This is a genomic window from Clostridium sp. HBUAS56017 (genome assembly GCF_007115085.1).
Lineage (GTDB): Bacteria > Bacillota > Clostridia > Clostridiales > Clostridiaceae > Clostridium > Clostridium cibarium.
This window is the reverse complement of record NZ_SULK01000003.1, coordinates 174,217-231,887: the sequence shown is the minus strand read 5'-3', so window position 1 is coordinate 231,887 and position 57,671 is coordinate 174,217. Positions and strand designations below refer to the sequence as shown.

Below are 57,671 nucleotides of genomic sequence, written 5' to 3'. Positions count from 1 at the left end.
AACTGGTGGTGGATTTATAGAAAATGTACCTAGAATGTTTAATGGTAGAGAGTTAACTGCAGTTATAAATAAAGAAAGCTATCCATTACCATCAATATTTGAAAAGATGGTTGAGCTTGGAGTAGATAAAGATCATATGTACAATACCTTCAACATGGGGATTGGATTTGTACTTTGTGTCAATGAAAAGGATGTTGACCCTATAAAGAAAGTTCTACTTGAAATGGGGGAAAGAGCTTACGAAATAGGTTATGTAACATCTGGAGGTGAAGGTGTTTGTTTAAAATAGCAGTGCTAGTTTCCGGGGGAGGAACTGACCTTCAATCTATTATTGATGCAGTTGAAAATAAAGAGTTAGACTGTGAAATAAAAATGGTAATAAGCAGTAAAGAAGGGGCTTTTGCAATAGAGAGAGCTAAAAAACATGGTATAGAATATCATGTTGTAAGTAGAAAAGAATTTGGGGAACATCAATCAGATAAAATTTTAGAATTGACAGATGGAAAAGTAGACTTAATAGTACTTGCTGGATATTTATCTATTTTAAATGGGGAACTTTTAAATAAATTTAGCAATAAGATGATAAATATTCATCCATCTTTAATTCCTTCCTTTTGTGGCCCAGGTATGTATGGGCTAAAGGTACATGAAGCTGCAATTGAGAAAGGTGTTAAATATTCAGGGTGTACAGTGCATTTTGTAAATAATGAAGTAGACGGGGGAGCAATTATTTTACAAGAAGCAGTGCCAGTTTCTTTTGAAGATACGGCGGAAACTCTTCAAAAGAAAATATTAGAAAAAGAACATATATTATTACCTAAAGCAATTAAACTTATTTCAGAAAATAAAATTGAAATTATAAATAAAAAAGTGAAGATTGAAGAATAAAAGGAGGCCTTTATTTTGAAAAAAAGAGCTTTAATTAGTGTATTTGATAAAGAAGGAGTATTAGACTTTGCAAAATTTTTAGTATCACAAGATGTTGAAATAATATCAACAGGTGGTACATATAAGCATCTAAAGGAAAATGGAGTAGATGTAATAGAAGTTAATGAGGTTACAAATTTTCCGGAAATGCTAGATGGAAGAGTTAAGACTTTACATCCACTTGTACATGCTGGAATACTGGCTATAAGAGATAATAAAGAACATATGGATACTTTGAAATCAAGAGAAATACACACAATAGATTATGTTGTAGTTAACCTTTATCCATTTTTTGAAAAGGTAAAGGAAGATCTAAGCTTTCAAGAAAAGGTTGAATTTATTGATATTGGTGGTCCAACAATGCTTAGAGCAGCAGCTAAAAACTTTCAAGATGTAGTAGTTATATCAGACAAAAAGGATTATGCTGTTGTTATGGATGAAATGAAATCAGGAGAAGTTTCATTAAAGACTAAAAAGAGATTGGCAGGTAAGGTATTTAATCTTATGAGCGCATATGATGCTGCTATTTCTAATTTTATGTTAGAAGGAGAAGAAGAATATCCTGAATATCTTTCAGTTTCATTTAAGAAAAAGCAAGGTTTAAGATATGGTGAAAATTCTCATCAAAGTGCTGCTTTCTATCAGTCAACAACAGTAGAAGGAGCTATGAATAGCATAGATATATTAAATGGTAAAGAATTATCTTATAATAACTTTAAAGATATGGATATAGCATGGAAATGTGCAAATGAATTTGAAGAACCATCATGTTGTGCTTTAAAACATAACACTCCATGTGGTGTTGCTATTGGAGAAAATCCATATGAAGCTTATATGAAGGCTTATAAGGTTGATCCTACTTCAATATTTGGTGGAATAGTTGCCTTCAATAGAAAGGTTGATAAGAAAACTGCAGAAGAAATGGTTAAGATATTCTTGGAGGTAATTGCAGCTCCAGATTATGATGAAGATGCACTTGAAGTATTAAAAACTAAAAAGAATTTAAGAGTATTAAGAGTTAGTAAAACGCCCCAAGATGAAAAGTATATGGTAACTGTTGATGGAGGTATCTTAGTACAAGAAGAAGATAAAAAGCTTTTAGAGAAAATAGAAGTTGTGACTGAAAAGAAACCAACTGACGAAGAAATGAAGGATTTACTATTTGGAATGAAGGTTGTTAAATATGTTAAATCCAATGCAATTGTTGTTGCTAAAGACTCTGTAGCGCTTGGAATTGGCGGAGGTCAAGTTAATAGAATATGGCCAACAGAAGATGCTCTAAAAAGAGGGGTTGGAGCTACTATATTAGCCTCTGATGCATTTTTCCCATTTAGAGATGTAGTAGATCAAGCTGCTAAAGCTGGAATTAAGGCAATTATTCAGCCAGGTGGATCTATGAGAGATCAAGAGTCTATAGATGCTTGTAATGAACATGGTATAGCTATGGTATTTACTGGGCTTAGACACTTTAAACACTAAAAGTTTGGAGGATATTTTATGAAACTACTTTTAATTGGTTCTGGAGGAAGAGAACATGCAATAGCTTGGAAACTTTCAAAGAGCCCAAAGGTTGAGAAAATATATGTAGCCCCAGGTAATGGTGGAACTGCTGTAGAAAATAAATGTGAAAATATTAATATAACAGATTTTGATGAATTAGTTAAATTCGTTAAAGAAAATGATATTTACCTTACTGTAGTAGGTCCTGAAGATCCATTAACTAAGGGGATTACAGATAAATTTAAAGCTGAAAATCTTAGAATATTTGGACCTGATAAGGCTGGAGCTCAGCTTGAAGGAAGTAAAAGTTTTTCTAAGGAATTTATGAAAAAGTATGGAGTAAAAACTGCTGAATACGAAGTGTTCACAGAAGTAGAACCGGCTTTAGAATATATAGAAAATTGCACATATCCAGTAGTTATCAAGGCTGATGGACTAGCGGCAGGAAAAGGTGTTGCAATTTGTGAAACAAAAGAGGATGCTAAAGAAGCATTAAATTCTTATATGATAGATGATATATTTAAAGGTGCTGGACAAAAGGTTGTTATAGAAGAATTTTTATATGGAGTTGAAGCTTCAATTCTTTCTATTACAGATGGAAAGACAATAATACCATTTATATCAGCTAAGGACCATAAGCAAATTTTTGATGGTGGTAAGGGACCAAATACAGGTGGAATGGGAGTTTTAGCACCAAATCCATATGTAACCAATGAAGTTATGAAAGAATTTGAAGATAATATAATGGCTAAGACTCTAGAAGGAATTCAAGCTGAAAAGTTTGACTTTAAAGGAATTATATTCTTTGGACTTATGATTACGAATAAAGGAACATACTTACTTGAATATAATGTAAGAATGGGTGATCCTGAAACGCAATCAGTATTAAGTTTAATGGAAAGTGATTTGTTTGAAGTAATTGAAGCAGCAATGGATGAAAAATTAAGTGAAACTACTGTAAAGTGGAGAGATGAAGTTTGTATAAATGTTGTTCTTGCATCAAAAGGTTATCCAGGAAGCTTTGAAAAAGGTTATGAAATAACTATAGATCAAGGTGTTAAGGATAATGTATTTTTAGCAGGAGCTAAGCTAGAAGATGGAAAACTTAAAACTAATGGAGGAAGAGTTCTTTCTGTTGTTGGTTCAGGTAAAACATTAGAAGAAGCTAGGGAAGTTGCATATAGAAATGTTGAACTTGTAAATTTTAAAAATAGCTATTGCAGAAAAGATATTGGAATTTATCGTTAGTTTTACAATAGAACAATAGAATGCTATCTTTACCAACATTTAATTGGATTAATATTTCTAATGATGGTTAATATAATAGTGCCAAGCAAATTTAACATTTGCAAAGGCAAAATACTATATATTAAGGGAGGAAACTAAGATGGCATCAAATAATAGTGGAAGAAACAGAACTTTAGTACCAGAAGCAAAACAAGGATTAAACAGATTAAAAACTGAAGTTGCTTCAGAAGTAGGATTACAAGACTACGAAAACATTGACAAAGGAAACCTTTCTTCAAGACAAAACGGTAGTGTAGGTGGAGAAATGGTAAAAAGAATGGTAGAAAGTTATGAAAGAGGTCTATAAATAATATAGGCATCAAAAATGTAGTAAGCCATTTTTAAAATAGTGACATAATTCCTCTCTAATGAGAAAAGGCTAGTAGAGCATTTATAATAATTATTATATTTGTTCTACTAGTTTTTATATTTATATAATATTATAAATTAGAGGGCAATCTGTTAAACTTTGATAAGAAATCCAGCAGACTTATGAAAGTAGTATTATTAGGTTTCTCGTCTAAGTATATGAAATAAAACATTTGAATACTACTTTTGCTAACAATTTAATAGATTATAAATTTTGCTTGTGGTTAAGATATAACTGTAACCAAAATTTATATTTATTAAGGGAGGTAACAAAAATGGCATCAAATTATAGTGGAAGAAACAGAACTTTAGTACCAGAAGCAAAACAAGGGTTAAACAGATTAAAAACTGAAGTTGCTTCAGGAGTAGGATTACAAGACTATGAAAGCATTGACAAAGGAAACCTTTCTTCAAGACAAAATGGTAGTGTAGGCGGAGAAATGGTAAAAAGAATGGTAGAAAGTTATGAAAGAGGCCTACAATAACAAAGTTATTTAAAATTTTTTAAAACCGTCTAATATACATAAATTCTTTACTACATAGAAAAAGACTAGTAGAGCAAATACAACGTTCTACTAGTTTTTGTTATTTTACTTAGTTATCTTTTGTTAAATAATAGTTTGGTATAAAGCTCTCATCAGCAGTTTTCTTATCTAAATCTATATTGTCTATAAGTGGAGTAGAAGTAGTAAATTTATCTTTGCTATCTGTCCAATCTTTAAGTAATCCTCCTTTATGAAAAGTGGATTCAGCTCCACAAATTGAACAATATCTACTGTCTCCAGATAGCTCAATGTCACAATCAAGATTAGTACATTTATTTCTCAAGAAAGCACCACAAATTTGGCAGTAATCACCTTTTATATCAGTGTCCTCGTTATTACAAATAGGGCAAACGGAAGCTTTTCCTATATCATTTATGATAATCCTATCATATTTCATATTGTCCTCTCCTTAACTCCAATTAAATATATTTTACCTATTAATTATAGCTTATCAGACTCTTTACAAAAAGTATTTATTAATATTGAATATTGAGGAATTAAAATACACATTATATACATAAATGTATTAATTGTTTTAGGTAAAATATAAATAATAAAGGAGAAAGATATATGTTAATTTCAGAAGCAATTCAATTTAATAGTAAATCTTTAATTGAAGCTGAAAATGAATACAAAAAGAATGTTATTATGGTGACTAGGTTTATGGTTGGTGTTAGAAAGACAAAGCTTCACGCATTCAATAATAATCCCCCAGGTTATGATGATTTTGTAAAAGCATTTCAAAGATCAAAGGTTATAGCCAGAGACTGGGAAGCAAATGTTTATGAAGATTTAATAATTACTCCTAGAAATGTAAAAAAACATAATAATCACATTTTACATGAACTAACAGCAGCTCGGAAGCAAGCAAAATATTTAGTGACTCATCCAACTGATAAGGAAGGAAGAGAGGCTTTATTAATTGATTTAAATACTGTATCTGATAGATTGAATAATATTACAGAAGAAATTGCAGATTCTCTAAAAAACATACAGGATTTTAAAGGGAATATGCCTCAAATGGCAAAGGATATGCAAGCTGTCGCAGATAAGGCTGTAGAAGAAGCAGGTGTAGATAAAGGATTAGTAGAGCAGTTAAATAAAGATATTCAAAATTTACAAGATGAAATAAGCAGGCAAACGGCACAAATTGTAGCTGCAGCTATAGCAGCTGGTGCTGCAATAGTCATTGGTGTTGTAGCAGTATTTTTTGCAGGGCCATTAGGGTTAATTACTTGGTTTTTCTTAGCTCCAGTAGTTGCAGGTGCTATTTATGTTATTGTAGTGAATTCAAAAAAAATTAAAGAGGAACAAGATAAAATCAAAGAAATTAGTAGTAAAATAACTGGGATAAATGCTGATGTTACAGCATTTCAAATAATATCTAAAAACTATACAGCAATGGCTAAGGAAGTTCAAGCTTTAGAATCTAATGTTCAATTAATATTAAATGAGTGGCAAAAGCTTGAAGATGATGTTAACAGAGCAATTAATGATGTTTCAGTTGCAATTAATGATACTAATTTTAATAAATTTGATATAGTTGTTAATGATATTGATGCTGCTATAGATGAGTGGAATAGTGCTTATAAACAAGCAGATTATATTGATCTTAATATACAGGCAAGTGATGCTAAATTAGAGATAGGTATGTCTGAAACTGAAACAAAAGCGGCAATAGACAAATCAAATGTTGTAGACATTTTAGAATATTTAAATAAACCAGCAATCTAAATGAATTGTTGAATCTTTAGAAAAAATGTTATAATATAAGAACGTGTGTTTGCAAGAGGTGCTGTTATTTTATAAAATGAAATTACAGTATCTTTTACAAAATAACACAAAAAATTTAAGGAGAAGAAAATAATGATAAAAAGAACACATTTAGCAATAGGCTTAGCAGCAACAATTCCACTAATAATGAAGAATCCAATAAGTGTTCTTGGTGTTTTAGGAGCAATTGCTCCAGACTGGGATAAGTATTTAAGATTAAAACATAGAACAATAACTCATTCATTGGTAGCACTAGGAGTATCTACAGTAGGCTTATATCATGTTAATAAGTCAGTTGCTCTTGTTTGGGGAATATGTTATGCTTCACATTTATTAGCTGATGCTCTTACAATAAAAGGAGTACCATTTTTTTATCCATATAAAAAGAAATATGGATTGAAATTATTAAAAACTGGGGATGTAAAAGAATATGTAATCCAGCTATTAGCAATTGCTATTCTCATTTTAAGATACATAAGGTAATAAATTTTAGTTTTCAATGTATTACAGTGCCATTTAGAAAATTGTTTAAGAAAAAAGTGTAAGTGATAATGTTTACTAGTGAAAATATTTTAATAAATCATTTTGCATAGTTATTAAAGTCATAAATTATAATAGAAACATAGACAAGTGTAGGAAAATGTAGTATTATATAACCCTAACCCAAAAAGTAATCATAATTTTCGTATAAAGTTGGAGATACGGTCCGACAGTTTCTACCAAGTTGCCTTAAATGACTTGACTACGATATGTTACTACTTTCATATATTTTAATATATGTCTAATACATATCTTTATCCTCAACATGCGATAAAATTTGATTACAATACTACAGCATAGAGGAGAATGACAATGAATTTCATATCAAATTATTTTCAATTTAAAGAAAAACAAACAAATTTGAAAACAGAAGTAATTGGAGGGGTAACCACATTTTTAACTATGGCTTACGCCTTGTTTTTAATTCCAAGTGTTTTAGCTCAAGCAGGATTGCCACAGGAAAGTGTTTTTGTAGCTACAGCTTTGGCAGCAGCAGTTGGTACTTTAATAATGGGAGCATTTGCAAAATTCCCTTTAGCTATAGCTCCAGGTCTTGGACTAAATGCATTTTTTACATATAGTGTATGCATAGGAATGAATATTCCTTGGCAAACAGCTTTAGCAGGTGTATTAGCTTCTGGTATTATATTTTTCTTAATTTCAGCAACAGGTCTTAGAGAGATTATTATAAAAGCAATTCCAGCTAATCTTAAGTTCGCGGTAAGCGCAGGAATTGGTTTGTTTATAGCATTTATCGGTTTGAAGAATGCAGGAATTGTAGTAGCTAATCCTGCTACATTTGTAGGGCTTGGGGATTTAACAAATCCATCAGTTTTATTAGCTGTATTTGGTGTTATTGTTATATCAATATTAATGGTAAGAGGATCAAATATTGCAATATTTATTGGAATGATATTAACTGTAGTTGTAGGAATGATAACTGGTCTTATCGAAATTCCATCAGCAGTAATTTCCATGCCACCATCAATGGCACCTACTTTTGGAGTAGCAGTAGAAAATATAGGTGAAGTGTTTAATCCGCAAATGCTTTTAGTTGTATTTACATTATTATTTATGGATTTCTTTGATACAGCTGGAACATTAGTGGCAGCAGGTTCAAAGGTGGGATTATTAAAAAAAGATGGCTCAGTAGAAAATGGATCAAAGGCATTGCTTGCTGATTCAGTTGCAACTTGTATAGGTTCAGTGTTTGGAACTACTAATACAACAGCTTATGTTGAATCTTTATCAGGAATTTCTGTAGGAGCAAGAACTGGATTTTCTAGTGTAGTAGTAGGTATTTTATTTTTACTTTCATTATTTTTCTCACCATTACTTACTGTTATTACAACACAAGTAACTGCACCTGCATTAATTATAGTAGGATCATTAATTTGTAGTACTTTAAAGGAAATTGATTGGGATAAGAGTGAAATAGCTATACCAGCATTTTTAACTATTATATTAATGCCATTAACTTATAGCATAGGTGAAGGTATCGCATGTGGATTCTTAACTTATGTTATACTAAATGTCTTTAAAGGTAATTACAAAAAGATACATCCAGTTATGTATTGTTTAGCAGTATTATTCTTAATATATTTTATAGTTTAATGTAAAGGCCGTATGGAAATATTCTGATATTCTTGTATTCTTATATTCTTAAGAATATGCTGATAACTTGAGACTTTGAAGAATTTTGTTGAGGGGGCAGTATCAAAATGATTTTGATACTGCCCTTAGTATTATGTAGAAGCTAGAGAAGTTATGAAATCAAAAGCATCTTCATCATCATTTATAGAAATTTTTATATTTCCAAAGATAGTGTCAGTAGTATTAAAGTTAAGAATACTAGACATTTCTTCGTAATTTTCTTCTCTATTTATCTTATCTTTTGAAAATAATATTTTTTGACAGCAAGGTTTACTATTAGCTTGAGATGGAAGAAGCATCATAGCAATACCACCAATATACTTTTTCATATTAACATTTGGCTTAATCATATTTATGTAGCATATTCCATCTTTTACACTTGTAAGTTCAAAGAAGATTAGCTTATCAGTTGTCTTATAATTTCCTTCAAAACTTTTAATAATTGAATTTTCATGAATTATATTAAAGCATACATCATCATCATGAAATTCAATAACACCTTCCTGAATAGTACCTTCTTTATATTTATTTGTTACAAGGAAATATACAAAATATTTTTCTCTAAAAATATGCTGGAAAGAATTTTTAGAAGTATTTATTGATTCTAGATCGCTGATCTTTAGTTTACTATATAGTAAATCATTTAATTTTATTTTATATATTTTAGAAATATATATAAGGGTTTCTATAGTTGGAAATGTAGATCCTGATTTGTATTTAGAAAGTAGATCTTCAGAAATTCCAATCTTTAAAGATAAGTTTTTTTGAGTTCCTTCTATTTGTATTAATTTCTTTAAGTTATATATAAAATTTAATGATATTTCATTATATATATTATTTTTAATTAACTTTATTTCATTTATGTTATCAATCATCTAATATTCCTCCAAAAACTTGAATATAATTCAAGTCTTAATAACTAAGTATTCAATTATATTTTATCTTAACATAGATTTATTGAGTACTTTTTCTTTTTATATTACCATAACGAGGAAAAGTAATAAACAACTTGGAAGTTAGTTGGTAACTTAGAAGATTTGATGGAAAGAATAGGTGATAAAGTTGATAATTCAAATTATATTTGTTTTAATATTAAATTTTATAATTTCATTAATAGGGACATTGGCATATTGTACTAGAATAGTTGGTGTAAGAATAGGAAAAATAGCTATTACTTTTGCAGTATTTAACATACTGTCTCTAGTGTCAAGAGTAGCAGTAACCTTCCAAACTCCTATATTAACAAAGTTAGTAGAGTATAGATCATCAGGAAACTACTTAATAACTATATTTGATTTAATAATTATTGTTTCAGGTATTGCTACTGTTTTTGCAGCTTTATTAATTCCCACATTTCAGAAAATATTCTATAAATGTGTTTTATGTTTTTCTGTTGATAAATCAATCTCAAAATTAATGTTATATGGTTTTTCAAAAGCTGGAATTAATTATATGAGAAATTCCATTGCAATACCAGTAAAAAGTAATATTAGAAAAATTAATTTAAAAAAAGTACCTAAAAAACTAACATTATACAATTTAATATCTGTCTCATTGATAACTACTGGATCTTTAGCACCAATTTACGCAGGAAGCTTAGAACCAGAGCTCAGAGCAACTTGTATTACTTTATCTTCAATTATAAATGGTTTAGCTGTTATTCTAATGTCAATATTTATTGATCCACAGTTATCAATTATGACTGATGATGTAATAGATAATAAATGCTCAGAAGAAGATTTTTGTGTATGCATTTTTGCTATGATTGGCAGTAAAATTATAGGTACTTTTGCTGCTATTATGTTGCTTATTCCTTTTTCATATGTGGTAGTATATATAGCAAGATTAATATAATAATATTTTCTACTTATTAAGAAATGCGGTAAGCATAGTAAAATTTTATTTTTTAAATATATCATATTATAAATAAAAAATGTACATACTATAAATGTAGTCATGTAAATAAAACTGCAAGGGAGGAATAACAATGGTACATAAAGAACAGACAGACAGACATGCACATAGTAGTTTTTTTGGTTGGTTAGGAAGATTGGTATTAGTTGCTGTTGTTTTAGGGATAACATCATTTTTGACTCCAGGTTTTACAATTGAAGGCTTATGGTCTTTCTTAATAGCTGCAGTTGTAATAACAGTTCTAGATTATTTTGCAGAAAGTTTTATGGGAGTTGATGCATCTCCTATTGGAAAAGGTATAAAGGGATTTGTAATATCTGCCATAATAATATATCTAGCACAATTTTTAGTACCAAACATGAGTGTATCAATAATAGGTGCCTTATTGGCAGCGCTAGTTATTGGGATACTAGATGCAGTTTTACCAGGAAAAGTAATGTAAAAACTTTATTAAAAAACTTATATAAAGAAGCTATTAAAGATAATAAGATGATTTCTATACAACATGGAAATCATCTTATTTATGTTGTTTTATTGAAGATAAATTTTAATTGATAATTAGTTTAATGCTTTATATAGCATATAAGGAATACGAATAGCAACACCACTATCATCAAAGGTATAATTTGTTCCTTCTAATGGTTTTTTATTTTCAGCTAAATTCATTCCGCAATAAAAAAGAGCTTCTGCAGTTCCTTTAGCATCTTGTATAACAGTATTTGTCATAATACCTTTATCAATTAATTCAATAGCTTCAGGAAGTCCATCTACGCCAACAACTGGAATTGTTCTAGAGCTGCCTTCTTTATTAAAGCCATAGGATTGTAATGCTTCAATAGCACCTATTGCCATTGAATCATTATTTGAGTTAATAACTTCAATCTTATCTCCAAACTGCAAAAGTAAAGCTTCAGTAGCTTTTCTACCTTCTTCTTTGTCCCAATTGCAAATTACTGATGAAAGTTCTTTTGTCTTTATGCCTGCAGCATCTATAGTAGAAACAGAAGCTTTTGATCTACCAATGGTGTCTAAGCTGTTTGGTTTTCCTTTTAAAAGAATATATTCCATAACATTATTTTTATTATGATCTACAGTATTTTTGTGCTTAATCCACTCATTAATAAGAATTTCTCCTTGAAGAATACCACCTTCTTCAGGACTAGAACCAATAAAAATAGCTTTATTATATGATTTTATAGCATCCATATTATATGGTTCACTGTGAAAAACAATTACAGGAATATTGCTGGATTTAATTCTATTTATTACATTTTCAACAGAATTTATATTAACTAAATCTAGCAGTATAAGATTATATTGTTCGTTTGAGATAATAGAATTAATAAATTGTGTTTCTAAATTCTCGTTATTATTGGAATTAAAAAAAGTAAACTGTACTTTATCTTTATTTTCTTCTTGAATTACTTGCAGGTATTTTACAATCTGAGAAGGATATGGCTCATTGACATCATACATAACAACTGCTATTTTTATTGGAACTTCCCTAAATGGATTGAAAGGATTGATTTGTGCCATAGCCTTATTTGGAAAAGCAAATGAGAAGGACAATAAAGCAATTATTAATATTGATAGGAATTTCTTAAAAGTTTTCATCTTAACCACCTTAATTTGTATTTTATAAAAATTCATTTTAAATTTAGTATACCTATTGCTAAAAATACTATTCAGGGGAATTTTAAGTTGGATGTAAAAAGATTAAATTTTAACTGACAATAAAAATTGTTTTACAGAAAAATCAGTGTGATCCATTCTACCCTAAGTAGATTGAATAAAATTAGGAAATACATCATAAAGTTAATGTGGCTATAAATAAATTTTTGGTTTATTTATAGCCACGTTTTGCTTTATATGATTTATAAACTATAAAAGGAATAAATCCTAATAAAAATGATAATCTTTTATTTAAATACCAATTAACATCACCGTTATAGTTCCATTGCATAGGAATTTGATCAGGTAAAAAAGGAGTTGAAATAATTATTATAATTATTGGTATTACTAATATTAATATATCCTTTTTATTAAATTTCATATCGTATCACCTAATTCTTTTAAGTTATTTTGATTAATGCTAACACAAATATATATAATAGACAAGTAGATTTGTAGTTTTAAAGTATTTGATGATATTGATAAAAGTTCTATATGGAATGTTACAGATACTTTATATTGATTTAGATAATTTTATATTTTAATTTTTCGTATAGAATATTCGAAGTTATCATCTTCAAATTTTAATATACCATATGAAGCTCTTGATTCATCACTAGGTAAACCAACACTACCTACATTCATTATTAGTTTTCCGTTTTTAGTTGCTATAAATGGTGAATGAGTATGGGCGCAAAGCAATATATCATGATTCAATCTATTAAAGAGCTCAGAAATATCTTCCTGTGGTGTAAGTATCCCAATTCCTTCATTAATCTTACGATCTGACCCATGAACACATAGTATTTTAACACCTCTAATTGTAGTTTCTTCTTTTTCTTTTAAAGTTTTAATAGTCTCAATTAATTCTTTTGATACCTTACTATTTACATCTAAAAATTTATTGTACATATTATTTTCAAGTTCATTTTTAGGTTTGAAATTTTCATTTATTTCATTAAACCAATTATCTGTATTACCTTTAATCCAAACAATTGGTTTAATCATTTTAATTCTCTCAAAACATTTCTGTGGCTCTGTCCCAGAAAAGATTATGTCTCCAAGGACAATAACTGAATCAATATCATTTTTATGCATATCCACTATAACTGTCATAAGTGCATCATAGTTCCCGTGGATATCAGCAATTACTCCTATCTTCATAATAACCTCCAAGTGTAAAAATTAACAATATATTACAATATAATTATATCACCATTATGTAGAAGTTTATATATTAATCTTAAAATTATATTTAACTAGAAGAGGAAAATTTTTAAGAAGATTGTAACACCTGTTACGGAATAAATCAGAGTTATTAAGTATACTTTATCTTGTAACGAGGAAAGAAATTAGAAAAATAATTTTTTTAGATAAAGTAGGAGGAAAAAATATGTCAATGTTTTGTTATCAATGTCAAGAAACTGCTGGTTGCAGTGGATGTACTGTAAGAGGAGTTTGTGGTAAAGATGAAAGCGTAGCTAAAGCTCAAGACTTATTAGTATATGTATCTAAGGGATTAGCTATGGTTAGTAATGAAGGTAGAAAGGTTGGAGTTATAGATAATAAAGTTGATAAGTATATAACAGAAAACTTATTTACTACAATTACTAATGCTAACTTTGACAGAGATTCTATATTAGAAAGAGTAAAAGAAACTCTAAAGTTAAGAGAAGAATTAAAAAGCAAAGTTATAAAAGCTGGTGGAAAAGTTGGAGAAGTTAAGGTAACTGGTGGTTTCTTTAAGAAAGTATTTGGAATGAGTAATGAAGAAGTTATAGCTCCAGATGCTGTAACTTGGACAGCTGACAACACAATAGAGTTTGATAAAAAGGCTGAAACTGTAGGAGTATTAGCAACTAAAGATGAAGATGTAAGAAGCTTAAGAGAACTTATAACTTATGGATTAAAGGGATTATCTGCTTATATGAAGCATGCTATGAACTTAAAATATAATAATGAAGAAGTACATGGATTTATGGCAAAGGCACTAGCAGCTACTTTAGATGATACTTTATCAGTAGATGATTTAGTAGCATTAGCTTTAGAAGCTGGAAAATTTGGTGTAGATGGTATGGCTCTTTTAGATAAAGCTAATACAGAAACTTACGGAAATCCAGAAATAACCACAGTAGATATTGGAGTTAGAAAAAATCCAGGAATATTAATTTCAGGACATGATTTAAGAGACTTAGAAATGTTACTAGAGCAAACAGAAGGAACAGGAGTAGATGTTTATACTCATGGAGAAATGCTTGCTGGACAATATTATCCTAAGTTTAAAAAATATGCTCACTTTGCAGGAAACTATGGTAATGCATGGTGGAAACAAAAAGAAGAATTTGAAAGCTTTAATGGACCAATTTTAATGACTACAAACTGTGTTGTTATACCAAAGGATTCATATAAAGATAGATTATTTACAACAGGGGCAACTGGAATGCCAGGATGTGCTCATATAGATGCAGATAAAGATGGAATCAAGGACTTTACAGCAATTATAGAATTAGCTAAGAAATGTAAGGCTCCAAAGGAAATAGAAAATGGACAAATCGTTGGTGGATTTGCACATAACCAAGTTTTAGCGTTAGCAGACAAGGTTGTTGATGCTGTTAAATCTGGTGCAATAAAGAGATTCTTTGTTATGGCAGGTTGTGATGGAAGAGCAAAGGCTAGAAACTATTATACTGAATTCGCAGAAAAATTACCAAAGGATACAGTTATATTAACTGCTGGTTGTGCTAAGTACAAGTACAATAAGTTAAACTTAGGTGATATTGGTGGAATTCCAAGAGTATTAGATGCTGGTCAATGTAATGATTCATACTCATTAGTTGTAATAGCTCTTAAATTACAAGAAGTATTTGGTTTAGATGATGTTAATAAATTACCTATATCATACAATATAGCTTGGTATGAACAAAAAGCTGTAATAGTATTATTATCATTATTATACCTTGGTGTTAAGAATATTCACTTAGGACCAACACTTCCAGCATTCCTTTCACCAAATGTAGCTAAAGTACTAGTTGAAAACTTTGGTATTGGTGGAATTACAAATGTTGAAGATGACATGAAAATGTTCATGGAAGCATAGAAGTTAATTACTAGATAATCATAATAAATTAGCCCTATCCAATATATATATTTAAAATAGAGAATCCTAGCTGTATTATTATAGCTAGGATTTATTTTTGTATTTTGAATACCACCTGCTACGCGGGTGGTTCTAAAAATTTAGAATTAAAAACCAGTTCAGTGGAGATAATATTATGAGAATAAAGAACTTAGGATTTTTAATTTATTTTAAGCTTAGAATTTCATAAAAGGAGTGAGTTCCATGAAAATAGAGAAAATAACAGAAAAAATGGAGTATAGCGAAGAAAAGTTTACAAAGAAGATACTTTACAATGAGGACAAAGTGCTTTGCTTCATTTTGAATTTTAAACCAGATCAAGGAGTTCCATCTCATAATCATGAAGAAAGTGATCTTATTGTTCATATCCTTGTAGGCCAAGGAGAAATGGTTGTTGAGGGGAAAACTTATAAGGTTCTTCAAGGGGATGTTATACATTGCAAGGGCAAAGAAATGTTTAGTATAAAAAATACGGGGTATAGTGACATGTCATGTTTAGTAATGCTTTCACCAAATCCATCTGCATTATATTCAAAGGAAGTATAAGAAATTAATTCAAATTTAAAAGCACCTTAGAAGATAGTATAAACTAAATCTGAGGTGCTTAATATAAAAATTTATATTTTAAATAGAGCTAAGCAATAAATCAGTAGCATATGTTATAGACTTTTCAATACTTTTAATGCGATTATCATCTGGTTCAAATCTAACCTTTATAGGAAATTCAATATCAGTCATACCAGTACCTTTAACGCAGTTAGAAGTGGTTAACACATTCATATTAGTTTCATTTAGATAATCTTGTATCACTTCTATAGCTTCACCACTCCAACCGTAGGAACCAAAAGCTGCACCTATCTTTGAAGATAGATTTAATGATTTTAGATTTTTCAAAATATCTTCCATATTTCCAATCATATCTCCATATTTGGTGGAGCTGCCAAAGAATATTGCATCTGATTCTGAAATACGATTTAATATATCTTCTTTTGGAGTCCTGTTTACATCAATAATTTCTGAAATTATGTTTTGTTCATTAAATTTTTGATTTATAATAGTTCCCATCTTTTTAGTTCTTCCACTCATAGTAGAGTATAATATCAAGGCTTTTTTATTAGCTGTAGAATTTTTACTCATATTATCATAAATATCAATAAACTTCTGAACATTATCTCTAAGGATAAATCCATGAGATGGAGCTATCATTTCTATATCTAGATCTTTAATTTTATCAATCATATTTTGAACATATCTTCTATGAGGATGCATTATTAATTTGTAATAACCAACAAAGTCATCTGTTATATCTTCTTTTGATAAATCATTAAAATATTCATAATTAGCAATATGAGTACTAAAAATATCGCAAGGGAATAAAATTTTATCATCTTCACAATAAGTAATCATAGTTTCTTCAGTATGAAGATATGGTGTTTCAATAAATTTTAGTGTTTTACCACCTATATCTAATGAATCTCCATTTCTAACTACTAAAAATTCTCTATCATGAAGCTTGTACATTTCCTTTAGTTCATCTACAGCTACTTTTGTACATACAATAGTAGCATTTTTAGCTTTCATAGCTAAAGCTCTAAGAGCACCAGAATGGTCAGGTTCAGTGTGATTAATTACAATATATTGAATCATGTCAAGATCTATAATGTTTTTTAAGTTTTCAACATATTCTTTCCCAAAACTTATATCTACTGTATCAATTACTGTTGGTTTTTCAGTCATTAATAAGTAACTATTATATGTAGTCCCCTTAGTTAAAGTTAATCTGTGGAAAGGCACATCTCTATCATCTACTTTACCTATCCAATAAGTATTTTTATTTAGCATAATATTATTCATTATTTTTTCCTCCTGAATTTATTAATTTTTGCATTTTGTTTTGCCATGGCTTAATTCTATGCTTATTTAATTTATAAAAATATGACTGAAATCAAATTTTAAAATTTGATTTAAATCATATTACGATCAATTTTATAAAGATATAATAGTGCCAAGGTTTTAGTAAAACCAATTTAAAAGAAACGAGAGGAGCTTAAGATGATAGAAAATAAGTTGCTAGATTTAGAAAATACATGGAAAGGGTTTAAAGACTGTATAGTATATAAAATAATAAAAGAAGATGAGAGAGTTACATCATTATATATAAAATCTTTAGATGGAGGTAAGCTTCCAGGTTTTACAGCTGGTCAATTTATTGCTGTTAGAATGAAAAATCAAGATAATACATACACTAAACCAAGGCAATATACACTATCTTTAAATTCAAATGAAGAGTTTTATAGAATAAGTGTAAAAAGTGAGGAAAATGGATTCTTAAGTAAGAAGCTATGCAATGAGATTCAAATAGGAGATAAGATTCAAATAACAGTGCCTATTGGAAATTTTGTATTAAAAAACGGTGATGAACCACTAGTATTAATAGGGGGAGGGATAGGAGTGACGCCGATGCTTGCCATGGCTTATGATGCAGTAAAGAGCGGAAGAAAGATATACTTAATTTATAGTATCCCAAATTCAAAGAACCATAGCTTTAAGGAAGAAATAAATGACCTTAGTAAGAATAATAAAAACTTAATAACCACAGTATTTTATACACGACCTGAAGAAAATGATGTGTTATTAAAAGATTTTGATATAAGTGGAAGAATTTCATTAGAATGGATGCAAGAAACTCTACCAAAGAATGGTGAATTTTATTTTTGTGGACCATTAGAATTTATGAAAGCTATTTATAAGAATTTAGTAAAGATAGGTATTGGAAAAGAAAATATAAACTATGAGATGTTTAAATCCGGAGAAGATATAACAAAATAGTAAAACTTTAATAAGTAGGAGGAATAACAAATATGTTAAATAATATTAGAGATGAAAAAGGTAATTTTAAGAATTTGATAAATGGAGAATGGGTACAATCAATAGGGGGGAACTTTATCCATATAAAATCCCCACTTGACGATTCATTTCTTGGAAGTGTTCCAGCTATGACAAAAGAAGAGGTTGATGTAGCTGTAAAAACTGCTAAGGAAGCTCAAAAAAGATGGAGAGACACTGCTATTTATGAGAGAGCTGAAATTCTTTATAGAGCTGCAGATATTATACTTGAAAATGAAGCTGAGTTATCATATCTTATGATGATGGAAATTGCTAAGGATAGAAAAAGCTGTAGATCAGAGGTTTCAAGGACAGCAGATTTTATTAGATTTACAGCAGATACAGCTAAAAATTTATCTGGAGAAAGCATTCCAGGGGGAAGTTTTCCAGGTTTTAAAAATAATAAAGTATCAATTGTAAAAAGAGAACCATTAGGAGTGGTACTTGCAATATCTCCTTTTAACTATCCTGTTAATTTAGCAGCATCCAAAATAGCACCAGCACTTATGGCAGGTAATTCGGTTGTATTTAAACCAGCTACTCAAGGAAGCTTATGTGGATTATATTTAGCAAAGATATTTGAGGCAGCAGGAACTCCAGCTGGTATATTAAACACAGTTACAGGAAAAGGTAGCGAAATAGGAGATTATATAACAACTCATAAAGGAATAGATTTTATTAACTTTACTGGAAGCACAGAAATAGGAAAAAGAATTTCTGAAATAACTTCTATGGTTCCGCTTTTGATGGAGTTAGGAGGAAAAGATGCAGCGATAGTTTTAAAGGATGCTGATTTAGACTTAGCAGCAAGTAATATAGTAGCAGGTGGATACTCATACTCAGGGCAAAGATGTACAGCTGTAAAAAGAATTTTAGTTGTAAATGAGGTTGCTGATAAGCTTATAGAAAAAATAAAAGAAAAGATGAAAAAACTAACTGTAGGAAATCCATTAGAAAAAGATGTTGATGTCGTTCCATTAATAAATTCAAAAGCAGCAGATTTTGTTTGGCAATTAATAGAGGAAGCTGAGGAAAAGGGAGCTAAACTAATTGTAGGTGGAAAAAGAGAAGGCAATTTAATTTATCCAACACTTTTTGATAGAGTGACTACTGAAATGAGACTTGCATGGGAAGAGCCATTTGGACCAGTACTTCCGATAATAAGAGTAAATGATGTAGATGAAGCTATTGAAATAGCAAATAAATCGGAATATGGACTTCAAGGAGCTGTATTTACAGAAAATATAAACGATGCTTTTTATATAGCTGATAAGCTAGAAGTTGGAACAGTTCAAGTAAATAATAAAACAGAGAGAGGTCCAGACCATTTTCCATTCCTTGGAGTAAAATCTTCTGGTATGGGAACACAAGGTGTTAGATATTCTATAGAAGCAATGACAAGGCATAAAGCAACTGTAATAAATTTATCTAGCAATAAATAAATTTTAAATATATGCTCAAAGGATAATTAATTTTGTCTTTTGAGTGTTTTTTATTATAATATAATTAATAAAATTGTTTCTTGAAATATATTAGCAAAGTAATAATTGATATGCTATAAAAATTGAAGAATATAAATATTTATTATATATGCATAGTTTAAGGAGATGAGATTGTGAATAAGGAATGTGGAAATTGTTGCAATAATTGTAGGGGAGAACTTTGTGCAAGTAAGGTACCTATATTTGAAAACTTAGATGGTGAAGAATTAGTAGAAATAGTTAAAACAATTAATCATAAAGAATATGCCAAAGGTGATGTAATATTTAGTGAAGGTGATGTAGCAAGTACACTTTATTTTATTAATGAAGGTAAAATAAAAATATATAAATATACTAAAGACGGGAAGGAACAAATATTATACATACTTTCGGAAGGAGACTTTTTTGGAGAATTAGATCTTATAAAACCTTCTAAATATGGATTTAATTCAAAAGCAATAGTGGATACTAAAATATGTACTCTTAGTAAGGATGAAATGAAAGATCTAATGGTGAGAAATCCTGAAATAAGCATTAAAGTATTAGAAACTGTAGGAGAAAGATTATCTAATGTGGAGAATCTTGCACAAAATTTAGCTACAAATGATGTAGATTCTAGAATGGCATATTTATTGATAGATTTGTTAGAAAAGTACGGGGAAATTACTGATAAAAATGTATCTATAATGTTACCTCTATCAAGAGAAGATATGGCAAATTATATAGGTGTAACTAGAGAAACTATAAGCAGAAAGTTAAAGAAATTTGAAGACGAAGAGCTTATTAAAATTGAGGGACCAAAAAATATCATAATTTTAGATGAAGAAGGAATAAAAGATTATATTTAATAAAAATCCATTGTTATTTAGATGACAATGGATTTTTTATATTAGAAATTAATTGAGATTTGATTTCAATCACATAATGTTTTCCAAATAATAATTATAATAAAGTCAGAAGTTAGAAAAAACATTCAATTAATTAAGATATATTAGGAGGAAAACATTATGAAAATAATTTATTGGAGTCAAACAGGAAATACAGAGAAAATGGCTAGTTTAATAAAGGAAGGAATTGAATCAGAAGGAAAAAAAGCTGAATTAGTTCAAGTATCAGAAGTATCTCTAGAGGATGTTAAAAATGAAGAAATACTTATTTTAGGATGTCCATCTTCTGGAGCAGAAGAATTAGAAGAAATAGATATGGAACCTTTTGTTCAATCCTTAGAAGGGAATATAAATGGTAAGAAAGTAGCTCTATTTGGATCATGGGGATGGGGAAATGGTGAATGGATGCTTGAATGGGAAAGTAGAATGAAATCTTATGGAGCAGAGCTTATAAGTGAAGGATTAACAGTGCAGGAATATCCAGAAGGTGAAGATGAAGAAAAATGTATAGATTTTGGAAAAAGAATAGCAAAATAATTTAATACAAAGGTATGTAACATGTGTTACATACCTTTGTTGTATATTTTGATAAGATAAACCTAAGGATATGAAAGGGGAATTTTTATGAAAAGATATGAAGAGCAAAGAGTTTTTTTGAAATCAAATTTTGATGAATTCAAAAATGTAAAGACAGATAAGATGAAGGGAATACCGGAGCCTTCTAGAACTAAAGGTTATGATAAATCTTCTAAATTTATTGATCTTCCAGAAGTAAATGAAGGAGTTTTGAAAAATTCTAATATTCATGATTGTATAAAAAATAGAAGAAGCACAAGATTTTATGCGGATGAAAATATTAGTATTGAAGAATTATCTTATTTATTATGGGCTACACAAGGTATTACTCAAACTAATAAAGCTGGACTTACACTTAGAACAGTGCCTTGCAGTGGAGCAACACATTCTTTTGAAACATATCTATTTATTATGAAAGTCCATAATCTAAAGAACGGATTATATAGATATCTTCCATTTGAACATAAACTTTTATTTTTATCAGAATTAGATGGGATAGAAAATAGAATAGACGAAATAACCCTTGATCAACCTTTTGTACCTAACTTTACGAAAAAGGCAGCAGTCTTATTTGCATGGAGCACAATACCATATCGCTCAGAATGGAAGTTTGATACTACGGCTCATAAGAAGATTTTAATAGATGTTGGACATGTATGTCAGAATCTATATTTAGCTAGTGAGTCCATAGGGGCAGGAACTTGTGCCATAGGTATATATGACCAAAAGATGATAGATGGTATTTTAGGCTTAGATGGAGATGAAGAATTTGTAATATATGTTGCTGCCGTTGGTAAAAAGCAAAGATAATAAACTACATTAAAAGCATAATTACAAGGAATAATAAATTTAATCAAAGAAAAAGAGGAGGAATTTAATATGTCAAGTTTTGCAGCTACAGTAGATGTAAGAAAATATGAACCTAAGGATAAACGTCCTACAATTTTTAGAACTTTTGAAAGTTTAGCACCAGGAGAAAAAATGGAGCTTATAAATGACCATGATCCTCGTCCATTATACGATCATTTTAATGTGGAGATTCCAAATCAATTTGAATGGAACTACTTAGAAGAAGGACCAGAAGTTTGGAGAATAGAAATTACTAAAAAATAAATCCTTAAGTGAAAGATGAAAAAATCTTTCACTTAAATTTTAATTAAATAATGTAGGTGCTTATGGTAGTTGTATATAAGGAGTCATATCAATTTAGCACTTATAATCTACATATTAGTATTGGCTGTAGATAAAAATAATTATCAATTTTGATTTAAATCATATTTTAAAAAGATAAAGTACATTAGAATTTAACTATAGAAATTTTTAATTTACATATAAGGAGAAGTTAATTATGGATAAGAATAAAATAGAGAATTTAACTGAAGTTTTAGAAAAACTAAATCAAGGAGGAGTAACAGAAGAGTTAAGAAAAGAAGCTTTAGATATAGTATCAAATATAAGTCCTGTTGAACTTTCAATAGCAGAACAAAATTTAATAGAAAAGGGTATGAATCCACAAGATTTAAGACATCTTTGTGATATTCATATGGAAGTTTTAAAAGATGAACTTGAGAAAATGAAAACCAATATAGATCCAGAGCATGTTGTTTATACCTTTGTAGAAGAACATGAAAAGATTCTTGGTTTTCTAACAGAACTTGAGGAACTAAACACAAGAATTCAAAAACTTAAAAGCTATGATAAAAGCTTAAAAGAGTTTGAAGAATTAAAGACTGTTTCAGAAAATATATTAGATGCGGAAAAACATCACCAAAGAGAAGAAAAAGTATTGTTTACTGAAATGGAAGATAGACAAATAACTGGCCCAACTAGAATTATGAGAATGGAACATGATGATTTAAGAGCTAAAAAGAAGGTTTTAAAAGATTTGGCTTATAATGTTTCTACAATAGATTTTAATGAATTTAAGGAAAAGGTAGATGAAACAGCTAAATATATTATATTTAATTTAAGAGATCATATATTTAAAGAAAATTATATTCTATATCCTACAGCAATAGAATCTATAAAAGAAAAAGCTACTTGGGAAGATATGAAAAAAAGATGTGACGAAATAGGATACTGTGGTTTTACTCCGAACAAATAGTTTTAGGATAATATTAAGAGGATTGAAAGAAAAGTTTCAATCCTCTTTCTTATATAATAGATAAATTTAGGAAAAGAAAAAAACATGTAACAAATGTTACTGAATTAATTGCTGATTTTATACTATACTATTAACAGAGACATTTTACAATGATTTGCCTAAGGTTGCTTAGAAAGAAAAGTTTATTTAATAAATCATAAATATGAAATAATACAACTTAAGGAAAAAGTTTAAATAAGGAGGAAAGATTATGAGTTTATTTTTAGGAAAAATTCATTATTGGTTATTTAATAAAATAGTTTGGTTTGAAAATTTAGAAGAGGTAATAATAGATTTAGCCAAAGAAGAAGGATTAGATACAGAAAGCTTAAAGAAAGTTATAGTAGGTAAATATGGTGAAAGAACACCAAATCTTCCACTAGAGGAAATGATTGATACAAGCAACATACATGGATGGCTTCAAGGGAAAATTCACTCAGCAGAAGGAAGAATGGCTGCATGGACAACTGAACTGTTAAAAAATGGTGATGAAGTTAAGGCAAAACTAGAAGATATTTATATAAAGCAAGGAATAAAAGCTGCTGAAGAACTAAGGGAAAATGGAGGAGCGATAGGAACAGCTCCAGATATATTTAATGCAATAAATGATTATATATTGGATGGAATGCCATGTGATAGAGTAAATGAAGTTGTAGAATCAGATGAAAATAAAGTTTCTTGGGTAAGAACTTTATGTGTTCATAAAGATATCTGGGATCAGGAACAAGGAGATGTGAACTTTTTCTACTACTTAAGAAGTTTGTGGGTTAAATCATTTGTAAGTAAAGTAAATGAGGAATTTGAATATTTAGAAGAAAATGAGTCTATGACAATTAGAAGAAAATAAGTAATTACTTAAGGAGGTAAATACTATGAATGCATTAGAACTAATGATAGATGAGCATAAATATATAAAAAGAATGTTGCTAGTAGTTAGAAAAGCATGTTATAAAATAGTTAATGGTGAAGAAGTTAATTATGATGATTTTTATTCTATTGTAGATTTTATAAGAAATTTTGCAGATAAGCACCATCATGGAAAAGAAGAACAATTTCTTTTTAATAAAATGATTGATGAGATTGGAGTAACTGCTGAAAAGTTAGTTAAACATGGAATGTTAGTTGAACATGATTTAGGAAGACTTTATATGAGTGAGTTATGTACTGCATTGGAAGATTTAAAGGCAGGTAAAGACGAAGCTAAGATTGATATAATAGGTAGTGCAATGTCTTATGCAAATCTTCTTACAAGACATATAGACAAGGAAGATGGGGTTGTCTATAAATTTGCAGAAAAACAGTTATCTTCTGAAACTTTAGATGATTTAAATGCTAACTGCAAGGCTTTTGAAGATGATAATTCTGAAGATAGAGAAAAGTATATTAAAGTATTAGAAACTTTAGAAACAAAATATCAATAAATTTATAACCTTATAAAAATTCTGAGATTTATCTCAGAATTTTTTTTATATTTAATAATACTATTAAATAATATGTTTATAAGGCAAATTAAACAGCTAGGTAACTATAAGTACATATATTGACATAACCATTTAAAATTCAACTTAAATAAAAGAAATTTTTAAATTAATTAGAAAAGTAGGAATTTTTAAAGCAATTTAGAAATAATATCTACAGTAACGCTTATTAGGGGGAGTTTTATGAAGCAAACGCTATTGAGTAAGATGGCAATAGTATCTATCTTTACCTTTAGTTTTTTATCTTTAAGAGTTTCTGCATATGAAATGAAGCTAAACACAAAAGAGCATGGTAGTGAAGCTAGAGAAGTGAAGGTCAATTTTAACATTCCAGATACTTATACTTTCACAATACCAGAATCAATAGATATAGATTATCCATCATTAGAAGGTGGTGTATGTATAAAAGTAGATAATTCTCATTTGCAAAAAAATTATGGTATTAGTGTTAAGGTAAAAGGGAAAAATGATGAATTCAAATTTATCTCAAATGAAGGAAATAGCATTCCTTATAAGTTGATTGATGAAGGAAATAAGGAGGTTACTAGTGGAGCTATAGCTGCAAACTTTACTAACGAAAAAGAAAGTCCTAAAGAAAGAAATTTTAAGATTAAAGTGGATGAAAAAGATATATTATATGCTGGAAACTATAAAGATAGTATGGTTTTTGATATTGCAGTAAATAAGTTATCTTAAATAAAGTGATAAAGATAAAAATAATAATTATATAATAAAGGAAGGTTTATATGAAAAAGAAAATAATCACAATGTTAACCATTTCTACTTTGTTGATATTTGGAACTGTTAGTAATGCACTTGCCGCTGGAACAGGTGAAAAACAAGTTTTCCCAGCAAAAGATAAAGAGGATGCCAAAGGTAGCGTTTTGATAAATGCTGAGGTAGATGCAAGTTATATGGTAAGCATTCCAACGGAAGTTGATTTTAGTAAAATTAAGAAAGCTCCACAGGGGGCTACTGGTAGTGATGCTTATGTAGAATCTGGAATTCAAGTTAAACTTAATGAATGCACTGGTTTTAGAAGAGTCACAGTAGGAGTAGCTACAGACAATGATTTCTATTTAAAAGGTATTGATCCTATAAGCGATGATAATAAAATAAAGTATTCTCTTGTAGATTCAAGTAATAACGCAGTATCAGGTAGTAATATAGGAACATTAGATTTAAGTGATAGTGGCAAAATTAAAGATTATAAGATTAGGTTAGATACAACAGATGTAAAATATGTTGGAAAATATAGTGGAACATTGAATTTTATATTCGATGCTGAAGAAAAAATAGATTAATATATATGTAAACTTTATTTAAGGGAGGTATTTTATGAAGGATAGAATTCAATTTAATGGTGTCCCTTTGGAGAATTATTCAATTTATTATAATATAGATAAAGATAGGTCGGTTAGATGCTATTCTAGAAAACAAATTAGGGCTTTATATCCTAAAAATAACTTTAAAATTGTTGGTGAATATCCTCCTAAGAAAGAAAGTTTTGCAGATATTTATATTAACAATATAAAGCTACCAATAGGCGAGTATGGAAAAATGAGTCCATTAATCTACTCACCAAAGGGATATATAGAATGTGAAGGCGAAAAAAATTCTTATGTAGTACTAAAAAAGAATTTACTGCCATTACGGATAGTGATCACACTAATATGTTTAGCTATTATTTTATTTGGTATTTATTATGCTAGTAATTTAGATGATAGCAAGACACAAGATTCTATTATAGATATAGATCCAAATGCAATAGATAATGATCCTAATAGCCAAGTAAATACTAGCGGAAATGGAATTCAAATTCCAGGTTTTAAAATACTAAATATTGCGGCTGATAATAAAAATGCACAAGTAGGTTTTAGCAATCCACAGGGTAATCCTTGCTATTTTGTAGTAAGTTTAATATTAGAAGATGGTACAGAACTTTACAAATCAAAAATGATCCCTCCTGGCAAAGGAATATATAATATTTTACTTGAAAAAACTCTTCCCAAAGGCGAATACAATGGTATATTAAAATATGAAACTTATGGAGTAGATGGATTAAACCCTATGAATGGAGCTAATTTAAAATTGACAGTGGCTGTGAAATAATCAAAAGGGAGTTATTTATAGAAATTAATTATATATTCTAAAAATAACTCCTTTTATTATAAAATACTCAGTTACTAATTAATTTATGTGTAAAAAGGAGAAATAAATGAAAAGGTTATTAATTGCTTTAGGGTTATCCATAACTTTTATTCTAAATCTATTTAGCTTTTCAGTAGCTGCAAATGAAGAGCAAAAGATAGAAATTAATTTGGGTATTAAGGGAAGATACACAGTATATATTCCTTCAAAAGTTGAATTTGGAAAGGATGAAATAAAAAATAGTAATAACTATATCTCAAAAGACGTAAATATAATAGTTGACAATAACAATTTTATAATTAATGATCTTAAGGTAAAGGTAAGTAATGATAATAATTTTTTATTAGTTGGAGAAAGAAAAAAGAGTATAGAATTTTCTCTATATGACAAAAAATTTGATGAAAATAATTTAGAATTGAATAGATTAAAAAAAGGAGATTATATAGATATGAGGGCACAATATGAATTGGACGATTTTTGGGCAATTATTGAGTGGTTTATTAGAAACTTTTTCAATAGAACTTTGGTAAATGCTAAATATGGACAATGCTTAGTTGTATTGGATAAAAATAAAATTTACAATAGGGGGAAATTTACTGGTTCATTAACTTTTCAATTTGAAGTATCTTAAAAGAAATCTCTTAATTTAAAATAATTTTGAATTATCAATAAATATGTTTTAAAATAAAAGAAAAGTTTAATTAGGAGAGATAAATATGGAAATAGATAATAAATGGTTTGATGCAATAAGCATTAGAACTTCTAGAAGAAAATATGAGTTTAAAGATATTGAAGTTGAAAAAATAGATAAAATCCAATCTCTAATAGAAAAAGTGAATAAAGAAAGTGGACTAAAATTTAAATTTGTTGAAGATGCTTCTAAGGTATTAAATGGATTTAAGGCATCCTACGGTATGTTAAGTGGGGCTAAATCCTTAATTGCTTTAGCAGGTGATGCTAATATGAGAGATTTACAAAGAAATATAGGATATTATGGTGAATTAGTTGTATTAGAATGTACTAGTTTAGGATTAGGGACATGTTGGGTTGGAGGAACATATAACAAGGAAGCTTGCAGAAGAAGTATTAATCTTCAAGATAATGAAGAGTTGTTATGTATAATTGCTGTTGGATATGTTAATGAGGAGAAGTCATTTAAAGAAAAATTGGTAGCAAAAATAAATAAGAAAACTCAAAATTTTGATGAAGTTCTTGTTGAAAAAGATGGTGAGATTCCAAGTTGGGTAAAGAGTGGAATTGAAGCTAGTATGTTAGCTCCATCTGCTATGAATAAGAGACCAATAGCTTTTATTTACACTCAGGGAAAGATTAAAGCTTTTGCGTGCAGGAAGAATCATAATGTTGAAGATATAGACCTTGGAATTTCAATGGCGCATTTTGAAATTGGTGCATTTAAGGAAGGTTATAAAGGTGAGTGGCAAGTAGTAAATGGTGAAAATGTATTTAGTTAATCTCTGTAATTTACTACTTTATAAAAGCGTAGGGCTAAGTTCTACGCTTTTAATACATGTTTGAAAAAGATTAATATATTTAATACAATAGAGATATAAGCAATTATTATATATTATGTGGTAAATTTGAAGGGGAAATAGGAGAGGGAATGGAAGTATATATTTTTAATATAGATGAAATTTTAGATATATTTGATTTTAAGAAATTTTATGATTTTGTAGATAAAGATAAAAGAAAAAAAATACAAAAATTTAGAAGAGATGAAGATAAAATACGTTCATTAGTAGGAGAAGCTTTAGCGAGAATTAAAATATGTGAAAAGTTAGGATGCAAGAATTTCAATATAAAATTTGAACACAATGAGTATGGAAAACCATATATAAAAGAGAATATAGAATTTAACATATCACATTCTGGCAGTTATGTTATTGTTGCTATTGATGATTGTGCCCTTGGAATAGACATTGAAGAAATGAAAGAAATTGAATTTGAAGGCATAGCGAAGGGGTATTTTGATGAAAGTGAGTATAATTGGATAATTAATCATGATAAAGAAAAACAAAAAAAATGCTTTTATAAATTATGGACTTTAAAAGAAAGTTACGTAAAATACGTAGGAAAAGGCTTAAGTATAGGATTTAACTCTTTTAAATTTAATATTGACGAAAATAGAAATATTCTTGAGATAGATAGTGATAGCGAGGATATATATTTTAAAAATTATGACATGTTGGACAAGTATCAATTATCAGTATGTTCAAAAAAAGATGAAGTGATACTAAAAGAAGTTGATTATAAATTTCTTTGTGAAATGATGAAAAAGTATGAAGAATAAAGATAGCACTTAAAGAAGATTATATCTTTAAGTGCTATTTCTTAATTTACTAGGGAATTAATCTTGTTCTATCTCTTGGAATAAGGCTTGCTTCTCTTATATTATTTAAGCCTAAAAGTTGACATGTAATTCTTTCAAGTCCGATAGCTAATCCCCCGTGAGGTGGCATTCCATATTTAAAGTTATCAGTGTAACTTTTGTAGTTGTCAGGATTTAGTCCTTTAAGTTTTATATTTTGGATCAACATGTCATGGTTATGAATTCTTTGTCCACCAGTTGTAATTTCAACACCTCTAAATAATAAATCGAAACTATGGGTTAATTGATTTCCATCAGGCATAGTGTACATAGGTCTCTTTTTTCTTGGATAATGAGTTAAGAATATAAAATCACAGTTTAATTTTTCTTTAGCATATTTACATATAAGTTTCTCGCCTTCAGGATCCAAGTCTTCCTTTAAATCAGTTTTATTATATTCAGCTTTTAATATATTAATAGCGTGACTTAGTTTCATTCTTGGTATATTACTATTAATTACTGGTATTTTAGCCTTTAAAAAGTTTACATAATCTTTTCCTTTGTTTGTGACTTTGTTTAAAATAAATTTTAGTAGCTTTTCTTCTAAGTTCATAATATCATTTTCATCTTCAATAAATCCCATTTCTAAATCCATACTTATATATTCATTTAAATGTCTAGCAGTATTATGCTCTTCAGCTCTATATACATGACCAATTTCGAATACTCTTTCAAACCCTGCACCTACCATAAGTTGCTTATAAAATTGAGGGCTTTGGCATAAGTAAGCTTCATTTTCAAAATATTTCAATTTAAAGATTTCTGATCCGCCTTCTGCACCTTCCTTAACAATTTTAGGAGTGGATATCTCAGTAAAGCCTTCTAGAGTAAGGTATTCTCTAAATGCATCGGATATAATATTCTGAATTTTAAATATGGAATTTATAGTTTCATGTCTTAAACTTAGCATTCTATTATTTAGTAAAGTGTCTAAGTTTATATCTAAAGACTTTTTATTTATTTCTATTGGTAATTCATTTTTAGATAAATTAAGCATGGTTAATTCTTCTACTGATATTTCAAAAGGATTTAAATTGTTTTTACTGCTTTTTATAGTTCCAGAAATTGAAACTACTGATTCCAAAGTTATTTCCAAAGAATTTATTTTTTCATTTTCTATAACTGCTTGTAGTAGACCAGTTCTATCTCTTATTATCAAGAAAGTTATAGATTTTAGTTTTCTTATACTATGAATCCATCCTTTAATCAAAACTTTATCATCTATATATTCATTTAATTTATTTATCATTATTCTTTTCATATAAAACACTCCTTAATCAAATAAAAATGCCCCTTAAGTTATTTACTAACTTAAGGGGCGAGTATTATCGCGGTACCACCCTTATTGATTTAGTTAAAAACAATTGAAAGTCTAATACTAGTATAAAATTGGCCACTTCTATACTAAAAAAACTTTCACTTCATATAGAAGTGAAAGCTAAAATTCACGGTACCATTCTACTTTAATAAAAGTTTAAAACTTAAATCATCTCGAGATCCTTGTAACGGAGGAATCCGACTTATCCTATTAAAGATTTCAGATAAGCTTCTCCAGGATGTCATTCAATATAACTTTTCTCATAGAGCTTCCACCAACCTCTATTCGCTTTGGATACTAAGATTATATTTACTATTCCCTTCAAAGAATTTGTAATTTAAATTATTAATATGATAAACCTTAAAGAAATATTTGTCAATAAGTAATTTAAGAAGGAATTTATGATGAAAAGAAGTCTTTTCACGATATATCCATTGAAAAAGAGGTATAGTCAAATATAATCAAAATGAGAACCTATAAATAGAAAAGGGAGGAATATTTGTGAGTTTAAAGCAAAAAGGTAAAATGTCACTCTTTATGGCGTGTACAATGATAGTTAGCTTAGTACCCAATTCATTAAGTGTCAGTGCGGCAACAGATGATAAGCTTATTTATGAAAATAATTTTGAAAAAGGTAAGGGACCAGATGAAGTTGCAGGCGTAATTACAAAAGAGGACGTGTCCGTTGTTTCTTTAGTGAAAGGCAATAATGCACTTAAATTTAAATCTAAGTTTGATGGTAGTGATAACTGGGAAACTAACAAGCATGAACTTGCTTTTTATAAAGAATATAGTAAAAAAATATCAAAGGATTCTACTTTACAATTTGATATTTTAGTACCTACTGATGAAAAGGTATATGATGGACAAATAAAATATATAGGAGGATTAGGTACACATGATAAGTCAACAGATAAATGGGGATGGGTAGGTACAAGCTATGGAGATATAAATTCATCTGATTTTGTGGACTTAGGTAATGGATATTCATCAAAAAGCGTTACAGTAAAATTAAACGATAACATAAATGTAGATCTATTTAAGGTGGATTTACAAATAGTTTCATATAATTGTAATTATAATGGTGATATTTATTTAGATAATATAAAGTTAATATCATCTAATCTTCCGGAAAAAGTAGAAGTCCCAGCGGTAGTTGATGATTTTGAAGGATATGGCGGTGAAGATAAATTACTTGAAAAGGAATGGAAAACTAACGCTGGAGATGGATGTTCAGTAATCCCTAAACTTGTGAAAGATGGGACAGGCAATCATGATTTAGAGTTTAATTATAAAATTTCAACTGAGAAAGTTACAGAAGGATGGGCAGGCATAACCAAGGATAAAAAAGTGGATTGGTCAAGCTTTAATTCATTACAATTCTGGTGCACTCCAGATGGGAAAGGACAAAAACTAGCTATACAAATTACTTCAAATGGAGAAGATTTTGAAGTTAATATGCCTGAATTTGCAAGTACAACTAGCGAAAGTTTAATAACTATACCTTTTAGTAAGTTTAAAGGCAAAAAAGGTGGAACATTAGATTTAAGTAAAATAGAGAGAATAGGGATATGGTGTAATACTATTCCTAAAAATTCAGAAGGTCATTGGACAGTTGATTCAAAAATGTATTTTGATGATATAAAAGCTGTTTATGTTGTTAGTGATGAAGAAAAGGAAAAGTTGATTCAAGACTCAACAGATCTAATACGGGTGGCAGTTTCCAATAAGAATCAAGAGGATTTAGATAAAGCTCAAGAAATGATAAAGAAGATACCAGGATGTTCAGAGAAGGATGCACTTCAAAATAGATTAGATACTGTTAAGGATAGGCTAAAGCAAAATAATATAAGAAAGTTATTGTTTAAGCTAATAAATATGTAATATGATTACTATATAAATTTAGTAAAATAGAGATAGTATTGATGGTACTATCTCTATTTATATAGATATTAAAATTCTCTTTCAAATATAGAAACTTTGTCTTTATCTTCAAAATCCTTTATGGAGTTTATTCCAAGTTTACCTAAGACTTCGTCCATGGATTCGCTATGAAGTGCTACTTTTATTGGGGAAGCTAAGGCATACTCATCAACAGCCCTTTTGCCTTCAACTGGTGATACTATTTTTTTAGGTCCGCCTACACATCCACCAGGACAACCCATTCCTTCTAAAAAGTTCGCATCAATTTTTCCTTCTAGAGCATTATTAAGAAGTTCTTTGCAATCTTTTATTCCATTTGCTTGAACAGCTTTAAAGTATTTATGTTTTTCAGGGTATAATTCTTCTATGACTTCAGAAACAGCAATGGAAACACCACCAGTACGAGCATAAAGGCGACCTCCCTTTGAAGCATATTCTTTTGTTGGAATTCCTTTTAGCTTACTTGGCTTGATTTCTAAGGCTTTAAAGATTTCATTAAGCTCTTGGAAGGTTAAAACAAAATCTATGTCCCCTAATAAATCTTTTTCTTTAGCTTCTGCTTTTTTTGCTATACAAGGACCTATAAATACTACCTTAGCATCTTTGTTTAATTTTTTTATAACTCTACCAGCTGCAATCATAGGTGAAACAGATGGTGATAAATCCTTAACTAGTTCACCATAAACTTTTCTTAGCATTCCTACCCACATTGGACAACAGCAAGAAGTTATCATTAAATCATTTGGCCCATGAATGTGTTTATCAAATTCTATAGCTTCCTTGACAGTTAGCATATCTGCTGTAAAAGCAACTTCAATCATATCAGAAAAACCTATTTTTATAAGTGCAGATCGAAGTTGATCTATAGTAACATCTTCACCAAACTGCCCCATTATGGCAGGTGCTACTGCAGCTATAACCGTTTCATTTTCTTTTAATAAGTTCATAATAGGTATAAACTCAACGCTATCAAGAATTCTTCCATGGTCGCAGGAATCTATACAAACTCCACAACTAGTACAAAGATCGCTGTCTATTATAGTGGCTTTTTTATCTTTGTCGTAATAAATGGCATCAAATGGACAAGACCTTTGACAGCTGAATTTATCGTCTTCTCCTTTTGAGCAATTTAAATTACAGGAATCAAGTTTTTGAATTAAATTTTTACTTACAGAGTAATGAGTTATAGCTTTTTTTAAATTATAAACATAGTTATTGTCAAATTCTATATCCACACCACATAAAGAAGATACTATTTTAAATGTCTCCTGCGGTGATATTTCATGGCATACCATAATTCGTGTTAGTGTTTCATCAAAAGTCCCTTCATAATAAGATTTAACCAATGTATCAAAAAGTTCAACATGCTTATTATTCATTAATTTACCTCCAATTATATTTCATAACTATAGTATGTATTAATTTAGAAAAAATTATATTCTATTTTTATTTTACCCATCTTTTTTTAAACATAACATAATGGTTTATTATTGATTTCTCTAATTACTTCTTTAATATTAAATTTTTTTATTTATAAATATTAGAGTATTATTTTATGTGCAATTAAGGTAAGCATAAATAATTGAATAGTATTTTATTGTAAGTAATGGTATAATTAATGTTGTAGTATTAAAGAAATGGGGGAAGAATTATGGGGAAAATTCATAATTTATTTGGAAATAAGGAAAATGATAATAACAATGTTGAAAACCCTGAAGATCAAGAAACTATGGAGTGGTTTGATATAAGTGGTAAAAAGATAGTAGTAACAAAGGGACAATGGAAAAATGAGATATTACCCAAGATGTTAAAAGGCCATTGGGATAATGCAAATAACTTATATGATGATATAATACATGCATTAGAAGATGGATTTGCTAATGAAGTTAAGGAAGCAGCAGAACATCTTAAAGAAATAGACGAAATAAAGGAACGTGGATATACAGCTTTAGGAATCACATATATGAAATGCGATTTGTATGATGATGCAGAAAACGTTTTAAAAGAATATATAGATGGTTATGGTAAAACAGGAATCATATTAACTAATTTAGCTAAAGTATATTATGCACAAAAGAAAGAAGAATATATAGATGTTTTATGGGAAGCATTAACGTTAGATCCTAATCAAAGTAATGGGTTATATTGGTATGCCTCAATCTATAGAGAGAGTGAAGACGAAGAAGGATTTATAAGTGCCTTAAAGCGTGCAGCGGAAATAGAGAATAGCTGGCTTCCACAGGTGCTTATAGCAAAAGAGCATTTAGTTAAAAAAGAATTTGATAAAGCAAAAGAGATATATGATTCAGTTTTAGAAAAACATAAAGATAACGGTGAAGCATTAACTAACATTTCAGGAGACTTAGGTCAAAGTGGATATATAAATGAAATGATAGAAATTATTTCTCCTATATATGAATTAGAAAAACATTCTCCTACACCAGGATTAAACCTTTTACAAGGATATTTCCAAACTAGAAACTATGAAAAGGGACAAGCTTTAATTAAAGAGTTAATGGTTGTACAAAATCCTGAACTTAGAAATTATCTTGTTCATATGTCTAATGAATTTGATAAAATGAGAGCAATTAAGGAAGTTAAAGCTGAAGATGGGGATGTTAAAATAAATCTTGTAGTTTTAGATAGCCCTATTTGGTATTATAATCTTAAAAATCCAGAATGGTTGACTGTAAAAAAAGAAGATGCTGAAAAAATAGGTTTAATACCATACATAGACTTAACTAAGGAAGATAAACCAGAAGCTGAAGTACAAGCTGAGGATGGAGTGGGAACATTAACAAGAACTATACCTCTATATATTGGCGAAAGAATAAAATTCTGTACAAACTATGATGAAAATGTTGTAATTCCTTTTGCAGAAAATTTTGGTCCTATTGTATCTAACAAAGAGTACAACCAGGTAGCATTTAAACAAATCTCTAAAAAATTAGGTATAAGCAAATTGATTACAGGTAGTATAGCCATGAAGAATACTACATTAATAGTTAAAAATTATATCTATGATGCTATTAAAGATTCAGTTGAGACAGTTATATACGATCTAGATGAGGAATGTTTTGGTGAAGATCTTAATGATATGGTTAAGGATGTAGTAGAGGAGCATTTAGGAAATAAATCAGAGAATTCTAGTTATTATATAGTGCCAAGCAATGAAGATATTCCTATGTATATAAGCGCACTTGGACAACAATTAACACAAACCTTTATTGCTAATAAATATTTGAAGAGAGAAGCATTATGGGGAGAAAAAGGAATGCTTAATTGGTATTTTAATATGGCTCTTCAAAATCCTTCAAACGAAGTAGCAAAAGTTATGGTTGCAGCAGGAATTGCAAAAAGTAAGGAATATGGTTCAAAATTATATCTAGAAATTAAGAAACAAGTAATTGGTTTATTTGAATCACATAAGGAAGAAAAATATTCTAAAAGGTTACTTCCATACGTATACAAAATATATGATATGGAAGATGAATTTAATGAAATTAAAGAAAAGCTGCTTAGTGAAGAAACTGATGAAAGTTTTATAAAATGGTTAAATAGTCTTTAGACATATAAAAAAGAAGTTTGTCCTAAATGAAGTGACAAACTTCTTTTTTTCTAATTTTTATCTAAGAATGATTGGAATTCTTTATAGTATTCATCTGTTTCTTTATTGCTATTTCCAGTAAAGAAAACATATTTATCTGGAAGCTTAATTACAATAATTTTATCTAAATCTTTATGAACATAGGTTTTTGTGGGTCCATATCCATCAAATTTAAAGTTTCCAAAGGCTATATGGCTTGTCCCGGTACCATTTGTTCTAATACCATTTGGCAAAGAAGATATTAAGGATACTTCTTCTATATCATTTTTATTAAAATTAGTTTTGTAGATAGGAGCTTCTATTGTTATTTCATCATCATCTACTACAAGTTCAAACTTTGCTGATGTTGTTTTAAAAACAATGAACATAGTAGGCACTAGGGTTAGTAAAATAAATATTATAATTGTAGTTAATATTATTTTTGCTTTAGGATGTCCGATATTTAAAGTCATTCCAATACCAATACGCTTTTCAACTAATAAATTTGAGTCATTTGGGTTGTTGTAAAACATAAAGTTCCAGAATTCATCATCATCAGTATAAATAACATTTTCAGCAGCCATAAGAATTCTTGTTTGTGTGTTACGTATTTTAATATATCCAGCAAAAGTTATAAAAATCGTTAAAGAAACCATTATAAATGAAATTATAACTATATATGAATAAATGAAACATTGAAAAATAGTTAAAACACTTAAAACAGTAGATAGAAGTACAAGTATAATAGACCAAATTCTTTTGTAGATTAAATTACAGGCCAAATTTACCTTGCTATCATCACTGTAAACTTTAGTTTTTCCAGCTGAAAAGAGTTTATAAATAATTAAAAAAATTAGTGTAGTCAATAAAGATGCACAAGATAAAATTATCATATAGTTACTAAAATCCCGCTCACTTGTTATGGCATATGCTATTATTCCTATGGCAATTAAAAATGAAGGAATAAACCAAAGTATAGATACAGGCATTTTGTTTTTAATTCTTGATACTTCGGTATCTATAGAAATTACATGTTTATTCTTTAAAAACCAATTATTTTTCATTTTAAGGTTACGAAGTTTAGTAATGTGTTTTTTTATCACAATATGATAGATGGTAAAAATACTAATAACCCAAAGAAGTAAATATATAATACTAATCACATCTGAAGTAATAAAAAAAGAAGGAATATTAAGTATAATATTAATAAAAAAGTATTTAATATTATCTTTTTTGAAAGTTTTTATTATATCAAGAACTTCTTTATTATCAAGCTCTGAAAATGGAAGAGTAGTATTCAAAATAATATTTTGATTTGGTTTAAAAGCCATTAGATTTGATAAAAACAAAGATGCACAGATTACAATAGTTATAAAAAGATTAATAGTAAAAGACATTATGCCTCACCTCCAGTTAATTTAAGACCAGTCATATTATCAAAAATATTGGAACATAGATTTAAAAAATCTTTTTTCTGTATTCCTTTGATGCTAGATTCAGCTATAATTAGTAATAGTTCATTTTCTAGCTTTTCTTTAAATTCTTTAGTAGCATCTAATTTAGGATTTACTTTAGCGCCATGTCTACGATCTATCTCTATGTAGCCTTCTATTCTTAAAATATTATAAGCTTTTGTTACAGTCATAATATTAACTCCGATATCTTGTGCCATTTGGCGAACTGTAGGCAATCCTTCGCCTATTTTTAATTTACCAAGACCAATTCCCATTACTATTTCATTTCTCAATTGAACATAAATAGGGGTAGGACTTGACATGTCCAAATTTATTATCATAAAATCATCCCTTTAGTATTATTTGTATTACTTATTATAATACAAACAATATAATAAATCAAATTCCTTTGGTAAATTATTAAGTATAAAATCAAAAGTTTTATTATGGTTAGTATAATGCTATAATTATATGAGATAAAATAATAAAGGGTAGGGATACTAGATGAATAATAAAGAAGTTGAGATTAATGGTTATATTGTTACATTTGATTATAAAGAAAACAAATGTAAAATTAGAAGAAAAGACAATGTAAAAATTGATACAAAAAGCAAGCAGTTTATTAAAGACTTAAATGAAATAAAAAAGACAAAGGAATATGGAGATAACTTTAGAATTATGAATCTTCAGAACATGAAAAAAACTAAAAGCACTTTATCAGAAGATACCAATGAAAGATTATTGGAGTTTACAAAAAGCTTATTAAGAGAATAACGTAATATGTAAACCAAGTTATTTAGAACAATATTTTTATTTATCAATATAAAATTTAATAGTTATATATATAAATCTCCTTGTATTACATTAGACTTGAATCTAATGTAATACAAGGAGATTTTTATTTGTTAAGTTTTAACTTAAAGTGAAGAAATAATTAATTTAAATATACAAATATTTGATAGGCTTTAATATTTTGTTTAGTAATATGTATAATTACATTATAGGTAGAGGGAATAAATAGCTAGAATTATAAAATTGTAAAGTAAAATTATATCATGTAACCATAAAACTTGTTGCAAAATGAAAAATATAGTAATATATTAATTGTTCATTAACGATAGTGTAAAAAGGTGGGGAAATTATAAATGATAGAAAAAAGTGATATTCTCTTACAACAAGAAATAATGGGAAATAAGAAGTATTGTTTTTTTAAAGTAAAAAGTGATGAAAAAGTCATAGATTTTGAAATTAGCATGTTAGAAAATAATCCTTCATTAGCATTTTTAAATATTGAAGTAAGACAAATAAATGATTCAAAAACTATAGCATTTCCTATAGAAAATAAAATTAATTTAAATGAATACTTAAAACAAAGTGAATTTGATATTAGAGAAATGCTAGAGATAACTGAAGGGATTTTTAATAGCATTGTTTCAATGAAAGAATATATGCTGGATAATAAAAAAATAATATTAAATTCAAAGAGCATATTTCTAGAAAAGAACAATCTCCTAGCATACATGATATATATACCGTTACAAGTAACTGGAGATATTGATATAAGAGATGAATTTAGAGAATTATGTAAGGAAATTTTAAAAGAGGCAAAGAAGTATAAATATGAATTGAATTCATCTGAAAAAAAACTTGTAAGTGCTTTAACTAGCAGTAGAAACTCTTTCGAAAAACTAGAAAGTCTTTTTAATGAATATAAAAATAGTAAGGAAGATATCTTCCAAGAAGAGTTAGATAGTGATGAAATTGAGGGTCTTGATGAGGATTTAGATGATGATTTCATTAAGAAATTAGTAGAAACAGTAGAAGAAACTCCTGCGTTAAATGATAAAAGAAAGAAAATTACTTATCAAAGTATTATAGATGAAGATTATAAAGAGTTTGACGATTTTGATGATGATGACTTAGAAGAAGATGATGAAGACGTTGAATATCAAGAATATAAAGAAATAAAAAAATACCAAAAGACTTTAGAGGACAATAATAAAACTAAGAGATTGCTATCTTTGCAGCTTATAGTTTTAATGATAATTGGCAGCTTTTGTCTCATATTAAGCAAAGATGATAAAAAAATTTTTATGATAATTGCTGGAGTAATGATAGTTTTAGCAATTTTGTTTACATATATTATGTTTAACAATGATTCAAGAAAGGGAAAATAGGATATGGGAAAATATAATCTGTTAATTTTAGATGAAGATACCTTTTATATAAATAATTTAGTTAATTATATAAGTTCAAATTTTAATAAAGAGTTTAACGTTATGTCATTTTCTGATGAGGAGCATTTTAGAACTTATTTAGGAAAAAGTGAAAAAATAGACATAGTATTAACTAGTATGGAATTTTTTGAAAAGTATAAAGAAAAAGTAAAAGATAAGATGGTTATACTTTTGGCGAAAGAAAGTCTATACAACAATGATTTGCCATATATTAAAAAATATCAATCTGTAGAAAAAATTTGTAGGGATATAATCACAATTTATGAGTCTAGTGAAAAAGAATCCATTGAAAGAGATACTAAAGCTAAATTAATTGCATTCTACTCTCCTGTCGGGGGAATTGGTACTACAACAATAGCTGTAAATACAGCGTTTACTATGGCTATTCAAGGTGAAAAAGTACTATATTTATCTTTTGAAAATTTACAAACTATAGCTGCTTTTATGCCTAATAGAAAAAATGCATATAATTTTTCAGATTTAGTGCTAAGCATTAGAGAAGATACAGAAAAATTTAAAAATGTATTAAAAAATGGAGTCTTAAAATATGAAGACTCATCTCTTTATTATTTTAATCCTGTAGATAGTGTGTTAGATATTGAAGATTTAAATATGGATTGGGTTAAAGAATTAATAGATAGCATTATAGATAAAGGGGGATTTGATTATATAATGTGTGACTTACCAGCTAATTTAAGTTCAAAGTTTTATTATGTTTTTGAAAAGTCTGTAAATATAATGTCATTAATTGGACAAGATCCTATTTCAAGTTACAAAGTAGATGCAATGTTAAAACAATTAGATGATATTAAAAAATTCAAATTCATTATTAATCGATTCAATGAAGAAAAAGAAAGATTAATACCTAGGTTAGTTTCTAGTAATTTATTACCTATAATTTCTTCAATTCCTTATTATGATGAAATGTATGGAGTTAATGATTTGAAAACTTTAACGAATATAGATGGTAAATTTAACGAAAAAATTCAAGAAATTATTGAAGAGATTAAAAAATAACTGCAAATGAGGGGGAGAAACCGTGGATAAAGCCATAGTAACAGTGAATGTAGATGAGAGTGATATTAGAAAAGATTTAGAAATACCAATAGATATATCAGTAAAAGAAGTAAGTGCAGCACTTAGTAAAGCTCTTAGATTAGAAGAAAAAAACATTAATATTTCGGGATATTATTTAAAAACGGAAAACCCAACATGCTTTTTAAAAGGAAATGATATTCTTAAAAAGTTTAATATATGTGATGGGACTAAAATAACTTTACTATAAAATGGTGGTGTATTTATGAATAATAGATTAGATTTTAATAATGTTTTAATTGTTTATAACGAAGAGTTTTATAAAGAAATAGATTTAGATGATTTTAAAAATGATGTAGTATTAGTGGGAAATACCTCAGAATGTCAGATAAAGTTATCTTTTAAAATGGAAGGTGATTTTGCTGTAAAGTTCAGCAGAAAAGGTGACAATTGGCAGATATCTGATGAAGATAACACTTATTGTGTAATTAATGGTGTGAAAGTACCTAGAAGAGTGATTTGTAATGGAGATAAAATAATTATTAAAAATATAGAGTCAAAGCAAGAACTATTTAAAATTAATTATTTTATAGATTTTAACGTTGAATATGAAGATTATGATAGAGTAGTGTCTCTTGAAAATGTAAAGAAACTTAGAATAGGTAAAGAAAACAATAATCACATAATTATTGAAGATGAAGTTATAGATAAAAATCATGCAGAGTTAGTGAGAGATGGTGAGACTTTTTATCTAAATGATCTAAAAAGTAAATTTGGAGTATATCTAAATGGAAAAAAAGTTGAAGTTAAAGTTCCAGTAAAAAATAATGATTTTATTATTATTTGTGGATATAAATTTTTATTCAATGATAATAAAATAGCCATGTCCAAGAAAAATGAAAGGATAAAAATAAGGAAATTAAAAGAAATTAACACTGGTCACGATTCACCTTTAGAATATCCATGCTTTTATAGATCTCCTAGATTATTGCAAGATGTAGCACAAGATAACATTGTAATAGATGAACCGCCGTCAAAAGCAAAGGATAAAGATAATAATCTTATAATAACTATGATACCTCTTCTTGGAACAGTAGTGTTAACTGTTACAATGAATTCTAATAAAGGAGATAGTAGCAGTCTGATATACACAATAGGAGCAGCAGGATTAACAGCATTTGTTGCAATTCTAGCTTTTGCTATGCAAACATATGATACAAAGAAGCAACAATTCATTAGGTATAAAAGATACAAAGAGTATGTTAAAGAAAAAGAAAAACAAATAATTGAAAAACGTAGATCACTAATGGAGAGTATTAGAAATAATAATCCAGACACAGAAGATTGTATCTCTTTCTTAGAGCAGTTTGATAGAAGGCTTTGGGAAAGGACTCCTTTACATGAAGATTTCTTAAATATTTCTCTTGGAAGAGGCGTTGGAGATTTAACTTTTGATATATCAGTTCAAGAGCCAAAAGTTGAGGTTGATAGAGATAAATTAAAGGAAGACCCTAGAAAGTTAAAAGATGTATATGGAAAGATGGAAGATGTTCCTATTTGTATAAATTTAACTAAAGATTATCCTATAGGTATCTATGGAGAAAAAGAAAAAACTTTAGAATTAATTAAAAACATAGTAATTAAAATAAGTACTTTGCATTACTATGAAGAGGTTAAAATTGCAGCTATATATCCTAAAGAAGAACAGGAAAATTGGGAATGGTTAAAATGGATTCCTCATACATGGAGTAATAATAAGAACTTTAGATATATTGGAAATACAAAAGAATCTGCCCATAATGTCTTAAATCAACTATATGATGAAATAAAAGTACGTAAGAGAGATGATGATAGTGCTGAAAAAGTTTCATTTTCACCTTATTACATAATAATAATTGCTGATAGAGTTTTAATTGAAAATGAACCGATAATGGCACTATTGGAGTCAGGGGAAGAGTATGGAGCAACAGGAATTTTTGCCTATGAGAATTTAGGATTAATTCCAAAAGAAAGTAAGAAAATAATAGAAGTAATTGAAGATAAGAAAGCTAATTATATTGACGTTTTAAACAGTAAACAAATTAAGAATATAACATTTAATCCTATAGATGATAAGACTAGTGAGAATTTTTCTAGGAAGATGTCTCCTATTTTTGTTAAGAGTTCATTTACTCAAAGTTCGTTAACAAGTTATTTCACATTATTCGATCTTTACAATATAAAAAGTGAAGAAGAACTTCCAGTAATGATAAATTGGAAAATGAATAAAGTATATGAGTCAATGGCGGTTCCTCTAGGGGTTAGAGCAGGAGATGAGGTAGTATATTTAAATCTACACGAAAAATTTCATGGGCCACATGGATTAGTAGCTGGTACTACTGGATCTGGTAAGAGTGAAATTTTACAAACATACATAGCTTCTTTAGCTATAAATTATCATCCTTATGATGTAAGTATAATAATAATTGACTATAAGGGTGGAGGAATGGCCAATCAATTTAAAGATTTGCCTCACTTAGTAGGAACAATAACAAATTTAGATGGAAATCAAATTAATAGAGCACTTATATCTATAAAAAGTGAACTTAAGAGAAGGCAAAGAATATTCTCAGAATATAATGTTAATCATATTGATGCATATATTAAACTATTTAAGGATGGTAAGGCAAAAGATCCATTACCACATCTTATAATGATTGCAGATGAATTTGCTGAACTTAAAAATGACCAACCAGACTTTATGACTGAGTTAGTTAGTGCGGCAAGAATAGGAAGAAGTTTAGGAGTTCATTTAATACTTGCTACCCAAAAGCCGGCTGGTGTTGTGGATGATCAAATATGGTCAAACTCTAAATTTAAATTATGTTTAAAAGTACAAGATGCAGATGATAGTAATGAAATGATAAAAACACCTTTAGCAGCAAACATTGTAGAAGCAGGAAGAGCTTATTTTCAAGTTGGAAACAATGAAATATTTGAATTGTTTCAATCTGCCTGGAGTGGAGCTAAAAAGTATGATGATGATGATGTAAGTAAAAAAGAAATAGAAATTTCAGAAGTACTTATAGATGGTAGCAGAAGAGAGATATACTCTACTAAGGAAGAGAAAAACAATAAAGAGAGTAAAACACAACTTGATGCTGTTATTGATAGAATCAATAAAGTTGCTTCAGAAAATGGAATTGAAAGATTGCAAGGTCCATGGCTTGAAGCTTTAAAAGAAGAAGTATATTTAAATGATATAATAGGAAGTTTTGATGAAGATAATTGGAGAAAAACTAAGAAAGAGATAAATCCAGCGGTTGGTATATTAGATAATCCAGAAAAGCAAATTCAAAATACTTTATGCACTAACTTGAGCCAAGATGGAAATATGCTTATTATTGGATCTCCTGGTGTTGGTAAAACAACACTTATACAAACTTTAGTAACTTCTATAATTCAAAACTATACACCAGATTTAGTTAATATTTATATGTTAGATTTTGGATCTAGAATATTAAAAATGTATGAAAATGCACCTCAAGTTGGTGGTGTTGTTACCGCAGATGATGATGAATTATTGAAGAATTTCATCAAGTTTATACATAAGGAAATAGCAAGAAGAAAAAATCTACTTTCTGAATGTGGGGTAAGTAATGTACTTTCATACAGGGAAGTAACCGGAAATATACTTCCACATATTTTGGTGATAATAGACAATTTCGCAGCTTTTTCTGAGTTATATGAGGATTACGAAGATGATATTACTAAATTCTCTAGAGATGGTGCAAATTTAGGAATTACTTTAGTATTAACAGGGTCAAATTCATCAGATATAAGATATAAAATTAGTTCGAACTTTAAGATAAACATTGCTTTAAATTGCGTGGATGATAGTGAGTATAGTACTATACTTGGAAGAGTTTTCATGGAACCTGCAAAAAATGAAGGTCGTGGATTAATAAAACAAGATCAAATTTGTGAATTCCAAACTGCCTTACCTATACAAGGTAATACAGAGGGAGAAAGAGCTAATAACATTAAAAGCTTAATAGAAAAATTACGTTCATTATGGGATGGAAAGAATGCCACACCAATTCCTATGATTTCAGAAATATTACCTATAAAAGACTTCTTAGTGAATGTGGATAGTAAATTCAGTTTAAGTAATTTATTTATTGGACTGGATGAAAATGAATTTGAATATGTATCAATTAATTTAAAGGAAAAGAATTTTATTCCTATTATAGGTAATTCAGGTGTGGGTAAGAGCAATTTAATTAAATCAATAGCATATAGCATAGATAAAATGTGTGATGAAGATAATTATGAAATATATGTGTATGATTCTGAGACCTACGGATTGTGTGGAGTAGATGAAGAAGTTAAGGTAGAATTCTACAGCAATGATAGAAGTGAAATTGTAGAAAACTTAATATCGTTAAAAGATGAGATTTATGAAAGAAAAGATGATATCAATGATAAGTTGGTGTCAAGTAAAGGGAAAATTAAAGAAGTTGATCTTTTAAACCAATATTCAAGAAAAATATTGCTTATAGATAATATTGATGAATTTTTAAATAATATTCAAGATGAATATGATGCCTTAGAATTATTTAATTTAATTTCTGAGCGAAAGAGTGGATATGGATTTACAATAATTGCAGCTGGAGAAGAAGAAAAATTTAATGATCAATCATATAATCATGGATTTATGAATAATGTAAAGAAAAGTAATCAAGGTATAGCGTTAACTGGTATAGAAGAACAGGATTATTTTAATGTTCGAGTAAGTTATTCCAATAAAGAAAAACCAATATTTATTGGTGATGGATATTTAATAGATAAAGATAAGTATTACAGAATTAAGGTGCCAAAAGTTGACAACTAAAAACAATTATTGATATTTATCTACATTTATAGTATTATAAATAGGATCGTTTGTGGAATAATAATCTAGAATATGATATATTATGAACAAAAGGTAAATAAGCTTAACGATGAAAAATAGGAGGGATACACATGGCAGGAAAGATTAGAGTAACGCCAGAAGAACTAAGAAGATCATCAGGACAATTTAAGAATGGGTCACAATCTACACAGCAACTTTTAAACAAATTAACTTCAGAAGTTAATAAAATGAGTAATGCTTGGGAAGGTGCTGCACATAATTCATTCTTTGAAAAGTACAAAAGTTTACAACCATCATTAAAAGAATTTGTACAAGTACTTCAAGATATTTCAAAACAATTAGATGGAGTTGCTAAAACAATGGAAGATGTTGATAAGCAAATCGCTAGTAAATTAAAAAGATAGTTGTACAAGCTCCCTACTTAATTAGTAGGGAGTAAAATTTAAATTTAATAAGAGTAAGAGGTAAAGTTGTGGGACTATTATCGTTAAATAAACGAAGAAGTAATGATGTAGAATATAGAGAATTAAAAAATGAAGAAACAATAAAAAAAGTGAAAAAGATAAATTACGATGAAATAATTAATATTATTTTAGGTGAATTTATAGTAAATAGACCTCATTTAATAAATGCAGTTGAAAGAGGAATTAAATCAAAAGAAGAATTAACTAAAGAAATATTAAGTTTTGTAAAAATGCAAGGCATAATATTAGATCAAAGGCAATCTGTAGAATTAATTAAACAATTTGCTAAGTATGTATGGGGATATGGTATATTACAAGAGCTAATTGATGATCCAGATATATCTGATATAAAAACAGTAAGCTTTGATAATATTAGAATTAAAGTTAAAGGAAGAAGAAAAAAAGCTAAAGTAAGATTTACGGATGAAGAAAGTTTTAAAAGATATATAAATTACATAGCTATAAAAAACAATTCTATATTGAGTGAAATAAATGCAATACAAAAATTCACAGATAAGACAAGTTCTAAAGACTTTATTCTAAGAATAAACATTTCCTCAGATTTCGTTAATTCAAATGGATTACCATGCTTAATAATAAGAAAGATACCCAAAAATAAATACAACTTATCGAATCTAAAAGAATTAGATATGTTTAATTATGAAATAAAAAATTATTTAGAAGAAGCTGTTAAAAGTGGTCTTTCTATATTTTGTACAGGAAAAGGTGCAAGTGGAAAGACGACTTTAATTAATGCGTTAATAGATGAAATTCCATATGATAAATCATGTTTAGTAATTCAAGAGGCTGAAGAATTATTTACCAATAAACATCCTGATGCTATATTTCAAAAGGTTAAGTTCGCAAAAGGTGATGGAAAAATAGAATATACCTTGAGAGATTTATCTATAAATGGACTTCTAATGGATCTAGACTATTTTGTAATAGGAGAAATAAAAGGTGGAGAAGCCTATGATATGGCAAATGCTATTTATACTGGGCATTCTGGGATAGCCAGTGTTCATGGAAGTAGTGCAGAAGAAGCTGTTAATAAAATAGTTCACTATATGAAGTATGTCAGTGATATGAAAAAGGGTGAACTACTAGAAATGCTTAGTAATATTGATATTATGATATTCATGAAGGATTTTAGAATTATGCAAATATCTGAGATAGCTGGATTTAACTATGAAAAGCAAGATTTAGAATTTAATCGAGTATTTGAATATAAAATTTCACAAGAATATGGAAGATATACTGGACAGTTCGAAAGGATAAATGACAGTTGTGAAAAGATAATTAATAAAAAAGTATATAGTGAATTTAGAGAAGAAACAAATTCATAGTAAGATGGTGTTTAAAATTGATTATTTTATATTTAGGTAAATTATTACTAGTGATAGTTATACTTATCCTTATGTACATGATGTTTGATATTGTTAGAGAAATTCATAGGAGAGGATATATTAAAAGCCTATGGAGTAATGTACAAGATAAATATGATGATAGAAGAAAGAATAGAGAAGTAATTTTGCTTTTAGAAGGAGAAAAAGAGAATAAAACCTTTTTAGAAAAAATAGATTCTCTTATAGAAAATGCAAGAATAAAGATACTGTTGCCTTTTATGACAAGTGAAATATTAATAGGTATAACTTTATGTATAGCTTTAATAAGTGCATTTATTGCTCAAAAAGTATTTGGACTCGTTGTATTTTCGATACCAGTATTTTTTACAGTAATTATGTTTGTAGTTCTAGCTTTAAGAAGTTTAAGTAAAGTAACTTACGATAAAATCGACGATCAGGTTTTGCTTTATATAAACACTTTAGAAAATCTTGCAGCATCAAATTCTGATATTGTGCAAATAATGGAGAAAGCCTTACCTTATATAAACGAACCTTTAAAAGAGTTTAGTAGGCAGTTTATATTTGAATGTAAAAAAGGTATACCTATAGATTTAGCATTTAGGAACTTCGAAGGTAAAATTGAAAGTCAGAGGTTCAAGCAGTTGCTTAAAAACTTAGCTGTTTGTAGTAAATATGAAGCTAATTATAGAGAAATATTAAATAAATCAAGAGTGATAATGAAAAATTATTTTGTTGAGAAGGAAAGAAGAAAAAAAGAAGTAAGAGAAGGTAGGTTAGCTATAATAAGTGTGGTTATTGTAGGCTTGCTTCTATTTAAACTAGTTGGAGGTTTTACTGATAACTTGTTTTATCTTCTTAAAACCACATTAGTTGGTAATATGATCTTAGGATACAATATTTGTGTGGTACTTTATGCTATTTATAAATTTATAACCTTAGATAGAATAAATTACTAAAATATTTTAGTATGGCAAAGAAAGGTAGATGATATATATAGGTAAGATCGTTATTTTGCTGTATTTACTTATATTACTTGCTATTTTTGGAGGTAGCTATTATATAGCTATTTTAATACAAAAAGAGAAAAAGAGAAAAAGAAAAAAGAACAAAAATAAGAAGGTTGAAAGCTTTGATAAAATAAATAACTTATTAAGAAAAAGGGAAACAGGATATTTTTCTTATGAAAGAATATTTATATATTTAAAGAAAAATGGAAATCCACTAAAAGTTTCACCAGGAGGATTTATTATTTGTAAATTCTTATGTTCAATAATTTGTTTTGTTGTTTTTTCAGAAGAAATTATATTAGCAATTCTTATTAGTATATTAGGTTTTTTCATAATAGACGGTGTAATTTATATAAGTAATAAACAAGATATGAATAAAATAAAAATTCAAATTGTAGATGTTTATGATTTTTTAAGTATACAAACAGCTGCAGGAGTATTTATAGGTTTGGCTTTAACAGAATGTTATCTTATGGTGAAAAATAAAAGGCTTAAAACAGCACTTGCAGAACTTTGTGCAGAAATAAATTTAAAGAAAGACGTGGCATCAGCTTTGGATAAATTTGGTGAAAGTTTTAACTCTGTTGAAATTGATGCTTTTATTTTAACTATAAAGCAATCACTTAGAACAGGGAGAATACAGCAGGCATTAGAAGATTTGTCCAATTCTCAGAAAGATACAAATATCATATTAATACAAGAGCAAACAAATAAAATAAAAATAAGTAAGGACATAATTCAGTTATTAATGTATTTTGGAATAATAATGGTAATAATGTTTGGGTTATTTATAGAAGTTTCAAAGAACTGGAGTCAAATTTTTTAGAAGGAGAATATTTTAAATGAATATAATGAATATAAAAAATAAAGGTAAAAATAAGGTAACAACTTTAAGAAAAAAAATTGGAGATGATAAATTAGTTATAAGTTTAGTACTTATAGCAGTAGGGGTAGTTTTATGTTTTGTTTATAGAGATAAAATTTCAGCAGCTATTGGGAGTGCTGTTGATTCATTAACAACCAAGGTTAATCAAGTATTTACTAATGCAAACTAGTGTATTTAATAATGTAAAGCGTAGCTTCTTGTCAAATGATCAAAGTCATGAATATATGTATATTACAAAATTAAATAAATATTAATTAGTAAATAGAAATATTGTTAACATAAGTTAAAATTTGAGTAACAAACTTAATTACATAAAGTAACAATAATAGGTGATTTATATGAAGAAAAGAAAAGGTGAGGTTCAACAGTTTTTTGTACAAATGATATGCATAATATTTTCCTTTGCTATATTACTTTATGCCATACAGATTTTATCAATTACCATTACATATAACAATATAAATCAAACAGCTAGAAAATATGTATTGAAAATGGAGAGAAATGGATATTTGGAAGAATCAGATATAAATGATATTAAGACAAAACTTGAAAGCGACGGAAATATAAGTTCAAATACAGTTGAAGTTGATTGTTATAGTAAAGATAGTAGTAAATCTATAATGGGAAATGAAAATAAGGTACTGTATGGTGAAGATATAGCCATTAAAATAAAATGTACTTTAAAGATGAAAAAAATAAATTTCTTAGATTTTTCTCTTGATACTGAAGAGAGTGATGAAGATGTTGAAGTAACAAAATCATCTACTGCAAGGTATTAATACATATGAAAAAAAATAGAGGAAGTATAATTGTTGAATCAACTTTAATATATGGAATTGTTTTTATACTTATACTCATTGCTTATCTAACTAGTATTAGTATAGTAAAAACAGAAGCTGAAATGACTAGCGATGATGTTATTTCTAGCGAACTAGCTGTTTATAAAGATATTAATTTTGATTTGCTAGCAAGAAGTAATGATTTAAAATTATTAGTAATAACTGATAAGGAAACAGCACTAAAAACATTCCAAATTTATTTACAAGAAAATTTAAATCTTAAGGAAGACTTTAAGCCCAAAAGTGAAAACTATAATTTTATAAAAAGTAGAGTTAATATAGAGTCTTTCATAATTTATAATGTGTACGAAAATGGTATCGAAATATTTAAGTATGAAGAAAAATTTAACTCAGAGAAAAAAGAAATGATAGGTGTTTGGGATAAAGAACAGGAGAGAAAAGCAAAGGGAACTGTAATAACTCCTAAAGGAAATACTGTGGAACATACTACTATTTATGCAAAGATAGGTTTTACTATTAATCCTATTTTTAAAAGTAAAAATTATGTCACTGTTGAAGAAGAGTCTGATATTTTAAAAGAATAGAAAGGATGAGTTTATTGAAGAATAAAATTACAGCTTTTGTTATATCCCTGGTTATTACAGTAGTGTCTTTTTTATTCATTTTATATATAGAACAAAAGATATTTAATCCAGAAGGGACTACTTCTGTTTATGTGGTAAACAAGGACAAGTTGGATAAAGGTTATGTAATTACTGAAGATAATTTTGATCAGTTATTTAAGTTAGAAAAAAGAAGATCAGATCAAGTAACACCTTATTACATAAAAAATAAGGAAGATTTATATAACTTTTATATAAAACAAGATATGTACAAAAATGAAATAATTGCAGCAGATAAGGTTGAAAGTCTAGATAATGATTTGAAAAATATTGATGAAAAAAGAGAAATAACAGTAACCGCTCCTAGTTCTGCGGCTGCAGTTGGAGGAAAATTAAGAGAAGGGGATAAGGTAGATTTAATAGCTACTAATAAAAAAAGTAATAGTACCATTACTGAAACTAAAATAAAGAATTTATATATTTCTAAAGTATATGGATCCGACGGAAATTTAATTAGTAAAGATGATAAAACAAAGCTAGCATTGACCATTACCTTTACTTTAAGTAGAAAAGATGCAGAAGAAGTTCAAAACAGTGTGTCACTTGGATCGTGGAGTTTAATAAAGGTTTTGGAGGAATAAAAATTAGCTATGGTTAAGAATATTATCATTTTGATAGCGGTTTATTTTATATCATTTTTAACTATGTATTTATGCACATTTAGCATAAAGTATATAAATAAAAATGATAACCAAACAATTAGAAATAAAATAACTAATAAAATATTTCTTAGTAGTATAAGTGGTGCACTTATACTACTTCTTTACATAAAAGAAGGAATGGGATTTGAATTTTTAATATACTCTACTTTGATTGTTTTTTTGGTGATAATAGGATATGTGGATTATGAAACAAAATATGTATATGAAATTATGTCAATTCCATTATTGGGGGTTTCAGTGATTACTTCTATAATGAATTTAGTAATTGGGAATATAACATATAAAGAGATACTAGGGTCCCTTATAACAATTGGAGTGGTTATTGTTTTTTCAAAGCTTAATTATGTAGGAGCGGGTGACATTGAAGTATTGTCATCAGTATTTTTAATTTTAAATAAGGTAGCTATACTGCCAGGAATAGTACTAATATTTTCTTTTGGAATTTCAGGAATAGTTAGTATTTATCTTTTACTAATAAAAAAAGTAGATATAAATTATAGAAAAGCATTTTGTCCAAGTATTGCAATAGCAACATATCTTTTGTTATTGCTTATATAAATTTATTAAGAATAAGGAGTGGAATCGTGTCAAATAATATTCTAATTGATTTTAAGGTTTTTATGCAGGCTGCTAGTGATATTAGAAAGCAATGATAATACATCAGAAAAATAGAGAACCCAAACTTTGATTTGGTGTTAATACCTTTCACAGAGTGCAACAGAGGTTTTAAAGGACTGTGAACAAGAGTGGTATTAAATTTTAAAAGTGTTGAATAAAGGCTAAAGACGCTGATTTAATAGAAATTTATAGGTAATTAGAATCTTTTCAGCAGTTCTTTAAGGGTAAGCATCTGATAAAGGATTTTCTTCCTAATAAATACTCACTAAAAGTTAATAGAATTATGAACAATAATATATCTAGGATAAAAGATATAAAAGCATTAAATGGATAGAAAGATATGTTACAGTCACATTATATAATGAAGCAATGGAAGCATATAATATAGGCGAAGAAAATATAGAAAATTGTCTGGAATGTATGGGCAAGCCCGTCTCAATTATAAATAGTAGTAATTGAGACGGGTTTCTTATGTTATAAAAAAGCATTGATTTTACTTGTTTAAGTAGACATTTGACAAAGGAAAATGTAATCCCTTGGAATGGTTATATCTTGAAGCGATGGATTTAAAAAAAGATAGAAAAAAATAGCATAAGGATTAATGAACTTTGTATATTAAATCGAGGAACATATATCTTCTATGTAGACTAATAAACCTTACTTATATATATTAACAGTATAAAGTGTCACATATGGTATATAATGTAATATAATGTAGAAACAAGTGGTATTACATATACGTGTATTACATATTTGACAAATAAATCATATGTAGTTAAAATGTTAATGGTAATTATTCGTGCAACGATAAAAATAACTAGATTTAGGGGGAATAATGATGAATAATTTAAAAGTAATATTAAGTAAGTGGTTAGCAGTAGCTACAAAAACTACCATGACTAAGGTAGTTACAGGAGTAGTTGTTGTTGGTATAGCAGGAGGAACAACTACAGCTGGTGTAATTGCATACAAAAATAGCCAGCAAAATAAGGAGAAATCTACATATTCAAATCAAAATGAAGTTGCTGAAGAAAGCTACGAAGAAGAAGTTACTGAACAAAATCAAGAAACTTCAGCTAATAAAGTAGAAGAAATTAAACCAGAAGAAAAACAACCAGTTCAAGCTGAATCTACTGAACAAAAAAACGATAAAACAGAAGATTCAGTACAAGCACAGCAGCCAGCAAAACAAGCACAACAGCCGTCAAAACAACCGCAACAATCACCAAAACAAGCGCAGCAACCACAACCAACTCAGCCTAATAATTCGACTCCAAAAGTTATTAAGCCTGCAGGGATAGACTGGGAAATAACTAGAATATTAAATGAGGGAGGTAGAAAAGGACTAGTGGAAGTTGAGAAAAAACTTTTCGCGGCTATAAAAGAATACGCTATATCTAAAACTAGTATTGATTATATCTATGGAAAATATCCTTGTTATGGTGGAAAGATTGAAATAAGTGGAATAGAAACTGAAACCATATCAGTTCCTTATAAAGAGAACGTTCCAGACTATTATTATAGTAGGGATTTTAAAGATTTTACCATTGAAGATAATAGAAGATTAGTTGGACACTTTTTTTATCAAATAGCAGCTCATGATGGAAAAGGAAATGTTATAGTAACAGAGTATCGTCTTTTATGTCACTATGTTTAATAGCATTTTATAAGGAAGTGGTAATATAAAAAAGGGATTTATAAAGACATTATTATTTTGTATTGGATTTATTTTCTTCTTAAATATTCAAGTTGTAAAGTCATATGAAGCTGGCATGTATATGGATGGAGCTAAATTTGGAGATGGTAATTATGAATACGATTGGGGATTATGTTCATGGGGATATAATGTTATCAATGGTAAATATCAAACAGTTAACAATGATGGTAACTTTGAAGAGTATAATGCAAATCGTCCACCAGACATTTTAAGTAGATATAATCATTGGGAAGAATCTATAGGATATAAAGATGGATGGGAAAAAGCCCATGCTCAGTGGGCAAATGAAGGAATGACAAGCAATTATTTAAATTTTTGGAGCTCATATACTGGAAATTATCTTAATCAAGATGATTTTCGTTTTGGGTTAAGATATTATGGAGCTTCTAAAAAAGACGGAGGAAATGAAGGAAACCTGTGGGTGATAGGTGGTCATAGACATCAATATAGATCAGAAGCAGTTCAATTTTATAAAAGAGAAAAACCAATTGCAGCGCCAGGAAGCCAATATATAAACTTTACACAAAGTCCAAGGCAACGTACATATAGTGATGAATATGGTGATGTCATTTGGGCCACTTCAGGAACTGTTGACTTTAAAGCAAATTTTATTGACAAGTATCCAGATGAATATGGACAAGCTGCAAGTAATAATGGTGGAATTAGAACTGCCGCAATTACTGTGTTTGGAAATAGAGTTAATTATGCCTTTGATGCAGATAGAGGACAATTGACTAATTTTCAAGGATATGGATATATGAATACAAGTAGTCCATATGGAGGGGTTAGTATAACTAATGAAAATGAAGTGCTGAAACAGTTTACCGGTATTTCGGGAGATCATAAGAAAAATGTTGATGGTATTTGGCGTGAAGGAACAGAAGCTCAAATGTGTGTAGATACTAAGGATGGATATGATTATAGCATGGGAAGTGAAGCGGCTAACAAGTGGGGAAGATGGGTAACTGAAAATCCAGAAGGGAAAAGTTGTATTACTATTGCAAATAGAGGATGGATGCTAGGATTTGGAACTTCTGACGATTCTGAAGAAAGATTTAATACATTAAAAGTTGATGATCAAGGCCCTATATGGGATGGAAATCCTATAATAGAAAATCATGAAGCCTATGATACAAACAAAGTAGTTCTAGCGCCTGATAAAGTAATAGATGGAATAAAAGTAAAAATTCCTAACCTTAGAGATATGAGATGCGAAAATAATACAATAGCTGGTGTAGGCTTAAAAGAAAATCAAGGGCAATACATAATAATATACAAAACAGATAGTAATGGGAATAGTATAGGTGAAGGTCTGCAAATATATGATTATGAAACATACTATGAAGAAAATAGTAATAATAATAATATATGTTTCGACGTTAATTTTGAAAAAACATCATTTAAAGACTATTATGGAAAATTAAATGTTCAATTTGTATCTCAAGATTTACTTGATAATGAAACACGAAGCAAAATAATGACAGTTGAAAAAGTTGATCCTACTCCTGAAGATGGTACATTAAAAGTATGTAAATATGACTATAATGATGGATCAAATGTATATTGGGTAAAAAGCGGTTCTCCTTTTGCAGTATATACTGAAGGAAGGTTAAGAGGAGACGTAGGCTTATATCCTACAGAAACATCACTAGTAATGAAAGAAGAAAATGTTAATGATGAAAAAAATAATATAGTACATAAGATGGATGAAAATAGTACTTCATTAATAGCGGAGGATCATGAAGATAAAGAAGTAGATGAGAATTATGAATATAACGGATTTATAAAATCAGATTATGCACCAAATTCTGGTGGTAATATATATGAAAAATTAAGGGATTTTCCTGTAGATAAAGCTATTACGAATACAATGTCTCTAGAAGAAGCTAATAACTTATTTAATAAGAATACATCCAAAGTAAGTTCTGAACCTAAATTCAATTACTTAATGGGTATACATTGGTTGACTACAGATCCACAAGATGATAATTATGAAACTGCGAAATCAGACAATAATTATGCAGAAGCTAAAAAAAAGTATGCTGATGAGAATAAAAAAAATGCTGATAGCAAACTATTAGAAGAAAAAACTAATTATGATAATGCTCAAAATGATGAAAATTCATTATATGATAAAGATAGTGCAGAATATGCCTTAGATGTAGCAAAAGAAGAGGAATCAGATGCTAATACACGTTTTATAAGTGCTAAAGATGCTTGGGCAGAATCACAAGAAAAATTTAAAGAAGCAAAAGATTTACGTAAAAATTCTCAAGATGGACGCTCGTTTAAATTGTATTCAAAGACAAAATATATATATGATAGATTTATTTATGATTATAATACTGAAAAATCACAAGTCATTTATGCAAAAGATAAAATAAAGGATAGTGGTATTTATATAAAGTTTGATGGAACTGCACCAACTGGAGAGACAAAAATAAATTTAGATCAATCAACTTTGAAAATGAACATCAATGTAAAAAACGTATCTGATAAATGCAGTGGTGTTAAAAATAGTGATAATACATATGTTGATGGGTCAGGGGTAAATAAAATTACTGCTAGGCTTTTTTTAGTAGATGATTATAATGAAGAATCAGAAAAGATAAATGGTGTTGAACAAGAGCATGTTTTGAACAAAAATTTAGATGGCACTTATTCAATAGATATAGATGCATCAAAATATTATCTTCATGATGCCATAAAGGTTAAAGTATTTGCTTATGATAATGTTGGGAATATAGGGCAAATTAAGGTGGAAGATTTCGATTTGTTTACGTTAAAAGCTAACCTTGTTCCTTATAGATATAGAGAAGGAAATGAAAAGTTTATTGATAAAGCAGATGAAATGAAATATGCAACTGAAGGTGAAAGTGGAGAAATCCCATTTATTAAATCAGGTGAAGAAGGGCGAATTACAATAAATACATCAGGAGGGCCTACAATTCTTGAAGTTAATTTTCCTCCCAAAATGAATGATTGTGCTTCTCTGGTAGGTGAAAAACTAGAAGACATAAAAGAACCAATTCCTGCAGCCATTACTAAGAGGAGGGATAAGGATTTTAAGGTTCCTCTTTATTTACCTGAAAAAATATATTGTTTAAAAATAACGGCTTATAAAGGAAATGAAGCAAATGGTTACAAAACCAAACAAGCAATTGTTAAGTTTAAACTTAATAATAATGTTTTAGAAGGTGTCCGTACAAGACTAAGATAGTGAAAATTTATTTTCACTATCTTTTTTGTATAAAAAAGTCATATTTATTAAGGAAATTAGATATTCTGAAGATAGTAAATAAAAATTAGAATAGTTTCATATCCGTTGAATATATTATTAACAGAATTAATTATATGTAGATGAAAAGGGTGGATGAACTATGAGTTTAAATTCTGTAGGAGAATTACTAAGAAATATAAGAAAAAAAAGAATTTTAGATGATAAGATAGAAATAAAAATCAATGGAAATGAAAAACTCTTATTTGAAAAGTATGCAAAAATGAGAGGCTTGGATATGGAAGAATTAATAAAAGGGTTAGTGAGATGTGATATAGATAAATTTATAAAAGGATGAAAAATTCCATTGTCCTAATTTTGCGTATAGAATTCATTATATTTTAGCAATTGTTTCAAATAAAACTTGTCCATTGCAAGAAACTGGTTTAAAATAAAAGGAGAGGAATTTAGGGGGAGATATAGGTGAAGAATGAATTATTGTATACAGACACTATAATTAA

58 protein-coding genes, 1 riboswitch and 1 other annotated feature (2 of these 60 only partly in view) are annotated in these 57,671 nt (G+C 28.4%); of the genes, 48 read left to right on the top strand and 10 right to left on the bottom strand.

Features of this window, described 5'->3' with window-relative positions:
• The 6 genes from purM to FAY47_RS04815 all read left to right on the top strand — a co-directional run.
• Nucleotides 1–289, top strand: partial view of a phosphoribosylformylglycinamidine cyclo-ligase gene (gene purM / locus FAY47_RS04840; RefSeq protein ID WP_143315305.1) — the 3' portion only. 713 nt of this gene lie to the left of the window's left edge; 289 of the gene's 1,002 nt are visible here — the last part of the coding sequence; the start codon falls outside the window, past its left edge; the stop codon is at nucleotides 287–289.
• Nucleotides 277–888, top strand: a complete 612-nt coding sequence (gene purN / locus FAY47_RS04835; protein WP_143315304.1) for a phosphoribosylglycinamide formyltransferase — start codon at nucleotides 277–279, stop codon at nucleotides 886–888. Before purM ends, purN begins: the two co-directional genes overlap by 13 nt.
• Nucleotides 889–903: 15 nt before the next feature.
• Entirely contained in the window at nucleotides 904–2,406 is a 1,503-nt protein-coding gene (purH, locus tag FAY47_RS04830; RefSeq protein WP_143315303.1) for a bifunctional phosphoribosylaminoimidazolecarboxamide formyltransferase/IMP cyclohydrolase, read from the top strand.
• A gap of 18 nt (nucleotides 2,407–2,424) precedes the next feature.
• A complete protein-coding gene (gene purD / locus FAY47_RS04825) occupies nucleotides 2,425–3,675 on the top strand; it encodes a phosphoribosylamine--glycine ligase (RefSeq protein ID WP_143315301.1) in 1,251 nt (416 codons plus the stop codon).
• A 139-nt stretch (nucleotides 3,676–3,814) separates the two neighbouring features.
• A complete protein-coding gene (locus FAY47_RS04820) occupies nucleotides 3,815–4,021 on the top strand; it encodes an alpha/beta-type small acid-soluble spore protein (RefSeq protein ID WP_143315300.1) in 207 nt (68 codons plus the stop codon).
• A 337-nt stretch (nucleotides 4,022–4,358) separates the two neighbouring features.
• Nucleotides 4,359–4,568 carry an alpha/beta-type small acid-soluble spore protein gene (locus tag FAY47_RS04815; RefSeq protein ID WP_143315298.1) on the top strand — a complete coding sequence of 70 codons (210 nt, stop codon included), beginning with the start codon at nucleotides 4,359–4,361 and terminating at the stop codon, nucleotides 4,566–4,568.
• Between the two features lie 109 nt (nucleotides 4,569–4,677).
• Here FAY47_RS04815 and FAY47_RS04810 read toward each other — a convergent pair whose 3' ends face one another.
• Nucleotides 4,678–5,025 (bottom strand): hypothetical protein, encoded by a 348-nt coding sequence (locus tag FAY47_RS04810; protein ID WP_143315297.1) that lies wholly within the window; start codon nucleotides 5,023–5,025, stop codon nucleotides 4,678–4,680.
• A 173-nt stretch (nucleotides 5,026–5,198) separates the two neighbouring features.
• On the opposite strand from FAY47_RS04810, the gene FAY47_RS04805 reads away from it, so the two are divergent.
• From FAY47_RS04805 to FAY47_RS04795, 3 genes are all read left to right on the top strand, one after another.
• The gene (locus FAY47_RS04805; RefSeq protein ID WP_143315295.1) at nucleotides 5,199–6,362 is read left to right on the top strand and encodes an HBL/NHE enterotoxin family protein; all 1,164 of its coding nucleotides are present in this window, start codon (nucleotides 5,199–5,201) and stop codon (nucleotides 6,360–6,362) included.
• Nucleotides 6,363–6,494: 132 nt separating this feature from the next.
• Nucleotides 6,495–6,884: a metal-dependent hydrolase gene (locus FAY47_RS04800; protein ID WP_143315294.1), complete on the top strand. Its 390-nt coding sequence runs from the start codon at nucleotides 6,495–6,497 to the stop codon at nucleotides 6,882–6,884.
• Between the two features lie 180 nt (nucleotides 6,885–7,064).
• Nucleotides 7,065–7,166, top strand: a riboswitch (purine riboswitch).
• Between the two features lie 87 nt (nucleotides 7,167–7,253).
• A complete protein-coding gene (locus FAY47_RS04795) occupies nucleotides 7,254–8,555 on the top strand; it encodes an NCS2 family permease (RefSeq protein WP_347562787.1) in 1,302 nt (433 codons plus the stop codon).
• A 131-nt stretch (nucleotides 8,556–8,686) separates the two neighbouring features.
• Here FAY47_RS04795 and FAY47_RS04790 read toward each other — a convergent pair whose 3' ends face one another.
• Complete coding sequence (locus tag FAY47_RS04790) at nucleotides 8,687–9,469, bottom strand: helix-turn-helix transcriptional regulator (protein WP_143315291.1); 783 nt, start codon at nucleotides 9,467–9,469, stop codon at nucleotides 8,687–8,689.
• 178 nt (nucleotides 9,470–9,647) lie between these two features.
• Here FAY47_RS04790 and FAY47_RS04785 point away from each other — a divergent pair, with 178 nt between their 5' ends.
• Nucleotides 9,648–10,448, top strand: coding sequence for a lipid II flippase Amj family protein (locus FAY47_RS04785; RefSeq protein WP_347562786.1), 801 nt, complete (start codon nucleotides 9,648–9,650; stop codon nucleotides 10,446–10,448).
• Between the two features lie 133 nt (nucleotides 10,449–10,581).
• The gene (locus FAY47_RS04780; protein ID WP_143315288.1) at nucleotides 10,582–10,950 is read left to right on the top strand and encodes a phage holin family protein; all 369 of its coding nucleotides are present in this window, start codon (nucleotides 10,582–10,584) and stop codon (nucleotides 10,948–10,950) included.
• A gap of 116 nt (nucleotides 10,951–11,066) precedes the next feature.
• Here the strand turns inward: FAY47_RS04780 and FAY47_RS04775 are convergent, their stop codons facing one another.
• The 3 genes from FAY47_RS04775 to FAY47_RS04765 all read right to left on the bottom strand — a co-directional run bounded on the left by FAY47_RS04775 (nucleotide 11,067) and on the right by FAY47_RS04765 (nucleotide 13,343).
• A complete protein-coding gene (locus FAY47_RS04775; RefSeq protein ID WP_143315287.1) occupies nucleotides 11,067–12,122 on the bottom strand; it encodes a galactose ABC transporter substrate-binding protein in 1,056 nt (351 codons plus the stop codon).
• 229 nt (nucleotides 12,123–12,351) lie between these two features.
• Nucleotides 12,352–12,561 (bottom strand): DUF1648 domain-containing protein, encoded by a 210-nt coding sequence (locus tag FAY47_RS04770; RefSeq protein WP_143315286.1) that lies wholly within the window; start codon nucleotides 12,559–12,561, stop codon nucleotides 12,352–12,354.
• 152 nt (nucleotides 12,562–12,713) lie between these two features.
• Nucleotides 12,714–13,343 carry a YfcE family phosphodiesterase gene (locus FAY47_RS04765; protein ID WP_143315284.1) on the bottom strand — a complete coding sequence of 210 codons (630 nt, stop codon included), beginning with the start codon at nucleotides 13,341–13,343 and terminating at the stop codon, nucleotides 12,714–12,716.
• Nucleotides 13,344–13,572: 229 nt separating this feature from the next.
• On the opposite strand from FAY47_RS04765, the gene hcp reads away from it, so the two are divergent.
• Together hcp and FAY47_RS04755 are read left to right on the top strand one after the other, a co-directional pair.
• Nucleotides 13,573–15,276, top strand: a complete 1,704-nt coding sequence (gene hcp, locus FAY47_RS04760) for a hydroxylamine reductase (RefSeq protein ID WP_143315283.1) — start codon at nucleotides 13,573–13,575, stop codon at nucleotides 15,274–15,276.
• 243 nt (nucleotides 15,277–15,519) lie between these two features.
• Nucleotides 15,520–15,861, top strand: coding sequence for a cupin domain-containing protein (locus FAY47_RS04755; protein WP_143315281.1), 342 nt, complete (start codon nucleotides 15,520–15,522; stop codon nucleotides 15,859–15,861).
• Nucleotides 15,862–15,939: 78 nt separating this feature from the next.
• Here the strand turns inward: FAY47_RS04755 and FAY47_RS04750 are convergent, their stop codons facing one another.
• A complete protein-coding gene (locus FAY47_RS04750; RefSeq protein ID WP_185966721.1) occupies nucleotides 15,940–17,169 on the bottom strand; it encodes an FprA family A-type flavoprotein in 1,230 nt (409 codons plus the stop codon).
• Nucleotides 17,170–17,367: 198 nt separating this feature from the next.
• Here FAY47_RS04750 and FAY47_RS04745 point away from each other — a divergent pair, with 198 nt between their 5' ends.
• The 15 genes from FAY47_RS04745 (at nucleotide 17,368) to FAY47_RS04675 (ending at nucleotide 29,225) form a co-directional block, all read left to right on the top strand.
• Nucleotides 17,368–18,144: an FAD-binding oxidoreductase gene (locus tag FAY47_RS04745; protein ID WP_143315277.1), complete on the top strand. Its 777-nt coding sequence runs from the start codon at nucleotides 17,368–17,370 to the stop codon at nucleotides 18,142–18,144.
• A 32-nt stretch (nucleotides 18,145–18,176) separates the two neighbouring features.
• Nucleotides 18,177–19,643 (top strand): NADP-dependent glyceraldehyde-3-phosphate dehydrogenase, encoded by a 1,467-nt coding sequence (locus FAY47_RS04740; RefSeq protein WP_143315276.1) that lies wholly within the window; start codon nucleotides 18,177–18,179, stop codon nucleotides 19,641–19,643.
• 173 nt (nucleotides 19,644–19,816) lie between these two features.
• Nucleotides 19,817–20,530 carry a Crp/Fnr family transcriptional regulator gene (locus tag FAY47_RS04735; protein ID WP_143315275.1) on the top strand — a complete coding sequence of 238 codons (714 nt, stop codon included), beginning with the start codon at nucleotides 19,817–19,819 and terminating at the stop codon, nucleotides 20,528–20,530.
• A gap of 159 nt (nucleotides 20,531–20,689) precedes the next feature.
• Entirely contained in the window at nucleotides 20,690–21,106 is a 417-nt protein-coding gene (locus FAY47_RS04730; RefSeq protein WP_143315274.1) for a flavodoxin, read from the top strand.
• 87 nt (nucleotides 21,107–21,193) lie between these two features.
• The gene (locus tag FAY47_RS04725) at nucleotides 21,194–21,955 is read left to right on the top strand and encodes a SagB/ThcOx family dehydrogenase (RefSeq protein ID WP_143315273.1); all 762 of its coding nucleotides are present in this window, start codon (nucleotides 21,194–21,196) and stop codon (nucleotides 21,953–21,955) included.
• Between the two features lie 69 nt (nucleotides 21,956–22,024).
• Complete coding sequence (locus tag FAY47_RS04720; RefSeq protein ID WP_143315271.1) at nucleotides 22,025–22,258, top strand: DUF2249 domain-containing protein; 234 nt, start codon at nucleotides 22,025–22,027, stop codon at nucleotides 22,256–22,258.
• Between the two features lie 235 nt (nucleotides 22,259–22,493).
• The gene (locus tag FAY47_RS04715) at nucleotides 22,494–23,249 is read left to right on the top strand and encodes a DUF438 domain-containing protein (RefSeq protein WP_143315270.1); all 756 of its coding nucleotides are present in this window, start codon (nucleotides 22,494–22,496) and stop codon (nucleotides 23,247–23,249) included.
• Between the two features lie 250 nt (nucleotides 23,250–23,499).
• Nucleotides 23,500–24,135, top strand: a complete 636-nt coding sequence (locus FAY47_RS04710; protein WP_143315269.1) for a hypothetical protein — start codon at nucleotides 23,500–23,502, stop codon at nucleotides 24,133–24,135.
• Between the two features lie 25 nt (nucleotides 24,136–24,160).
• Nucleotides 24,161–24,709 (top strand): hemerythrin domain-containing protein, encoded by a 549-nt coding sequence (locus FAY47_RS04705; protein ID WP_143315268.1) that lies wholly within the window; start codon nucleotides 24,161–24,163, stop codon nucleotides 24,707–24,709.
• A gap of 240 nt (nucleotides 24,710–24,949) precedes the next feature.
• Nucleotides 24,950–25,462, top strand: a complete 513-nt coding sequence (locus FAY47_RS04700; RefSeq protein WP_143315267.1) for a hypothetical protein — start codon at nucleotides 24,950–24,952, stop codon at nucleotides 25,460–25,462.
• 50 nt (nucleotides 25,463–25,512) lie between these two features.
• Nucleotides 25,513–26,070: a hypothetical protein gene (locus FAY47_RS04695; RefSeq protein ID WP_143315266.1), complete on the top strand. Its 558-nt coding sequence runs from the start codon at nucleotides 25,513–25,515 to the stop codon at nucleotides 26,068–26,070.
• Nucleotides 26,071–26,104: 34 nt separating this feature from the next.
• Entirely contained in the window at nucleotides 26,105–26,878 is a 774-nt protein-coding gene (locus FAY47_RS04690; protein ID WP_143315265.1) for a hypothetical protein, read from the top strand.
• 106 nt (nucleotides 26,879–26,984) lie between these two features.
• Nucleotides 26,985–27,548, top strand: coding sequence for a hypothetical protein (locus tag FAY47_RS04685; protein ID WP_143315264.1), 564 nt, complete (start codon nucleotides 26,985–26,987; stop codon nucleotides 27,546–27,548).
• A gap of 85 nt (nucleotides 27,549–27,633) precedes the next feature.
• Complete coding sequence (locus FAY47_RS04680; RefSeq protein ID WP_143315263.1) at nucleotides 27,634–28,389, top strand: nitroreductase family protein; 756 nt, start codon at nucleotides 27,634–27,636, stop codon at nucleotides 28,387–28,389.
• A 149-nt stretch (nucleotides 28,390–28,538) separates the two neighbouring features.
• Complete coding sequence (locus tag FAY47_RS04675) at nucleotides 28,539–29,225, top strand: 4'-phosphopantetheinyl transferase superfamily protein (RefSeq protein ID WP_143315262.1); 687 nt, start codon at nucleotides 28,539–28,541, stop codon at nucleotides 29,223–29,225.
• A 49-nt stretch (nucleotides 29,226–29,274) separates the two neighbouring features.
• Here the strand turns inward: FAY47_RS04675 and aspS are convergent, their stop codons facing one another.
• Nucleotides 29,275–30,564: an aspartate--tRNA(Asn) ligase gene (gene aspS / locus FAY47_RS04670; protein WP_143315261.1), complete on the bottom strand. Its 1,290-nt coding sequence runs from the start codon at nucleotides 30,562–30,564 to the stop codon at nucleotides 29,275–29,277.
• A gap of 163 nt (nucleotides 30,565–30,727) precedes the next feature.
• Nucleotides 30,728–30,955, bottom strand: a binding site (T-box leader).
• A gap of 167 nt (nucleotides 30,956–31,122) precedes the next feature.
• Here aspS and FAY47_RS04665 point away from each other — a divergent pair.
• Complete coding sequence (locus tag FAY47_RS04665) at nucleotides 31,123–32,505, top strand: carbohydrate binding domain-containing protein (RefSeq protein WP_143315260.1); 1,383 nt, start codon at nucleotides 31,123–31,125, stop codon at nucleotides 32,503–32,505.
• A gap of 68 nt (nucleotides 32,506–32,573) precedes the next feature.
• Here FAY47_RS04665 and FAY47_RS04660 read toward each other — a convergent pair whose 3' ends face one another.
• Nucleotides 32,574–33,923 (bottom strand): [Fe-Fe] hydrogenase large subunit C-terminal domain-containing protein, encoded by a 1,350-nt coding sequence (locus FAY47_RS04660; RefSeq protein ID WP_143315259.1) that lies wholly within the window; start codon nucleotides 33,921–33,923, stop codon nucleotides 32,574–32,576.
• A gap of 272 nt (nucleotides 33,924–34,195) precedes the next feature.
• Between FAY47_RS04660 and FAY47_RS04655 the strand changes: the two genes are divergently transcribed.
• The gene (locus tag FAY47_RS04655; RefSeq protein WP_143315258.1) at nucleotides 34,196–36,112 is read left to right on the top strand and encodes a hypothetical protein; all 1,917 of its coding nucleotides are present in this window, start codon (nucleotides 34,196–34,198) and stop codon (nucleotides 36,110–36,112) included.
• 50 nt (nucleotides 36,113–36,162) lie between these two features.
• Here FAY47_RS04655 and FAY47_RS04650 read toward each other — a convergent pair whose 3' ends face one another.
• Nucleotides 36,163–37,527, bottom strand: a complete 1,365-nt coding sequence (locus FAY47_RS04650) for a PH domain-containing protein (RefSeq protein ID WP_143315257.1) — start codon at nucleotides 37,525–37,527, stop codon at nucleotides 36,163–36,165.
• Complete coding sequence (locus tag FAY47_RS04645; RefSeq protein WP_143315256.1) at nucleotides 37,527–37,925, bottom strand: GntR family transcriptional regulator; 399 nt, start codon at nucleotides 37,923–37,925, stop codon at nucleotides 37,527–37,529. The genes FAY47_RS04650 and FAY47_RS04645 overlap by 1 nt, the downstream gene beginning before the upstream one ends.
• Nucleotides 37,926–38,088: 163 nt before the next feature.
• Between FAY47_RS04645 and FAY47_RS04640 the strand changes: the two genes are divergently transcribed.
• The 18 genes from FAY47_RS04640 to FAY47_RS04555 form a co-directional block, all read left to right on the top strand.
• Complete coding sequence (locus FAY47_RS04640; protein ID WP_143315255.1) at nucleotides 38,089–38,358, top strand: hypothetical protein; 270 nt, start codon at nucleotides 38,089–38,091, stop codon at nucleotides 38,356–38,358.
• Between the two features lie 371 nt (nucleotides 38,359–38,729).
• Complete coding sequence (locus FAY47_RS04635) at nucleotides 38,730–39,761, top strand: DUF6382 domain-containing protein (RefSeq protein WP_143315254.1); 1,032 nt, start codon at nucleotides 38,730–38,732, stop codon at nucleotides 39,759–39,761.
• A gap of 3 nt (nucleotides 39,762–39,764) precedes the next feature.
• Nucleotides 39,765–40,838 carry an AAA family ATPase gene (locus tag FAY47_RS04630; protein WP_143315253.1) on the top strand — a complete coding sequence of 358 codons (1,074 nt, stop codon included), beginning with the start codon at nucleotides 39,765–39,767 and terminating at the stop codon, nucleotides 40,836–40,838.
• 22 nt (nucleotides 40,839–40,860) lie between these two features.
• The gene (locus FAY47_RS04625; protein WP_143315252.1) at nucleotides 40,861–41,106 is read left to right on the top strand and encodes an EsaB/YukD family protein; all 246 of its coding nucleotides are present in this window, start codon (nucleotides 40,861–40,863) and stop codon (nucleotides 41,104–41,106) included.
• Between the two features lie 15 nt (nucleotides 41,107–41,121).
• Nucleotides 41,122–45,729 (top strand): type VII secretion protein EssC, encoded by a 4,608-nt coding sequence (gene essC / locus FAY47_RS04620; protein ID WP_143315251.1) that lies wholly within the window; start codon nucleotides 41,122–41,124, stop codon nucleotides 45,727–45,729.
• Between the two features lie 131 nt (nucleotides 45,730–45,860).
• A complete protein-coding gene (locus tag FAY47_RS04615; RefSeq protein ID WP_143315250.1) occupies nucleotides 45,861–46,154 on the top strand; it encodes a WXG100 family type VII secretion target in 294 nt (97 codons plus the stop codon).
• 68 nt (nucleotides 46,155–46,222) lie between these two features.
• Nucleotides 46,223–47,560, top strand: a complete 1,338-nt coding sequence (locus tag FAY47_RS04610) for an ATPase, T2SS/T4P/T4SS family (protein WP_143315249.1) — start codon at nucleotides 46,223–46,225, stop codon at nucleotides 47,558–47,560.
• 17 nt (nucleotides 47,561–47,577) lie between these two features.
• Nucleotides 47,578–48,537, top strand: a complete 960-nt coding sequence (locus FAY47_RS04605; RefSeq protein WP_185966720.1) for a hypothetical protein — start codon at nucleotides 47,578–47,580, stop codon at nucleotides 48,535–48,537.
• Nucleotides 48,538–48,592: 55 nt separating this feature from the next.
• Complete coding sequence (locus FAY47_RS04600) at nucleotides 48,593–49,414, top strand: type II secretion system F family protein (RefSeq protein ID WP_143315247.1); 822 nt, start codon at nucleotides 48,593–48,595, stop codon at nucleotides 49,412–49,414.
• A gap of 16 nt (nucleotides 49,415–49,430) precedes the next feature.
• Nucleotides 49,431–49,643 carry a hypothetical protein gene (locus FAY47_RS04595; RefSeq protein ID WP_143315246.1) on the top strand — a complete coding sequence of 71 codons (213 nt, stop codon included), beginning with the start codon at nucleotides 49,431–49,433 and terminating at the stop codon, nucleotides 49,641–49,643.
• A gap of 169 nt (nucleotides 49,644–49,812) precedes the next feature.
• The gene (locus tag FAY47_RS04590) at nucleotides 49,813–50,253 is read left to right on the top strand and encodes a DUF4320 family protein (protein WP_143315245.1); all 441 of its coding nucleotides are present in this window, start codon (nucleotides 49,813–49,815) and stop codon (nucleotides 50,251–50,253) included.
• 5 nt (nucleotides 50,254–50,258) lie between these two features.
• Nucleotides 50,259–50,858: a hypothetical protein gene (locus FAY47_RS04585; RefSeq protein ID WP_143315244.1), complete on the top strand. Its 600-nt coding sequence runs from the start codon at nucleotides 50,259–50,261 to the stop codon at nucleotides 50,856–50,858.
• A 14-nt stretch (nucleotides 50,859–50,872) separates the two neighbouring features.
• Nucleotides 50,873–51,517: an RcpC/CpaB family pilus assembly protein gene (locus FAY47_RS04580; protein ID WP_143315243.1), complete on the top strand. Its 645-nt coding sequence runs from the start codon at nucleotides 50,873–50,875 to the stop codon at nucleotides 51,515–51,517.
• 9 nt (nucleotides 51,518–51,526) lie between these two features.
• Nucleotides 51,527–52,156 (top strand): prepilin peptidase, encoded by a 630-nt coding sequence (locus FAY47_RS04575; protein ID WP_143315242.1) that lies wholly within the window; start codon nucleotides 51,527–51,529, stop codon nucleotides 52,154–52,156.
• 898 nt (nucleotides 52,157–53,054) lie between these two features.
• The gene (locus FAY47_RS04570; RefSeq protein ID WP_143315241.1) at nucleotides 53,055–53,873 is read left to right on the top strand and encodes a hypothetical protein; all 819 of its coding nucleotides are present in this window, start codon (nucleotides 53,055–53,057) and stop codon (nucleotides 53,871–53,873) included.
• A 121-nt stretch (nucleotides 53,874–53,994) separates the two neighbouring features.
• Nucleotides 53,995–57,153 (top strand): hypothetical protein, encoded by a 3,159-nt coding sequence (locus tag FAY47_RS04565; RefSeq protein ID WP_143315240.1) that lies wholly within the window; start codon nucleotides 53,995–53,997, stop codon nucleotides 57,151–57,153.
• A 160-nt stretch (nucleotides 57,154–57,313) separates the two neighbouring features.
• The gene (locus FAY47_RS04560) at nucleotides 57,314–57,508 is read left to right on the top strand and encodes a hypothetical protein (RefSeq protein WP_143315239.1); all 195 of its coding nucleotides are present in this window, start codon (nucleotides 57,314–57,316) and stop codon (nucleotides 57,506–57,508) included.
• A gap of 125 nt (nucleotides 57,509–57,633) precedes the next feature.
• Nucleotides 57,634–57,671, top strand: the beginning of a protein-coding gene (locus FAY47_RS04555; RefSeq protein ID WP_143315238.1) for a hypothetical protein. It continues 478 nt past the right edge of the window; only the first 38 of its 516 coding nucleotides appear in the window; the start codon lies at nucleotides 57,634–57,636; its stop codon lies off the right edge, out of view.

Bases quoted from the DNA above. Each gene is read 5' to 3' on its own strand.
- FAY47_RS04695 (WP_143315266.1), top strand. From the start codon at position 25,513: ATGAAAAAGAAAATAATCACAATGTTAACCATTTCTACTTTGTTGATA.
- FAY47_RS04750 (WP_185966721.1), bottom strand. From the start codon at position 17,169: ATGAATAATATTATGCTAAATAAAAATACTTATTGGATAGGTAAAGTA.
- FAY47_RS04685 (WP_143315264.1), top strand. From the start codon at position 26,985: ATGAAAAGGTTATTAATTGCTTTAGGGTTATCCATAACTTTTATTCTA.
- FAY47_RS04740 (WP_143315276.1), top strand. From the start codon at position 18,177: ATGTTAAATAATATTAGAGATGAAAAAGGTAATTTTAAGAATTTGATA.
- FAY47_RS04745 (WP_143315277.1), top strand. From the start codon at position 17,368: ATGATAGAAAATAAGTTGCTAGATTTAGAAAATACATGGAAAGGGTTT.
- FAY47_RS04570 (WP_143315241.1), top strand. From the start codon at position 53,055: ATGAATAATTTAAAAGTAATATTAAGTAAGTGGTTAGCAGTAGCTACA.
- FAY47_RS04690 (WP_143315265.1), top strand. From the start codon at position 26,105: ATGAAGGATAGAATTCAATTTAATGGTGTCCCTTTGGAGAATTATTCA.
- FAY47_RS04615 (WP_143315250.1), top strand. From the start codon at position 45,861: ATGGCAGGAAAGATTAGAGTAACGCCAGAAGAACTAAGAAGATCATCA.
- FAY47_RS04635 (WP_143315254.1), top strand. From the start codon at position 38,730: ATGATAGAAAAAAGTGATATTCTCTTACAACAAGAAATAATGGGAAAT.
- FAY47_RS04715 (WP_143315270.1), top strand. From the start codon at position 22,494: ATGGATAAGAATAAAATAGAGAATTTAACTGAAGTTTTAGAAAAACTA.
- FAY47_RS04700 (WP_143315267.1), top strand. From the start codon at position 24,950: ATGAAGCAAACGCTATTGAGTAAGATGGCAATAGTATCTATCTTTACC.
- FAY47_RS04775 (WP_143315287.1), bottom strand. From the start codon at position 12,122: ATGAAAACTTTTAAGAAATTCCTATCAATATTAATAATTGCTTTATTG.
- FAY47_RS04810 (WP_143315297.1), bottom strand. From the start codon at position 5,025: ATGAAATATGATAGGATTATCATAAATGATATAGGAAAAGCTTCCGTT.
- aspS (WP_143315261.1), bottom strand. From the start codon at position 30,564: ATGAAAAGAATAATGATAAATAAATTAAATGAATATATAGATGATAAA.
- FAY47_RS04795 (WP_347562787.1), top strand. From the start codon at position 7,254: ATGAATTTCATATCAAATTATTTTCAATTTAAAGAAAAACAAACAAAT.
- FAY47_RS04765 (WP_143315284.1), bottom strand. From the start codon at position 13,343: ATGAAGATAGGAGTAATTGCTGATATCCACGGGAACTATGATGCACTT.
- FAY47_RS04595 (WP_143315246.1), top strand. From the start codon at position 49,431: ATGAATATAATGAATATAAAAAATAAAGGTAAAAATAAGGTAACAACT.
- FAY47_RS04770 (WP_143315286.1), bottom strand. From the start codon at position 12,561: ATGAAATTTAATAAAAAGGATATATTAATATTAGTAATACCAATAATT.
- FAY47_RS04790 (WP_143315291.1), bottom strand. From the start codon at position 9,469: ATGATTGATAACATAAATGAAATAAAGTTAATTAAAAATAATATATAT.
- FAY47_RS04755 (WP_143315281.1), top strand. From the start codon at position 15,520: ATGAAAATAGAGAAAATAACAGAAAAAATGGAGTATAGCGAAGAAAAG.
- essC (WP_143315251.1), top strand. From the start codon at position 41,122: ATGAATAATAGATTAGATTTTAATAATGTTTTAATTGTTTATAACGAA.
- purD (WP_143315301.1), top strand. From the start codon at position 2,425: ATGAAACTACTTTTAATTGGTTCTGGAGGAAGAGAACATGCAATAGCT.
- FAY47_RS04645 (WP_143315256.1), bottom strand. From the start codon at position 37,925: ATGATAATAAATTTGGACATGTCAAGTCCTACCCCTATTTATGTTCAA.
- FAY47_RS04805 (WP_143315295.1), top strand. From the start codon at position 5,199: ATGTTAATTTCAGAAGCAATTCAATTTAATAGTAAATCTTTAATTGAA.
- FAY47_RS04575 (WP_143315242.1), top strand. From the start codon at position 51,527: ATGGTTAAGAATATTATCATTTTGATAGCGGTTTATTTTATATCATTT.
- FAY47_RS04585 (WP_143315244.1), top strand. From the start codon at position 50,259: ATGAAAAAAAATAGAGGAAGTATAATTGTTGAATCAACTTTAATATAT.
- FAY47_RS04705 (WP_143315268.1), top strand. From the start codon at position 24,161: ATGAATGCATTAGAACTAATGATAGATGAGCATAAATATATAAAAAGA.
- FAY47_RS04560 (WP_143315239.1), top strand. From the start codon at position 57,314: ATGAGTTTAAATTCTGTAGGAGAATTACTAAGAAATATAAGAAAAAAA.
- FAY47_RS04565 (WP_143315240.1), top strand. From the start codon at position 53,995: ATGGATGGAGCTAAATTTGGAGATGGTAATTATGAATACGATTGGGGA.
- FAY47_RS04725 (WP_143315273.1), top strand. From the start codon at position 21,194: ATGAAAAGATATGAAGAGCAAAGAGTTTTTTTGAAATCAAATTTTGAT.
- FAY47_RS04815 (WP_143315298.1), top strand. From the start codon at position 4,359: ATGGCATCAAATTATAGTGGAAGAAACAGAACTTTAGTACCAGAAGCA.
- hcp (WP_143315283.1), top strand. From the start codon at position 13,573: ATGTCAATGTTTTGTTATCAATGTCAAGAAACTGCTGGTTGCAGTGGA.
- FAY47_RS04780 (WP_143315288.1), top strand. From the start codon at position 10,582: ATGGTACATAAAGAACAGACAGACAGACATGCACATAGTAGTTTTTTT.
- FAY47_RS04720 (WP_143315271.1), top strand. From the start codon at position 22,025: ATGTCAAGTTTTGCAGCTACAGTAGATGTAAGAAAATATGAACCTAAG.
- FAY47_RS04730 (WP_143315274.1), top strand. From the start codon at position 20,690: ATGAAAATAATTTATTGGAGTCAAACAGGAAATACAGAGAAAATGGCT.
- FAY47_RS04660 (WP_143315259.1), bottom strand. From the start codon at position 33,923: ATGAATAATAAGCATGTTGAACTTTTTGATACATTGGTTAAATCTTAT.
- FAY47_RS04650 (WP_143315257.1), bottom strand. From the start codon at position 37,527: ATGTCTTTTACTATTAATCTTTTTATAACTATTGTAATCTGTGCATCT.
- FAY47_RS04820 (WP_143315300.1), top strand. From the start codon at position 3,815: ATGGCATCAAATAATAGTGGAAGAAACAGAACTTTAGTACCAGAAGCA.
- FAY47_RS04710 (WP_143315269.1), top strand. From the start codon at position 23,500: ATGAGTTTATTTTTAGGAAAAATTCATTATTGGTTATTTAATAAAATA.
- FAY47_RS04655 (WP_143315258.1), top strand. From the start codon at position 34,196: ATGGGGAAAATTCATAATTTATTTGGAAATAAGGAAAATGATAATAAC.
- FAY47_RS04680 (WP_143315263.1), top strand. From the start codon at position 27,634: ATGGAAATAGATAATAAATGGTTTGATGCAATAAGCATTAGAACTTCT.
- FAY47_RS04800 (WP_143315294.1), top strand. From the start codon at position 6,495: ATGATAAAAAGAACACATTTAGCAATAGGCTTAGCAGCAACAATTCCA.
- FAY47_RS04675 (WP_143315262.1), top strand. From the start codon at position 28,539: ATGGAAGTATATATTTTTAATATAGATGAAATTTTAGATATATTTGAT.
- FAY47_RS04640 (WP_143315255.1), top strand. From the start codon at position 38,089: ATGAATAATAAAGAAGTTGAGATTAATGGTTATATTGTTACATTTGAT.
- FAY47_RS04630 (WP_143315253.1), top strand. From the start codon at position 39,765: ATGGGAAAATATAATCTGTTAATTTTAGATGAAGATACCTTTTATATA.
- FAY47_RS04590 (WP_143315245.1), top strand. From the start codon at position 49,813: ATGAAGAAAAGAAAAGGTGAGGTTCAACAGTTTTTTGTACAAATGATA.